Below are 56,477 nucleotides of genomic sequence, written 5' to 3'. Positions count from 1 at the left end.
CGGCCTTGGGAGCAGGGGCGCTAACCGTTTGTGCATAGTTGAGACAATCGGGCGTTCTTATGTCCCTTGCTTTTGATTTTTCTCCTTTGTTTCTGTCTCTTTCTTGCGCTGATCAATAAGCACCAAATCTACTTCTCGTAATAAATCATCTGGTTATCTGCATTGGTCCTTGATTTTGCAAACCCATGAGATTTCCTTTCACAGATGTTGGAAAATAATGATTATCTTTAACAACAAGAGAAGAGGTCTGACGCGAAACCAGCCGCAGTGAATTCAGATCGATTATGATTGCTGGTTTTTTCGGAGGTGTGAGATGTCAACGCTTGAATATAATGGCAAGAAAATTCTCGTCGACGAAAACGGATACCTCGCCAACCAGGATGATTGGAATGAAGACGTAGCTTGCGCATTGGCTGCGCAGGAAGGATTCAACTCGCTATCAACGGAACAGATGGACATCATCAAGTTCATGAGGGAGTATTTCCTTAAATATAAGGTTTTCCCAATACTGAATAATGTTTGCCGAATCGCTCATCAGCCAAAAGAGTGCGTAAACGAGCAATTTATAAACCCTGAAAAGGCGTGGAAAATAGCAGGATTACCCAAACAGGATGGCGTTCATTTTATTAGCTTGGACGGCAAGCATTATACAATGGAGCCATATTGTTGAGTAAAAACCAACTACTCTTAGGAGTCGGAGGTATGATCATGTATAGCGAGAATCAATTATGTGAGCGGATTACTTCTATCTACCCAGACATTGGCAAGTGTGGAATAGATATCAAGGTGACCTACAACCAACCAGAGAAAGCTTGGGTGGTCCACCTTGAAAAAGGTTCACACTCATTAAATCATTTTCTGGAAATGATGGATGCAGACAAGTGCATGGAAGGAAAGCAATGCGTTGCACTTGGCCTTGAAATTGCTCAACTCAGGAAGAATGTCGAAGGAGAACAATTCTAACTATCAATTACGATAGGGCATAATTTTAGCGGGATACCTCTTGGTGTCCCGCTTTTATCTTGCATCAATCCGGCTGTCTTGTTCACCATCGGTCATGCCGGATGTGATCGTATCGGTTTCTCTCCCTGTCGCCGTCTCTGTCTTTGTAGCGATTTTTATTCCAGTCTTGATTCCTGTTTTGATTCCTGTTCCAGTTTTCCTGGCGAGAGGTGGCCCTGTTGTATCGGGTGTCTTTCGGCCAGTGTGACCGGGGCAACTGTTTCCAGTGGTCTTGCGTGTTTCTGTTGTAGTACCAGCGGTCGTTGTCGTAGAGGTAATGATACCCGTGATGGTAGTACGTTGGCCGCCCATACAGTTCCACGACATCTGGCAACGGCGGCGCGTACTCGGGGCCATATCCATAATAAGGGTCAGGTGCAACCACACAACCGGTGAGCATAGAACAAAGGCCCATCGTCGCCAGCGCTATAATCAGTTTGTTTTTCATCCTGCTTGTCATGTCTCACCTCGTAATGTTTTGGCTCCTTGAGCAGTATATATGCACTCCACTGCTTAGTTGGCAAAAAAAGAATAGCTGAGGGCTCTGGGGACAGGTGAGGCAATGGGGAATTACTTGAGAGGTGAAAGGGAAAAATACCCTGTCATTTGAACGTGCAAGTTGATGCAAGTTTAAAAATGAACGGCCACTCAGCTAGTATCAGCTAAGTGGCCGTAATTACTTGGTACCCGGAACGAGAATCGAACTCGTACAGCCAGAGGCCGAGGGATTTTAAGTGTGTTGAATTTTATTGCTTAAATTTATGTAAAAATTACATTTTTTATTCGAAATAATTTAATTTGTTCCATTTTTGTTCCACTAGCACTTGTAGTGCTAGTCCGAGAAAATTGTCAGGTAGGTACCCACCGATGCTCCGTTGAGTTGCCCATTTGTTCCTTCTCACCTTCATTCGTCCGAAAAAGAAGGTTTAAACCCCCGCCTTTCAGGCGGGTAGCATTCTGCTAGCAGCTGACTTATACTGGCAGCCATGGAATATCGCCAAGGAAGCCACACAAAATACAAGATCGAATATCACTTCGTCTGGGTCACCAAGTACCGCTACGCCATGCTGGTGGGAGACCTTGCCACCCGAGTACGCGACCTTGTTCGCCAAACATGTGAACGGTACGAGATTCAGATCTTGCGAGGAGTGGTCAGTAAGGATCATGTCCATATCCTGGTGTCAGCGCCCCCTGATATATCACCATCGACCATCATGAGATGGGTGAAGGGGAGAACATCTCGGAAAATATTCGAAAAATTTCCGCATGTAAAGAAGCGGTATTGGGGGCAGCATTTTTGGGCACGAGGCTATTTCTGTGTCACAGCCGGCGAGCTGACGAAAGAGATGATTCAGGAATATCTGTCGCATCATTTTGAACCCAAACCTCATGACGGCTTCGATGTCGAGCCGTGAGCCGGCTGCGCAGCCTGCCGGTATTGCTGGACTTTCAGTCCGCGATTTTAAACCCACCGACTTCAAGTCGGTGGTTGTTTAGTGCCCGGTGCAGCAAGGCTGCAATCACGACGATGAGGACATCTCTTTGGCCTTCCCTTGTTAAGGAGTTCGCCCACCTGATGGTTTCCGCGATATCCCTTTTTTGTTGTCCCTTGGCCCCTGCACAGGTTCTTCACTTTTTTTGATCCGGAAACACAGCTATCGCTAGTGCATGCTGGTGTCGGTGTACCTCCTTCTTGAATCTACCGACCGAGGATCAGTATTTCCTCATGCGTTATCCCGAGATGCTCGGCAATATTGACCTGGATTTTGTTCCGCCGCTGGTTTATGGCCTTTGACAATTATTTGCCATGGCACGATAGACCTGCGCCCCCTTTCTGGCAAAACAAGTGGACAGGCGAAGGAAACACTAAATTGTTCGGCAGGGATATTGATCATCATCGCTAAAACAGATCATCTTCTCAATAAGCAAAAGAGGAAAGTGTCTATGTGGCAAAATTGTATAGTTGCACAGTAAAAAAGTAAAGTTGGTTGCGCATTATTCAATATAATTATTTGGTTTAACCTTCATGGCGCGAGCTATTTTTGCTCGTCATTCCAATCCTGTAACGCGATCGCGTTTTTTGGAGTCCGTTGCCATGAAGACCTTCAAATGCAAGGCTTGTCGACGAATCCACCCCATCAATTCAAGGAACCCCGATCAAAAATATTGCAGCCGTGCCGACTGCCAACGGGCACGAAAAAGAGAATGGCAGCGAAAAAAAAGAGCCACTGATCCTGATTACCGACAAAACCAGATCGATTGTCAGAAACGGTGGCGGGAGCGACATCCTGAGTACTGGCGAGAATACCGGAAAAGGAAAAATGGCTCGCCACCACCACCTGATCCGCCCGCTGCAAAGATGGACGGGTTGTCCAAAGATTTCTCCATACTTCCGGGGAAATACATCCTCATTCCGATTGATGGCCAAAACGTCAAGATGGACGCGATCCAGGCTATTCTTCTCCCCATTTCAGCCGGTTACGATCAAGCAAAAGACGACATTATAGGCAAGATCGCCACAGTTGCCTACGATTGCCTGAAGAACAACGGTCCGGTTAGAACCCCACACTGCGGTTCTCCATAATCACAACTTTTCACATCAAGAGCCACTCTTCTAGCGGCCCTCTTCGGGACTCTGATTGCGTGGTAGTCATGCGGTAATAATTGAGCACATGCTCATGACTTGAGCAATCGCTCAATTTATTGAATAAAAACAGTATATTGTCTATATAATTTTCTTGACGACACTCTGATTATTCACCAAATAGTTGACTATGAGTGCAACGAGCCGACGGGTCACCAAAAAACAAATTGCTCTTCAGGCAGAAATCTCGCCCGACTTCCTCAGCCATATCGTTCACGGCAGACGGCCATGCCCGAAAGCGGTGGCAGTTCGTCTCGAAATGGTCACCGGCATCAGCAAGGTGACCTGGGTATGGGGAAGCCCCTTGGAAATAAGGGAGGCTCTCGAAAGGTTCATGATGCGCCAAGGAGGTCAGAGTGGATATTGAGGTCAGGCTTGCCGCCATTGAAGAGAAGCAAAACCAGATTCTCGATCTGCTCATCAACAAAGAGGTGGCGACGGGGAAGGCCATGACCCTCAAGGAGGCGGCCAGGTATGCCGGCTACTCCCCGGATCATTTCAGAAGACTGGCGGTCGAACAGCATTTGATTCCTTTTGTCCGACCTTCGGGGCAGCAGAAAGGCAAGATTCTATTTCACAAGGCGGACCTCGACCGATTTCTCGGCGAGGACAATGATAAGCAACCTAAGCAGCCTGGCCGCCGGAGAAAATCGAAGAACATTAAGATCTGGTAAGCCAATGTCGTTCCTTCGATATTCGCGAGCATTGACCCGCTTCATCGCAACAATTCTGAGCTAGGAGGCCGGTATTTCAAGCGAATCCTTCCCAACAGAGCCGGAGGCGAGCGAACTGCTCCAGCATCGATGTTTTGACTCCCTGTCGCCGGAGATGCGACAGAAGATTCAAGCTCTTGAGCAGATCCCCCTGCTACCCGACTGGCCGGAAAAAACTCGCGGCATTCCAAACATATGCCTGCGTTCCGCGCTGTTTGCGGTGATCAAAAGGGGGCGGCGTAGAGCCGTCAAAAATGAACTCATCGCATCGCTCAAGGGGGTGACGATCCAATATACCGGCTGGCGATTGGATCAGGGCGATTTTGACGTGTTGGCGCAAGCGCTCCATTTTCAGGCCCGTGAGCCCGATCCGAAGAAACGACAATTTCTCAGGATCAAGGTGAAACCTTTTCTTGCGGCTATAGGACGCCAAGGCGGCAAATCAGGTCGGGAATGGCTCAAGGATTCGCTCCGACGCCTGACTGCCACTGCCGTGGAGATCAAAGTTGACCTCAATCATGGCGTGCATCAAGGGAGTTTTTCCTATGCTGGCTCGCTGGTCGATGAATTTTATTTCAGCGATGAAGCCCAGTCTTACATCATCAAAATCAATACCAAGTTGGCCGGGCTTTTTGATGTTGGCTGGACCCAAGTGCAATGGCAACAACGGCTACAACTCAGGACCGATCTCGCCAAGTGGTTGCATGGCTTCTATGCGAGCCATAGGTCGCCCTTTCCGGTGAAGGTCGCCACCTTGAAGCATCTGTGCGGCTCGGAGTGTGCCCGCCTGGTTGACTTTCGCCGGGGCTTGAGACTCGCCATGGACGAACTGATCGAGGTCGGTGCAATTTTGGGGTGGCGTATTGATCAGGACGACAAATTGACCCTGGTCCGCCTCTCCCAAATACCTATGAAATGATGGGGCACAGCACTCACACTTCGGGGGCATAGCACTCACAAGCATGGGGCATAGCACTCACACCGGGGGGCATTACACTCACAAAAACGGGGGCATTACACTCACGTTTTGTGGGCATTACACTCACGACTGCTCAATTTTTTGATCCTCCAACTTGCTGCAAAAACTAGATTTTTCCTGAGGGGTCCGACCCCTCTAATCATCTTTAATCTTTTTTTAATCTTAAAAGAAGGGCGGACCACCCACCATCTCACATGACAGCTCCAAGCGCCATCCAGTCAACCACCGACCATGAAATCTGGCTCACCGCCATGGAATGGGTCCGCTTCCACATGCACGTTGTCCACTGGGTCGCGAACCCCTATCTCCCATACATGGCAGCAGATGAGGACGACCTGTTCCAAGAGGCCATCATGGCGGCTGCACAAGCACTGATCGTGGCGCGGAAGAAAAACTCCCCTCAGAAGCTGACGCCTTTCTTTCGCGTCATCTTCAAAACCCACTGCCTCAAAATGGCCGCTGGTGTCCAACCGGTTCACATGCCGCATGACATCCTGCCTTGTCCTGCACTCCAAGAGGAAACAGACGATCATTTTGAACCATGCCTTGGGGAGATCAAAGAAGCCCTCCAGGGGATCAAAGGTCGAAAACGGGAGGTCTGCGCCTGGATCCTCCAGCAAGAGTTGCCAGTGACCACCCTGGAGGTGGCCCAGCACTTCAGAGTAAGCCGACGGCAGGTCTGCCGTCTTCTCCACAACACCCTCCTTCAACTCACCGAGGACAACTGATGAACGACCATTCCCAAACAATCACCGATTATGCCCATCAATCCCCCATCCCCAGGACAATCCTGCTGCTGATGGAGCGTGAGGAGATCATCCGGGATCCGCTCACCCAGGAAGACCTGATCGGCCTGCATCTGGTGGAGCAGATCTGGGGCAACAGGGCCGTGCTGCGTGCACAACTCAATCGAATGTCACTGCATACCAGGGAACGATTCATACGAACCGTGGCCCTCAACTCGAAATGGGAACGCTACGCCTACTCCCGTTACTTTAATCAGGAACCAGAGAGCCGTTTGTCCCTGACGCAAGTCATCGAAGAAATCCAGATCACCTTCCGGTTCGAGATGACCCGAAAACAGATCAACCGCATACGAAAAATTCGCACCCAAGCGCAGGTCGCCAGGCATCGGGAAAAGAAAAAAAGGAACGGGACGATCTCTTACAAAGCACAAACTAAGAAGTAAGAAACAACGTTTCTTGGCGATTACCAAAACCCATCCAAGTGGCTCGGCAACGAAAGAATCAAAAATCAGGTCACCACCCCGGAAATAAGAGAGTGAGGAAACCATGAACCGTCACCTGATCTGCATACTGGCCTTTGGCCTGCTCCTAAACGGATCGCTGCTTATGGCCAGGGAGATTCGCCAGGAACGTTTGTCCCTGTTGAGCGAGACTGTGCGCTTGACTTACCGGGAGACCTTTGTCCTCACCGGTACGACCAGTCTTCGCCAGCCTGCCTGCGGCGAACGAGGAGCAAGCTCCATTGTTGGCTGTGCGCTTCCAGTAGTGCATTTCCAACTCGGCAGCGCCGAGCTGTCGGAGACCGAACAGGCCGATATGCTGGTAGCCATGGCTCGCTGCGCCATCGCTCCGGGGATCGGGTTGATCGTCACTGGTCATACCTGTTCATTGGGCGCGGAAGAACGCAACCGCGTTCTCTCCCGAGAACGCGCGGAACAGGTGGCAGCAGTGCTCCGTGCCCATGGCTACACCGTCTCCGAAGTAACGGTCATGGGATCGCAGCAACCCATACCTGAAACTGACTTGGCCAACAACCGGCGAGTCGAACTCGCTCTTACCCAACCATAACCTGCCAGAATGGCAGATATTTCAAAAAATCTCTTTGGAGGAGACCGAGATGAACCGACTGCAACACTTCCGTAAACGTTTGCACATGGCAACCTGGATGGCCGCTGTGCTGTTCTCCCTACTCAAGGCGGGCAACAGCCTGGCCATGACCGTACCAGCCACAGGCTCCTTTGCCTATGACCTGTACGATATCGGCGTCAACCAGATCCTGCTTGGTCCGGTAGGCTTCACCGGCGGAGTGGCCTGCATGTGCGTGGCCGCGATCCTGGCTATCCGGCAGATGATCCTGCCGGCGGCCGGCGTGGTTCTGGGCGGAGCTTTCCTGCTCCGGGCCAACACCGTAGTCGAGACCATCGGCGCCTTGATCTGCTGAGGGGAACATGGCCAGTTCATCCCGCAAATTCCCCCAGTATCTGTCCCGACCCTTCCAGGTGCTGTGGTTTGAGGTCGATGAGCTGGCCATTTTTCTGTTCACCCTCACCGTTGCCCTGATTTACGGCGGTCTGGCCTGGATCGTCTTTGTCGGCGTCCAGTACGGCTACATCCGCACCAAGAGGAGCAAACCCAGGGGATTTCTCAAACACCTGCTCTATGCCTGTGCCTTGCTGCAGATGAAAAACTACCCCGGCTACTTTGAACAGGAGTTCCACGAGTGAAGCTCAACACCTATGTGCAACAGAGCAGCAACCTCTTTGCCCGCAACCGCTTGCTCCAGTTTGTGGTGATCGTGCTGGCGGTCTGCCTGGTGTTTACCTCCTTCATGACCTATCGGGCGGTGCGCTACCAGAAGGTGATTCTCATTCCGCCACAGATGACCGGCACGGTGGAGTTTGTTCAGGGCAAGCCAACCGAGGCCTACATTCAGGACATCGGCCGAAGGATCATCTCCCTGGCCACCACCTATTCTCCCAGCACGGCACGCAAGCAGTTCAACGAGCTACTGGTCTACTACTCCCCCGAGTCCTACCCCGAGGCCTCCACCCTCTGGTACTCCCTGGCAGGGCGGATCGAGGAGTCGCAGGTCAGTTCGGTCTTCTATCCGCAGACCCTGACCATGAAGGACAATCGCCTCGAAGTGTTCGGTGATTTGAAGCAGTACACCGGCAATACCCGGCTGGAGAACACCACCCGGACCTATTTCCTCGACTACCAGATCCGTGATGGTCGTTTTTCCCTGCTGGCCTTCAAGGAGAAGGAAAAATCCGGAGAAGAGAGGAGCGACAAATGAAGAGAGTATTCCTTTCAGCATGCTGCCTTGTGCTGACTGCTGGTCCTGCTGTGGCAGGCGAGGGCGTTCCCGCTGAGGTACCCACCATGGTGGAGCTCTCGGCTAAGGAGATCAACCGCATCGTCTGTCCGGGACAGATGAGTGATCTGATCTTCTCTGAAGAGAAAGGGCTGACCGGCCACTTCTCTGGCAACAATGCCTTTGTCAAGTTCACCGCTGAAGAGGTGGGAGGCAAGCTCAAGTACAGCAAGGAGCCCAGTGAGATCTATGCGGTCTGCAACAATTCGGTCTACACCATCATCGGCGCCCCGGCAGAGATCAATGCGGTCACGGTCCGGCTTGCCCTACCCAAGAGCGAGACCGTGGAGAAGAACATCGCCCGCTACAAGAACATGCCCCTGGAGAAGCAGGCCCTGCAACTCATCAAGGAAGCTTACGACGGAGTCTTTCCCTCCAGTTATCAGGTGATCGACAAGGCGGCGCCGGTTCACCTCTGCCCGGACCTTCATCTGGTCCGGCAGCAGGTGGTCGAGATCGAAGGCGTTGGCCTGCGGCTCAAGTCCTTCAAGGCGACCTCCCGGTCGGCCAGTGATTTGGAACTGGGCGAGAAGACCTTCCTTACCGCCGCTGTCGGCAACCCGATTCTAGCAGTGGCCATTGAGCAGCACAACCTCAAGCCCAAGCAGTCAACCCGGATCTTTGTGGTGGAACGCAAGGATTTGCTGACAGCAACCATGACCACCCTCGATACCGGAGCAGAGCCATGAAAATCAAGGAACGGTTCAATCGGCTCACACCGGCACGTAAGAAGATTGTTATCTGGTCGCTGATGGGGGCTCTCCTCCTGGTGATCGTGGTGACCGGCTACAACTCCCGATCTACTCATGAACTAGGGCAGAGTGGCGAACGCGGCCAGGATACCCGGCTTGATCCGGATCTGATGGAGAAGACCATTGTCCGCGAGTACCGCCGCAAGCTGGAAGAGCTTGAAGGGCATGTCTCCACCATGCAGCGGGAACTGGAGCGGGGCCGGAAGGACTTGGAAGCGACTGAAAGGAGCAATCAAAAACCTGCTCAGGAAAAAGAGCTGCCCAAAATACCCGAAGCCGGTGAGATCGAACGTGGCAAGGCCGCCTTCCCGCCGCCCCTTCAGCAACCGGTGGCCGGAGCTGAGGAGAATCCACATATCGCACCCGCCGGGGGCCAGAAGGACAAGAAGCGGGTTGGCAAGATCACCGTGGTCAAGAACGATAGCCTGCCCAAGAGTGATGCTAAGAAGAAGGGCCGCACCGTGTACCTGCCGCCATCGTTCATGGAGGCCAACCTGCTGACCGGCTTTGACGCCGCCACTTCGGGCACTAGCAAGAACAGCCCGGAACCACTACTGCTGCGGATCAAGACCCCGGCGGTCCTGCCCAATGACGTCAAAGCCGAACTCTCCGGCTGTTTTGTGGTTGCCGAGGCGGTGGGCCGGCTCGACAAGGAACGGGCTGATGTGCGCCTGGTCTCGCTCTCCTGCTTAAGCAACGAGGGCAAGGCGGTCATTGATGCCCAGGTCAAGGGCTTTGTTACCGATGCGGATTCCAAGGTCGGGCTTTCCGGCCGAGTGGTCTCGCGCATGGGCGCGGCCACGGTCCGGGCCATTGTCGCCGGTTTGTTCGAAGGCGCGGGCGATGCCCTCAAGTCCTCGGCCACCACCACCTCGACCTCGGCTTTGGGCTCCACTTCCACCATCGACAGTGCCCAGGTCGGCAAATCCGCTCTGGGTGCCGGCCTCTCTCAAGGTTCCCAGACCATGAGCGATTTCTACCTCGATCTGGTCAAGCAGACCACCCCGGTGATCGAGGTCGGTGCGGCCAAGAAAATTACGGTCATCGTCTCCGAGGGTAAGGAATTGGAGATCAGGGACATCAAGAACAATGAGTTTGCGCAACAGTGAGGATGAGATGAAGCAACTGCTCGCCAGTATTTTGATTCTCCTCTGCGTCTCCGGCTGTGCCGGGGTCAAGGACGCGGTGAACCCCTATGAGGAAAACTTCCGCTGCAAGGCCAAGGACAGTGAGGGCAAGTGCCTGGATACGCCGACCGCTTACAAGGAAGCCCGGCTTCCTGACGGTCAAGTGAGCGAGGCAGCATCAAACACCTCTCAAGTCGAGGCCCAGAACAGCCGTTACAAGGCGCTTGCCGATCTGTTGGAAGCACCGGAAACCCCGGTGCTCAACCCGCCGAAGATCCTACGGGTACTGCTGTTGCCCTACAAAGGAGAAAACAACGAACTGTTCATGACCCGGTACGCCTACCTGGAGATTGAACCCTCCCAGTGGGTGCTGACCGAGGTCAGCGAGAAGAATCCATGATTGCCCTGCTGGAAAAATTAGGCATTGGTCCTGGTGCATACCTCAAGCAGGCCGATCTTGAGCGGATGACCAGCCGGTCTCCGTTCTCGGCCTACCTGAACTATCTGGCCTATGACTACAACCTCGATGTCTACCTCAATCAGGATTGCAGTCTGGGTATGCTCTGGGAATGCACCCCGCTGACCTTTGCCGGTCCTAAGGCCCTGACCTCACTAGAGGGTTTGTTCCGGGCCGGCATGCCCAAGGGGAGCGTGCTCCAACTGATCCTCCATGCGGATACCCATATCGCCCCGATCCTCTCCAGTTACCGCGAAAGCAGAATGGTGACGGACATCATCGTCCGCACCAGCACGGATCAGATCGTCGATTTCATGGAGCAGGGACGGCGCGGCCTGGCTGCCTGTTCCAACATCCCGGTGCGCAACTTCCGTCTGTTCGTCGCGGTCAAGTTGCCCGGCGATATGCCTGAGGCGCCAAACCCCGAGGACTTCATCGACCGGGAGAGAGCCAAGCCCCTCCAGGACATCAAGCGGCAGCTCACCGAAACCCTCAAAGCCGCTTTGCTGTCCCCACGCTCCCTGCAGCCGGGTGACCTGCTTGAATGGGCGCGGCGGTTGTTCAACCATTATCCGGCTGAATATCCGGAGCACAACTTCACCAGCTACAACGACACCATCCCTCTGCGCAAACAGATATTGAATGCTGACACCGTGGTCCGGGAGGCGGGTGACCATCTCCAGGTGGGTGACAACTACTTCTGCTGCACCACCCCCAAAGTTATCCCCACCGAGGTCGATCCCTTGCAGACCAATACGCTCTTTGGCGGCATCTGGGGTTTGGTCTCGGACATGGATCAGATCAAGACCGGCTTCCTCTACACCCTCAACATCCTCTTTGAGCAGGGTCTGGAGACCAGGATCCATGCCAAGTGCAACCTGCTTTTGAATCAGCAGGCGGTCGGATCGCTTTCCCCTTTACTGCGGAGAAAGCAGGAAGAACATCTGGAAGCCACCGACGCCCTGGAGCACGGGGTCAAGTTCGTCCGCATCATCCCCATCCTCCTGGTCTGGGACCGGGATTTGGAAGGAGCCCGCGAGTCCTGCACCCGGGCCAGAAGGATCTGGGAGGATAACGGCTATGTCATGCAGCAGGATTCATTCATCCTCAAAATCCTCTTCCTCTCCGCTTTGCCCTTTGGGCTCTACACCACCGGCAGGAACGTCGACAACCTGGAGCGGGATTTCATTGCCCCGGTGCCTTCGGTGACCCCACTCTTGCCGGTCCAGGGTGACTTTGCCGGTACTGGTGGAGTGCCGAAGTTGATCTTCACCGGCCGCAAGGGCCAACTGGTCAGCCTGGATTTCTTTGCCAAGGGAGCGCCCAACCACAATACCGTCTGTTGCGCGACCACCGGATCGGGCAAGTCCTTTCTGGTCAACTTTCTGGCCTTCAACTACTACGCCTGCGGCTCCCTGGTGCGAATCATCGACATCGGCGGCTCGTACAAGAAAATCGCCAACATGCTCGGCGCCCGCTATCTCGACTTCCAGTCCGGAACCACGGTCTGCCTCAACCCCTTCACCTCCATCCAGGAACCGGAGGAGGAACTCAAGTCGGTCACCGCCGTCTTTGCCCAGATGGCCTACTCCAACTCCGATACCGACAAATGCGATGACACCGAGTTGAACATGATCCGCAATGCGGTCCGTTGGGCCTGGCAGCAGAAGGGACAAGGGGCTGATGCCGATACGGTCTATGCGTTTCTCGCCAAGTTCCCCGAAGTGCCGGCAGCGGATTTCGACTCCATGAGCGACAACCCGGCCCTGGCTGAAGTGGCCAGAAAGTTGGCCTTCAACATCCGCGAATTCACCAGTCACGGATTTCATGGCAAGTTTTTCACCGGTCCCTCCACCTTTGACATCCACCGCGATGCCTTTGTGATCCTTGAACTGGAAAACCTCAAGAGCCAGCCGGACCTCTACCGCGTGGTCACCCTGCTGGTGCTCAATGCGGTCACCCAGGATCTCTATCTCTCCGACCGGTCCCGGTCCCGATTGATCATCTTTGACGAGGCTTGGCAGTTTCTGGGCAAGGCCGCCATGCTCGGCCCGGTGATCAACGAGGGGTACCGGCGTGCCCGCAAATACAACGGTAGCTTCATGATCATCACCCAGTCGATCCTTGACCTCGACAGCTTCGGCGAGGTGGGCCGGGTGATCAACGGCAACTCGGCCTTCAAAATTTACCTCGAATCCTCGGATTTCGACCAGGCCCGCAAGCAGGGGCTGATCGAGTATGACGACTTCGTGCTCCAGTTGCTGAAAAGCGTCAAATCCAATCCGCCCAAATACTCGGAGGTCTTTTTCGATACCCCCTTTGGCCTGGGCGTGGCCCGGCTGGTGGTCAACGATTACGACTATTTCATCTACACCTCCAAGCCCGCCGAGATTGCCGCCATCGAGGCCATGGTCAAAAGCGGGCTCAGCTATCACGAAGCCATTTTGGAGATGATTGCCCGGAGGGAACAAGATGGACTCTAAACTTGTACCGATCCTTTGGATCATCACCTGTGCCACCCAGGTATTGGCAACCCATACCCGGCTGGAGCCTGTGGGACGAACCTATGCCATCGTCGAGCAGGACATCACCAAAGAGCTTCAGCAAAAGGCAACCGCGATTGACCTCGATGCCTTGTTCAACACCCATAATCGCTATCAACCAACCAATCTGCATACGCTGCCTCGGTCGTCAAATGACCGGGTGTTTACGGTCGACCTGACCCATACTCTCGACCATGACATCAAGGATAGCCAGGACAACCTGCTCTATCCCCAGGGTTTCAGCTTCAATCCCTTGCAGTATGCCGGGCTGAGCGGCGGGCTGGTGGCCATCGATGGCAGTGATCCGGAGCAGATCGAGTGGTTCAAGGGTTCCCCCTATTTTCAGAACCAGCGGGCCATCCTGCTGCTCTCCGGTGGGTATGCGGCCGAGGTGAAACAAGAACTGAAGCGTCCAGTCTACTACCTGACCCATGACATAGCCACCCGACTCCAACTCAAGGCCGTGCCTTCGGTGGTGATCGAGCAGGACAACAAGCTGACCGTTCGGGAGGTGCATCTTGCAGCGAAGCCTTAAAAGGATGCTGGTGGTCTGCCTCCTTTTTCTGGCCCCGTTCCCGGCCCATGGCAAAGACGGTGTACCATTCAATCCCATCACCGACATTCACTGGTCAGAGATTGATTTTACCATAGAGGGGGTATGCTTCTGCCCCAGAGCTTGGGGTGTCGAGGTTGGATTGATCGTCAGCTATTGGGAACCTTTCCTGCTCCTGGACACCTCCTCGGTTGCCTTCTATTCCGCCACCCTGGGAACCTCGGTTGGGGGGAGTATGACCGACGAGATCGGCGGCAAGAATAACAGCTCGGATGCTGTCAATCTGGCCAACGAGTCCACCTTTGCCCAGTCGCACGCCTTCCTTCTGCCCCTGATGCCATGGATCTGTGACCGCAGCGATTACGGTGCCTGGTGGAGTGAGTATGATCCCATATGGCAAAACGATGAACTGGCCGCCTTGCTCACTCCCGAGGTTTCTCTTTATGCCAACAAGGCCATGGTTATGGGGTGCATGGCTGATGCCACCGCCGCCAATGCCGGCTGGCCGCTGGATGCCATGCCCTGGTGTGTCGGTAGTGGCGGCTCTGCCTATCCGATGACCGGCCATGTCGATAATGACAACATCGTCCAGGCCAATGCCACCGCTGCTTACCGGATGCTCTACAAGCTTAATCGTATCGGCATGATCTGCGATCCCTCACCGGTCTGCGGCTGCATGTACACCCCGGTTTGGCTCAAGAGCCATTACAAGATGAACGTGGCCAGGCCCGGGATCCGGGATGTGTATCCCATCGGCCGGGCGACCTCCTCCTATGACTCCGGGCTCAACACGCCCTACATGGGCGCCTTGGGCTCCAATGACGAATTTCTCTGGGTGGTCTACCGCAAGCAACGGTGCTGCACATGCTGCGAGTGAGGTGGAAAACACAGGCTATTGCGTTAATGGCTTCGCTCATTTTTTCCAGCTCCATCGTCAAAGCAGATGAGCAGCAGGGCAATAGGGAAAAAGTGGAGAAGGTGCTTGAACAGGCTGGGAAGCTCCACGAGACAATTACTGTGCCTGAGAATAGCCACGCCCTGGAAGGACAGGAGGCAGCCCGGAAGACAATGGAAAAATTCCAATCACCTGGATTCCAAGAGAAATTGCGTTGCGAGATGGAAAGGATACAGGGCGGTAATCCAAAGCAGGAACAGGTGAAGACGATAAATAAGGACGGGGTTCTTGCTGTCCAGGAGTCAGTTTACCTCTTCCTTTCCAGTTCCATGCCCGAGCCGATGATGAATCGGTATTTGATTGATGTCAGCCGAACTGGCGAACAACGGATTGTGCCGGTCCTGTTTGGTCTGCCGCAAGGATTGGAAGGCAAGCGAGTCAATGCCGACTACATCAGCCGTGTGATGCAGGCTGATCCGGGTTGTCGGGATACCACCGAAGCGCCATGTCAGCGGCTGGCAGTCCCGCTCAAGGTCAACCCGGAGTTGTTTGCAAGGTACAACATCACCGAGGCGCCGGCCTTGGTCTATGACAACGGCCAGGACTCCTGGTCGATCCAGGGGGAGGAGGAGTTGGCCTACCTGCTGGAAAAGATCGGCAAGGCGGCGAACAATCCCACTTTGGACAACATCAGTGCCCGATTGCGAGGTGGTCAGTGAACGAACAAATGGAAGAACACCAAATGGCAAACACTGTCGCTCCCCCAGGTTACCTGGAGGTAATCGGCATTGTCCTGGTCATCGTTCTTGGGCTGCTCTTTGCCTACGACCGGTTCCTGGTCCCCAAGGTGAAGGTGGCGGACCTGAAAGGCTACCTGCTGGAACAAAAGACCTTGCTCGCTGCCGGGACCATCACCGAGGACCAGTGGAAACGAAATCTCGACACTCTTGAGCAGGTATTCAGAGAACAACCTTCTCACCAACTGATCATCCTCAAGGATGTGGTGCTGCATCATGACCCGGATACTGAAATCAAGCTCAAGTAGACCATGGTGGCGGTTGAACCTACGGGAACAGGCTGTAGCAATCGTCTTTCTCGCCTTCATCCTTGCCGGTGCCTGGTTGCCCGGCCGAGTGACCGTGGCCACCAGTGGTTCACTCGATCATCGGCTCTTTTTTCTGCTGCCTACACCCGCCAAGGTGGAGTTGGGCGATTACCTGGTTTTTCGTCACCGGGATCTCTCGCAGGTGCAGCTGGGGCTCCGTGCCGATCATGATCAGATGATCAAGAAGGTGGGTTGCCTGCCGGGTGAAGAAATGACTTTGGATGCAGCAAATCACTTTTTCTGCAATGGCCGGCTGCTGGGGCAGGCATTGGAAGCGGACAGCAAGGGCCGGCCTTTGCCCCTGTTTTCCTTCAACGGGCCGGTTCCAGCTGACAAGTTGTTCATGGTCGGCACCCATCCTCGCAGTTATGACAGTAAATATTATGGGTTCATTGATGTTCACGAGATCAGCCATCAGGCCCTACCGCTTTGGTAGCCTTGGGTTATGCCTGACATTGCTGGCCACGCCGGTTTGGTGCGGGACTTCCGCACCCTCGGCAACCGCCAGCTTTTACCAGGAGAGCAAGCACGGCTGGTTCTGGTATGAGGATCCGGCTCCAGCGGTCGAAGAGGAGCGGGAGATGCCGGTAACTGAGTCCAAGGCCTCCCCTCTATCTCGTGAGGTGTCCTTGGCCCAGTATTCCACGGAAACCCTGTGGAACATGCATCCGGATGATTTTCAGCAGTTGCTGAATGGCCTACAAAAGAAGGCGGTCCAATACCCGACCGAGCAGAACATCCTGGAATACCTCTCCATCCAGGACATTGCCCGGCGTAAGGCCCTGGCCTACGCCAATGCCACGCAGTACGTCACCCGGAAACGTTCAGACCTGTTCAACATCAGCCAGGTCTACCCCACCTCAAGCCCTGGAGCGGTCGCCAGGGTACAGATGCAGCAGGAGGAGATTGCCGGGACCATCCGCGAGGCCAGGGCAGATCATGCCCTGCTGTTCTTTGTCGCAGCCGGATGTGGTTTCTGCGAGAAGCAGGCGCAGATCCTGGCCTACTTCGTCGACAAGTACGGCTGGCAGGTCAAGCCGGTGGACATGGAACGTCAACCCAACCTGGCCCTGCGTTTCAACATCACCACCATGCCGACCTTGTTGCTGATCAGGCAGGACCGGGAGGCCTCGATGCCTATTGCCACCGGCGTGGCTACGCTCCCGGAGATCGAGCGCAATCTCTACCAGGCAATTCGCTCCATGCGGGGGGACACCTCCATGGAGTCGTTCACCACCTACGAATTCCAGAAAGGCAGTTCCCTGGACCCGACCTCAATCCTGAAGATCCAGACACCCTGGCAATCTAACGGCCCAATCAACCAGTCATCCATGAGGCCATCACCATGAGAACAGCATTCCTTTCCGCCATTGTTGCGGTGACCCTCTCCACCCAGGCGGCACAGGCCGGTTGGGTCGACGACTGGCTGGTGCAGCATGCCGGCAGCACTCCCAACTACTTCAGCGGCCAGCAGCGCGGCTACTACTCCGGCGGCAGTTTCTCCGGCCGCTGGCACAGCACCGCAGAATATCCGGTCACCGTGGAGGCGCCCCGGATCAAGAGCGGATGCGGCGGCATCGATGTGTTCATGGGCGGCTTCAGCTTCATGAACACCGATTACCTGGTCAACAAGCTCCAGGCCATCCTGGCGGGCGCCCCGGCGGTAGCCTTTGACCTGGCCCTGAAGACGCTTTGCGAGCAGTGCTCCAATACCATCAAGAACTTCGAGGCCCTGGCCGACAAGCTCAACTCCATGCAGTTGGATGAATGTTCCGCCTCCAAGGAGCTGGTGGGGATCGTGGCCAATGAAAACGGTTTTCACTCTTCCGAGGTGATGCGGGAGAAGCTCGGCACCGCCATCAAGGAGAACAAACTGGTCAGCGGCACCGCCGAGATGTGGGATATCCTCACCAAGCAGGATCGGGCCAACAACAATCAGCCCCAGTCGGCTGATGTGGCGGATGTGACCAGCGGCTGCAATGCCGACATGACCAACATCTTTCTTGCCGGTGGCTCGCTGCTCGCCAATGTCGGATCAAAGATGAGCATCCCCGCCAGCCATATCGATCTGATCCGAGGACTGGTGGGGGACGTGCAGTTGGAAGGCCCTGCCAATACCTACCGCATCTCTGCCATTCCCCCTTGCCCACAGAACAATCCGGATGACATCAAGGCCTTCACCGAAGGTGCGGTCTACATCAAGAGTACAACCGGCGCCTGTAGCCAGATCAGCGATGCCAACCGGGATCTGGTTGCCCATATCAGCACCACCCTGAACAGCATTGCCGACAAGGTGGAAACCAAGGGTACGCTCACCACCGGTGAGCAGACCTTTCTCGAATCCAACCCGCTCGCCACCCTGCCGATCCTCAAGACCGCAGTCGGCACCAGCACCAGAGCCACGATCATCCCCGGCCTGGCGGACATCACCGCCAAGGCCTACAGCCTGCAGATGCTCTCCGATCTCTATCTCCGAGGTGAATCGATTGCCGCCAAGGCCAAGGAGGTTTTGGAGAAGAAAGCCGGTCCCTCCACCGGCCAGGGGCCGGAGAAGTGTGCCGTTGTGCTCTTTGCCGAACATGCCGACCAGAGTATCACCGCCATGCTGGCCCGGATTCGCACCTTGAAAGAGGCAGCCAAGACCAGCTATGTCGCGGCCGCCAACGAAATGAATACCACGGTCGCCTATCTCAACCACATGCAGCGGATGGAGGTGCAGATGGCTGCCGAGATCACCCGGCGCTACGGCAAGGACCTGGCCGCGAGGATGCAGTTGTGATGAACAGGAAAAACATGACGAAGTGGGGCTTGTTCCCTCTGGCCTTGATAGCCATTATTCTCTCGGCAGAGCAGGCCCTGGCCTTGGATATGGAGTATTACACCTACGGTGGCTTCAATCCCATCGTTCAGGCCTTCAACCGCATTGCCCTGATCTTCAGTGATGCCAGTTATCAGGGCCTCATCTTTGTGATGACGGTCATCGGCATCATGGCCGGGGCAGCGGCCTGGATCGCCAGGGCTACCACCGGGGCCCGGATCATCCCGCTCACCTGGACCGTGCCGGTGGTGTTTGGGGCCATCGTCTATCTGGCTGTCTTCGTCCCCAAAGGCAACATTACTGTCTATGACCCGGTTCTCAACCGGTTCCAGACAGTGGGAGGAATCCCGGATGCCATCGTCTTCACCGCCGGCACCCTCAACCTGATCGAACGCGGGTTAGTCGACATCATCGATACCTCGGCGGCTCCGGATGCCGCCTATACCCAGACCGCCGGTGGCATTGGTTTCAAAACCCTGGAATCGGTCATGGGCTCTTCGCCCAAGGACAACTATGCCCGCACCTCCATGATCCGCTACGTCAAGGACTGCGTCACCTTCGAGCTGATGCGGCCTGGTACCACCCTGTCCCTGGATGATCTGCGCAATACCAGCACCGATTTTTTGGTCAATCTGGCCCAGGCGGTGAATCCTTCCGTGTTCACTGTCTACTACGATGCCGCGAGTCCGGCTGGCACCACCATGAGCTGCACCCAGGCCTGGAACAACCTCCAGCCTATCTATGCCACCGCCGCCAACTATACCGAGTCGATCCGCAAGGTGTGCAGCAAGAGTTATTACGATCCCAGCAGCGCCACCGAGCTGGCCACTTGCCGCAATCAAATTTCAAACACCCTCAACTTCACCACCGGCACAGCAGTGACCCCGGAGCGGATCATCCAGCAGCGGCAGATTGCCGAGATCCTCTACAACTTCTATTTCCAGGATGATGTCGAGACCTCCATGCTGATGGAGAGCGACCGCAAGATAACCACTTCCGGTTTGGGCATCGGCCTGACTATGAACGAATGGATCCCGATCATCCGGGCGGTGATGACCGCCATTGCCATCGGTGTGATTCCGTTTCTGGTCCTCTTTCTGCCCACTCCGTTTGTCGGCAAGGCATCCTCGGTGATGCTCGGGTTTTTTGTCTTCCTCTCCACCTGGGGCGTGACCGATGCGGTGATCCATGGCGCGGCCATGGACTATGCCGCCCGCAACTTCGAAGAGGTCCGGCAATCAAACCTCGGCGTCTATGCCATGGCAGCCCTGCCTTCGGTTGCCACCAAGATGCTGGCCATGTTCGGCGTCATCCGCTCCGCCGGCATCATGCTCGCCAGCCTCTTCTCGATGATGCTGATTCGCTTCGGCGGCCATGCCTTGGCCATGCTCGCCGGCAATCTGAGCGGCATGGTCCAAGGTGCCGGCAGTCATGCCGGCGCCTTGCTCACCCCGAGCGGGCTTTCTACCGCCATGAGTCAGCAAGCCAAGGCAGCCGGCCTGTTGGATGGGATGGCCGAGCATCGCTTTGCCAACCTGGCCGCCGCTGAGTCTTGGGGTCTGCACAAATCGGTAGGTGGCCATGCCGCCGCCATGAATGCCCGCAGAAGTCTGCAGCAGTCGGAGCAGATTCCGCCCATGACATCGCAAGGCGAGTTTGCCGCCATGATGGCCTCGGCCAACCAGAGTGTCGGCACCACCACCGGACCGGTCTCAATCTCCACCGGCCCTGACGGAGCCGCGACCCGGATGCGGTCTGAATCGGTCAACCCGGACGGTTCTTCCAGCGTCGTCACCCTTGGCCCAGGTGGCACGGGCATCCAGGAGGACATCCTCGCCACCGGCAAGGCCTCCTATGCCGTGAGTAATGATGGCAGCAGCACGACCACCCAGGCCTCGGTTCATGGCCTTGACCCGGTCAAGGTTGGGGCCATGGCAGTGCAACAGAAGGTGTCGGGCGCCGCCAAGACCCTGGGCAGTGACAGCAACTGGGGGATGTTCTGGCAGCAGGTGCAGAGGGACAGTCTGTCCGGCGGGGAGAACAGAAGTTTCTCCGACACGCTCAACAACTCTCTCAGTAACAGTTGGAAACGGGCATTTAATGATCAGTCGAGTTTCATCCACTCACTGGATGAAATACAAAGGACTCAACTGCAAGGCATGTTAGGCGCAGGAGGTAGGATAACCGGCGCCAGCTTGGGCGCAAATGGCCAATTATCAGTCGTGGGTGGTGATGGAGAACGAGTGAGCTTTAACATTTCCGAAGACACGGCCAAAGCCTTTTCCAGGGACGAGGCTAAAGTCCGATCTGAAGCTGTCGCGCAAACATTCAACAATGCTCGTGGATTTGATTACCTAGCCAACGTGGCCAAACGCATCGGTGCCACAGAGGCCTATTCCATCATTGACGAAGCTCGGTCAATCAGCAGATCACAGGAGTCCTATGGTACAGACCTGACCACGGCCCTGGTGAAGAATTACGCCCGAGAGCGCTATGGTGAGGAAAATCCGGAGACGATCCGAAAAACCATTAGCGATTTCAACAGCTATGTCACGCAACACGGTGCAGCCGGGGTCAATAATATGCGTGACATTGTCAGTGGCTTTGTCAGCGGGCACGGATACGGCTGGGGCAGTACCCAATCAGAGGTGCAAGGAACCATCCACAACACCCGGAATCGGATCCATGACCAAGGGTTGATGAAAGGCTTTGTCGATCAAGCGGCTGTATCAGTTCGTTCCAACGCCGCTGGAATCACCGAGGGGAGTCTTCAGCCTCCCGAAAGTCCCCTCCCGTTACAGAAACCGGACGGGACGCGAACCATAACCGGTGCTGATAACCTGCGGAGTGTCAATCGGCACGAGGAATCGGGGCAAGGTCGAATCCGAACCGATGCCAAAGGGATGGCCACTGAGGGGATCGGCAAAGTGTTCAAAGGGGTGGTGGATAGTCAGGGAAACCGACCGACTTCTGAAGGGTACTTTCAGGCGCCACCTGAAAATAAATTAGCTCCGGGTGAAGGCAAACCCGGAACTGTGGTGGAAATTCATAAAAGAAAATAGGTCGATACGGGATGTGGAGTATGCCAGAAAAAATTATTTATCATCCCAATGGTAAATATTCCCCTGGTACATGCGCCAACTGGGGCAAAACTCCGGTTCTTCCTTGATATGTGACAATTCTTCCATGTCTTTACAAGGCTGCCAAGAGTTCACGATTTTTGCCATCAACCCGCTTGCGGAAAAAGGCCGCACCGGCACCGACTCATCCATCAATCGGCCACAAGATTGGCACATCGCACTGTCTTCGGACTCATACCCGCAGTGGGGGCAGATGGTAGTCCAATTGGTCTCATCAGGCATGGTTGTTCTCCGGTGTGCTGGTTTGCAGGATGATCAGTTCCGGCTTGTGGATGAGAGAATACGTTTCAGGTTAACCCTTATCATGTTTCCGAAAAAAGTCAAACCATAGGAAATAACCTTGCAAGTGACAGATACGAGGATTGAGGTGGTTCAAGAAGAACGAGAGCCTTTTGCATTGTTTCCAATCCTGGCCGGTTTTCTGTTCTTCCTCGCGTTGAGTTGCACTCTATCGTCCACCGCTGAGGCAACCGTTGCGGCCTACATGGATGTTCAAGGGAACCTCCATTATATGCGGGGCAAGAGCAGTCGAACGAACAAGAAGATTGCAATCAACCGACGGATAGCACGATCAACAAAAGATCCAACCTCTCAAACAATCAACGCATTCATCCAAGCAGCCGCCAACGAACACGGGGTTGATCCCTTGCTGATCAAGGCAATCATCAAAGCTGAATCGAATTTTGACCCCACCGCCGTGTCGCCCAAGGGCGCCCAGGGGTTAATGCAACTCATGCCGGCAACTGCCAGGGATCTCCAAGTCGCCGATCCTTTTGACCCTCAAGACAATATTACCGGCGGTGCCAAATATCTGCGTTTCCTGCTCGACAGCTATGAAGGGGATGTGGAATTAAGTCTGGCGGCGTACAATGCTGGCCCAGGCAATGTCAAAAACGCGATCCCAAATTTCCCCGAAACCAGGACCTACGTTGCCAAGGTTCTGGATAATTATCAGTCCTACCGAACCATCTGGTGAACCGCAAAACACCCTTCATGCTCAACGGGATGAAGGACGTTAATGTACACCGCTCATAAACCGCCTTCTTCTGTTCCTGCTGAACGATCCTTCCGTATTCATGCTCCTGCCGAACTGTTGACGATCTGCTCGAAACGCTCGATACTGGCGAGCACCGAGTCGAGCGACGGGATCTCGCCGAAAATCATCCCCGACATCGCGGTGTAATCTTTGCCAAGCGCATCCCGCATTGCCGGACTGGGAGCCAGCGTAAAGGTTCCGTGTGCAGCCGTGTCGAGACCCAAATCCGCACTGCCGAAGAACAACCGCGCGTGATGAGCGCAGTCAATTGCCAGAGTGTGGTCGGCCAGCCATTCGGTCGCCGCTGCCGCTTGGATCAGTTGATGCACGTCATAGTAATGACGTGAAACGCGTTGTCCGCCATGCCGCAATTGGTTGCGACGATCATGCCACTGCCGCAGACCATGAAGGATGATGACCTTGTCCCAGAAGGTTCGCTCAGGCTTGACGGTGGTGATGTTTGCCACCTGTAGATTCAGGCCGGATACATCCTCTGCAACATAAGGGTGGATCGTGGTTGCGATGTGTGGGTCGAGCGCTGACTTTGCGCCGGATTCGATTTTGACGGCGGAACGGATATAATCGCCGACAGAAGCCGTGACGGCAGGGTACCAAAAGAGGAGTGTCTGGCCGTCTTTGTCTTCAGGGTCGATCTCCAGACGATATCGCGCAGTTGGGATGATTGATGCGGCAAGTTGGTTGAACTGTTCGAATAACGGCCCCGCAATGTACCTTTGACAAGCCATGCGAATGGCGTCGAGGCGTGCGCGGCGCTTCTTGCCGCTTAGGGCATCCAGTTCGGCGACATCGGCCTTCTGACCCAGGTCGTCGCGAAACACCGTGATGTCGATGTCTTCGGAAAAACGGGAGATCAAACCGAAGGCTTTGGAGAGCGAGGTGCCGCCCTTGAACAGCAGGCGGGGACCGCCGGCTGCCAACCCGTTGAACAGTGCATCCAGGGTCCAGCAAACCCAAAAGTCCTTTTCGATATTCTGGACTGCGGTACCGAGTCGGGCAGCAGTGCTGAGAAACAAGTCACGCCGCTCGGCGTCACTGGCAGCGATGACGGCTTGGAAGTCTGGATTCAATGGTTGGTCTCCACTTATTTAGCCGTACGACGATCAACCGTCGGACGCTTCACCCCACGATAGGCTTGCGGTGGCTTGGTCACTGCGGCTTGAGGGGCGCAGCCAGGTAGTTCTCGAATCACGTTTTGCATCCACGACGGCAGCATGTTGAAACCATCGAGCAGGTCCTGGCGGATTGCAGAGCCGTGGGTTGGATCTGTCAGCACGTTGGTCAATCGGCTGAGGATACGGGCGCGATCAGAAATGAGCGTGTCTTTCAACCAATGGAGGGCCTGCACGACACGCATGGCGGGACGCCCTGCCCAGAAGAGGCGACTGGGCGCCGTCTGCTTGAACTCGATGCTCAGGTTGTCGAGTTGAATGGAGCGGCGACGGGCATCGGTATGGAGAATGACGCGAGCCGGTACGGCATCGGTCAGCCCAAGATCGTTGGCTGCGGTCATGCCGTCTACCAGCAAGCGGAGTTGATCCCTGCGAGCGATGGCCTCCACCACGGCGCGGTAGTCGGGACTGGTGGGCCGCTTGGTCAAGCTGTTGAGCTTGGGCCGATCATAGAGGCCCCTATCTATACGGCGCAACTCACCCGCCAGCACCATGCGCTGCAGGGTTTTGTCGATGACGTTGCGGTTGCCAAGCTGCGCGAAGTCGGCCGGCACCCAGACATACCCGGGTCCGGCTGCGTCGATCTGTGCCAAGATACTTGATTTGAGGTCGGACATGGAGATCTCCTTTGTCCGATATTTGTACATCCTTTTCGGACAAATGCCAAGGTTTCCTTGTCCGAAAATTGTAGCTTAATTTCGGACTCTCGATTATTCCATACCCTTTCCGCTAATCGCTAGACGACTGTCAGCCGTTGTTTCTCTCGTTGAGCCATCAGGCGTTCATTGCCTCCAGATAAGGACGCATCACATTGCTCACCCGGCAGGCCTTGGCAAACCGCCAAAGAGTATCAGCCTCGCATCGACCGTTTCTCAAGCAATCTTTCAACGCTTCAAGGGCCACATCCAGGCCAATCTTGTTGCGATATTTGAAGCAATCAGCCACCGTTTTCGCTGGTTGGTATATTGCCACCGGGATTCCATCGATGATGTGGCTATTGATTCCTTCAATCAGTGCGGGGCCGGAAAAACGAACGAAGCGAATCGGCAAAGTCTTGTTCACCGGCAAACGTGTTTTGCGGTCAATCGCCATCCAAATCTCATGGGGCGCCTGTGTGGTGAGATTGTGGAACCGCAGAGCGGAAAACAGACAGATAACTCCTTTCGGTACCATTTTGATTGCTTCCGCCAGGGAATGATGCTCGGAAACCTGGGCGTCAGGCAGCCGATACAGCCCACGTGCCACTTTTTTCACCAAGCCCCTTTGGTAGAGTCGCAGCAGGGTAATCCGTGGAATTCCCAATTCGTCAAGATCAACAGGCCGCAAAACCGTTCTAGTCTTGAGGAGCTGTAGAATTTTTTGAGATTTACCTTGCACCTATCCTCCTCTTTAGATATCGCTAAATGCGATTTTTCATCATGCAGCAACCTTATAAATGTTTTAATATGTAGGCATTTATAAAAATATGACGACATATTATAACGTTTGTCGGCAAATTCAAGAAAAATAGAGAAGACCTCTTTGGCCAAGACAAAAAGGCAACACGGTAAAAATAATCTTTGCTATCAATAAATTGATAGCGATGGTCCGAATATAGAGCAACAGGTAGACATAGATTGCTGCAGGATCAAAATAAGCATGAGAAATAGCATTTTTGCATGATTTCAATCGTCATGGAATTAGAAGATGGCATTGTTGATTTACATGGTCGGCAGCCATGCTTGATGATCATAGAATGGAGAGTGGCATGACGACTGCTGAGCTCTTATCAGCATTGGCGCGTGAGTACCCCAATGGCGTATCGTTTGATCCAATGGCGGTACGGCTATTGAGGCAAAAAATACCTTTTGAAAATTGGCAGATCGGGGAGTTAAAAGCCGCGATGTTCCAGCTGGAAAGCGGCCTGTGGTTTTCCCGTGAGATGATTTCCGACGATGACTCTCATTTAAAGCTCGAAGGGCAGGCGATAGAATGGCTAATGGAGCACGGTTGCTTATCTGTCGAACGGTTGAGTGAAGATTTTTGTGGCGTCCTCCCCCGTATTGGCGCACCGGAAGTTTGCGCTGCCTTTCTACGACACTTAGGATTCACGGTATCAGCATGGGGAAAGGGACGCTATTTCTGTTTTCCACCGCAGTCCAACCTAGATGAAAGTCTGGCGGCAATCTCGGAAAGGATTGCCGGATTGCTTGAAGAGGCGGAAGGCACGTTGACCTTTCATGAAATCAAACAAGCTATGCCGCACCTGACCGCTGAAGCGTTGGAGAGCATCCGCGCGCAATTCCTGTTGGAAGTCCATGCGACGGAAGTCGGGGGGGTGCCTTGCTGGTGCAGTACGGAGGCGATCCACCTGCCGGAGGATTTTTCGGGAAAACTGACAACCATTGCCGATACGCTGGTTGCGCTGGAAGAGAGAGTGTCTGTTGCAAATCTGGAATTCGCGTTGAATTTGCTCTACCGTATTCGTTTCCGCGAGGAATACGCCCTGACGGATAACGTGGTTTTCATTCGCGTCTGCGCGAAATACTATCAGGGCAGGAACAATGTTTTTCCGAATACGAAGAAACCCCGCGCAAAAGCAAACGACTGGTCCGTGTCGGGCAAGCGTGTGCGTAGTCCGAACACGCGCTTCAGCAACCTGGGTTTGCCGATTGGCGCAAAACTGGTCTTTACAAAGGACTGTCATATCACTTGCACCGTACTGGATAACTCCAATCAAGTGGAATACGGGGGCAAGGCATGGGCTATTTCGGCGTTGGCGACGCATTTGTTAAGCGGATCTGCTGCAAACGGTTTTGTGTGTTTTAGCTACGAAGGCGAAATATTGTGGGATCGACGGTTGCGATTGGAACGGGAGGACAAACAGGACGAATCTCTCGCAGAAAAGCTACCGATGCCCGCTGAAGCACAGGAGACAGGAAACGGAATCATCGGCTTGGATGGGCGGTCGTTATCGCCAGCAACTTGGCGGGCGTTCAGAAGTGCTGGCACTAATCCGCGTGTCTCGGAGTGGGCGGCACGCGTCGAAAAAGGAGAAAGAGTGGAACAGATTGCAAGGGAATCGGGATATGCTGTGTCCACAATGAAAAACATGATTTCGAACTACCGCTTATATTTCAAAGTTTGCCAACTGAACGGCATCATGCCGGAGTTCTGCTCGAATGTATAGCTACGAGTGGGACGGGCGTACGCGCGGGTACCATCTGACGACGCAGACAGGGAAATTCGTGGCAAGCGAAATCCGTCCGGTCTTCGCGGAGGAACTGGCGCACACTGGGTTAGAAGCACGGTTGGCATTCGATCCGAAAGAGCGGCGTCCCCTCCTCTGGGCGAAGCAGAACGTATATCTATATCGCGGCGAAGAAATCGCGAAATTCAATAAGACAGACTACGGCAAGCCGCTGGACATCGAATGGAAGGGTTCGTTGTGCGTGTACGATGGCTCTCAGGAAGGTGCGGAAACACGAAGAAAAGAGAAGCTGGTTCCGGTTGATGTCGAAGCGATGGTGGCAAAGAACCGTGGCATCATGATCGCACTGGTGGCGGATACACTCAAGCGTATTAAGGAAATGTACGACGCCTACGCGGGAAAATGCGATGCGGTCTATATCGGCTTCAGCGGCGGTAAGGACTCGGTGGTGCTGCTCGACCTTTGCCACAAGGTCCTACCGTTGGACGTGCCGGTTGTTTTCAGCGATACGGATATGGAACTCCCGGATACCTACAGCGTCTGGGAAGAAATCCAAAGTCGCTACAAAGGCCGCCCGTTTTTGAAGGTCTCTGCCAAGATTCCCGCATTGGAAACCTGGCGACTCTTTGGTCCTCCTTCGCAAGCGTTGCGTTGGTGCTGTTCCGTCCACAAGAGCACTCCCGCAATCTTAGCACTCAAGAAAAGGCTCGGGAAAAGCTCCATCAAAACGATGGCATTTGTCGGGGTGCGAGGCGAGGAGAGTCAACGGCGTTCAGGATACGCTGATATCGGGGATGGTTTGAAAAGCAAGTCGCAGGTGAATGCCATGCCGATTCTAGCTTGGTCCTCGCATGAACTGTGGCTTTACATTTTTGAGCATGATCTCGTTCTGAACGAAGCCTACCGAAAAGGGCTGGCTCGTGTCGGCTGCCTGATGTGTCCGATGTCAAACGACCGTCAAAATGATCTGATACAAATGAATTATCCTGAGGCGGTCGCGCCGTTTGCTGACGCGGTGCGCGATACGATTGACCGTGAGTTTTCTTCTGAGGAGGACGCAGATGCGTTCGTTTACGAAGGCGGTTGGTATGCGCGAAAAAGCGGCGTGTCCTTAAAGCAGGTTATTGCGACACCCGGCGTGGAACGCAAGAGAGATCGCGTGATTTGTGAATTCCCACTCGAAGCAAAACCGGCATTGAGGGAATGGCTTAAAGCGATTAGGAAAATCGAAGGCGCTGAGTTGTCGTTTCTTGAGGACGGTCAGAGAGGTTTGCTTCAATGTGTCTGGACAAACGGAAAACCCGACAAGGCAGTTTTCAAGTGGCTAGCATACGCCGTTCACAAGGCTATTGCTTGCACGGGATGTGATGCTTGCGAGGCGGAATGTCCAGCAGGCGCGTTGCGGTTTGAGAAAGACACCCGTAGCGGCAGTGTGAAAGTTTCAATTGATGAAGCAACGTGCGTCCATTGCATGAGGTGCTATGCGCCCAGCGATGGCTGTTGGCGGTATTACTCAAAACGATACGCAGGAGCAACGACAATGAACATCAGCGGTATCAATAAGTACATAAGTTTTGGATTGAAACCGGAATGGATTGAAATTTTGGCAAACGAGGCCGCGAATTTCCGTCAGACAACTACGCTGGGCAACCGGATGGTTCCATCTGCCGTGACATGGTTCCGTGAAGCGGGATTGATTGAAGATTCAACGAATATAACAACAACGCCACTTTTGGGAGTAGGCAAGAGGCGCGGTTTCAGCGACCTGCTGTTTTGGCAGTTGTTGTGGGCCCGTCTGGCAAATACTTCCCCACTTGTTAAATGGTATGTCTGCAATACGGATTTTGAAACCGGATATGCGATGAAGCAGATTGATGAAATGCTCGCGCAATCCGTTGGATCGGCATCGGTGAGGAAGGGTGCGTTGTCGTCTCTTTGCCAACTGATCAAGGCTTCTCCGCTTTGTGAAGGAGATAGGGCGTTGATTGAAACTAAAATGAAAGGCAGAGTCGTTGAAAAACTCACGCGGCATTCGCATGCGATAGATCCGCTGGTAGTTCTTTACGGGCTTTATGTGATGACGGAGAAGGCTGGGCGTGGTGCGTTCACAGTGCGGCAGATGATGGCGGCGGAGTTCGACGGGGAGGCTGTGTCACCGCTGTCGGCGTTCGGTATCCCGCCGGAAGAGTTCAAGAAGCAGTGCATGGGGCTGGCGACGATGTATCCTGACTTAATCGCGTGCAGCTTCACGCTGGGGCTGGATGAGGTTCGGTTGTTCCCTGAAACGAAGACTCGGGATGACGTAGTTGAATTGATTTCTCAGAAGTAGCCTGCAGGGGGGTGACATGGCATTCTACAAAGACTATTTCGGGATCAGACCGGATTACGCACCGTGCATGACTTTGGCGGATATAAACAAGTCGCCGGAGACATGGCTGGGCTTCTATCCACATGATTCGTTCGTGGAGATTCTGCGAGAGTTGCTTAAGAGCCTGAACGGCGGAAAAAAGTCGCTCTGGATCACGGGAGCCTACGGCACTGGCAAGAGCCATGCGTCGCTGGTGCTGCAAAAACTGTTCACAGATGATGATACACGCGTCCATCAATGGTTGGATTTGCGCAAGGCGCAGATACCGGCCCCCTTGCGAAAAGGTGTGTTGGAACGGCGCAGCGAAAAGACTCTCGTCGTTTATGACGTGAACGCGGACGGTGTGGACGCAAAAAACCAGTTTCTGATGCGCTTGCAGCGCGGAATCGCAAAAGCCTTGGAAGCGGGTGGACACACGATCCCGCTGAAAGGTAAGCTGGACGGAGTCATCGAACGCATCCGGCAGGATGAACAGCATTTCTTTGCAAAGCGCGACAAGATGCAGGCTCAGCTCCCGCACCTGAACGTGGGCATCAACACAGCAGATGCTCTGGAGAAAAGACTGCGGGATACGAATCTGGAGGCCGGGCTGGTGAGCGACGCAATGCGGGTGCTTGAGGCGCGTCATATTTATCTGAGTTTGAGCGCTGAAGAGTTTCTGGAGTGGGTGGACGCATCTCTGAAAGCAAACGGCCTTTCCAAGCTGGTCTATATCTGGGACGAGTTTTCGGCATTCGTGGATCATAACCGTTCGCAATTAAAGACTTTGGAACAATTGGCGGAGGCCGCGCAACAAGGTCGGTTCTATTTCGTGCCGGTGACACATACGGCTATATCAGCCTATGTCGCGGCTGGTTCCGAGAGTGCGAAGAAGGCGAACAACCGGTTCACGTTCAAGCAACTTGACCTACCAAACGAGACCGCGCTGAAACTGGCGGCAGACGCCTTCGTTGTCAAACCGGATAAGACAGAAGAGTGGAGGAAAGAGCGCGACGAACTGTGGCACAGTGTGAACGGCGTGGCCGAAAGCTACATGGTTGTCAACAAGGCGGGCATCGATGCGGCTGATTTTAAGGGTATTCTGCCACTACATCCGATGGCGGCGTTCCTGCTGAAACATCTGTCGGTGGCGATCGGATCAAACCAGCGAAGTATGTTTGAGTTCCTGAACGGCGAGGATTTCAGGACGTTTATTGAAATAGGCGGGCTGGAAGTTCCCGGTCATCAGTTTCTGACGGTGGATCACCTGTGGCAGTATTTCGTAGAACGGGACGATCTGGGGAGTGGGCAAGTCGTGCAGGAAGCGCGGGCGGAGTATGCGAGACGCAAAAAGGATTTGCAGCCGGACGAGCAGCGCGTCTTCAAGGCTGTGCTGTTGTTCGGCTTGATCGAGCAGTTGCAGGGAGCGGGGCACCTGCTATTGAGTACAACGCTAGAAAATATCCAGCGCAGTTTCGAAGGGGACGGCGCTTTGCAGGGCGTGGATGCGATCCTACGCAATCTGGAGCAAAAGCATTGTTTCGCTATTGTGAACGGGCGTTGCGAACGTTTCCATGACCGCTCGGACACGAAAGAGATCGAGGAAAAAAAAGCCGCGTTGGAAGGCAAGTTTGGCGATCTCGTGCTGAAAGAAACCGAAGCAGAGCTGGTTAAACTATTGAAAGGTATCAACTACGGCGGCCGTATTGATACGCGCGTGGCGGGTGTCGGCGGTCTTTCTGCGTCAAGCATCACGAGACGTGAGTCTTTTAGCGCGACAGGGAACCGAGTGCTTTTGCAGTTCATTCTAGCTCGGGACGAGCAGGAACAATTGCGCATTCCTGACAAAGCAAAGGAATTGGCGAAACAGTTCGAAGACCACCGGATGCTGTTCGTGACGATGCCGGAAGTCAGCTTCTGTCGCGACAACGCGAAGGCATGGGAAGATTTCACGGAAAACAGCGCCCGTCTCGCTTTGTCAAACGACAGCGCGAGCAAAAAGGTGTTCGAGACGCATGTAAGCAACGTCAAAGCAGCGTGGCAATCCAAAGTAACGAGTGCTGCCAAGCTCATAGTATACAAACCCAATCCAAAGGGGGAACCGTTCTCCGAGGAAGTGACTTGGGGGCAATTGAAAAAGGACTGGCTCACCACCTATGCGAAACAGTCGTTCGCTGCATATACGGACGATTTGAGTGGCTTCAATATCAACGCATTTGGCTTGCCGAACAGCTTGACGAGTTGGGCACTGGCGGGCATTGATTTCGATAGGTTTGTTGTCAACAATCCAAAAATCTACGGTCCACAGAAAGCAGTGGTGCTGACGTGGCAGAAGAAGGGCGTCACAGCCGAGAATACATGGTTCGACGCGAATCCGAACCATCCGCTGACACAATTACGGGAATTCTGCAAGAAACGGCAGGACAGCACGGTAGGCGCGGGCAATACCTGCTCTATACGCAAACTCTACATCGACCTGCAGCGACCGCCGTTCGGACTGCTGGGAGTGCCGCATTCGGCATTCGTCCTGGGTTTTGTGCTGAAAACATGGTTGACCGGACAGCGCAAACTGCAATGGACGGATGGCGTGACAAGCAAGGTGCTGGATGCTGCGACGTTGGCGGAAATTATTGAGGCTGTGGTCAAAGACGACGGCGCTAACTCCATCAAGAACGAGAAACTGATCTGTCGTCTGTCGAAAGAGGAAAAGGCGTTCATCGAACAAGGCAGCGTGATTTTCGGGAGCAGCGCACTTGCTGACGGAACGGTGGAGGCGGCGTTGAACGCAGTCGTGGCACGTCTGGAAGAGATTTCGCAGCGCGTCCCGCTGTGGGTGCTACCTGAGTATATCCGTGCTCAATACGATGCGAACGCGGAGATGATGAGCAAAGTAATAGATGCATTGTGCGCAGCGAATAGCATCAGTTCCAAAGGAGACACCGAAACTCGCGTAAACAAGGTGAAGGAAATAGGTGAGATTCTTCTAGCAACAACGGGGCTGGCGGAGGCGATGGCCAATTATATGACACCAGTGGTGTTTGAGGAGGCATTCCAGCAGTATGTCGATAACGCCAAGCCGGAGTTGAAAGCGGCGGCGGAACGCATGGGCAGTTTATCGCACATCTATTGCGGAGCGGTCAAAAATCGTTTCGCGGCGACGAGCGGCTGGTTGTGGAAACGCGGCGACGCCGAGGCCGTACTGGAAGAGGTTTACCGACAGACGCTCTGCGCCGAGCATGTCCGTGGGCTAGCTGGCTCATCGGGATACATGAGCTTCGAGAACGCGCTGAACCGCTTGCGCAACGCGGTGCTGAGCGAAAACAAGGTGCCGACGGAGTTCTGGGTGAAAATGCAACCGGCCTTGCAGCGCTTCTTTGAACTGATCAGCAGAGATTCGCTCTCAGGCGAGGATGTAAAAGCCTTTGAAGAGCTTCTGGAACTGCAGGGCGAGGTTATCCGCGAGTTGTTCTTCGATGCGGCTCAAACGCGGCAACTGGATGCGATGCGGGAAATCTTCGGAGATATCTGGCCGACGGCGGTCGCGGAACGCCGCGAGCTTTACAATGCCTTCTCGACGGATTCGGCGAAAACCAATGAGCAGAGTTTTAAGGCACAAGGGCGCGGCAAGATCGAGGAATACAGCCGAACGATGGTTTCCAAGCTAGTGGTTGCACTGTGGAGCGAACGCACAGGTACGGAGTCGCCTGTCGAATGGAGCCGCAAACACGCGTTGCCCGCTGAATGCGTTTTGGCGGTGGACGACGCAAAGAGCCTTGTTGATGCGGTCGCGAATCCGGGAGGTGTATCGGCGGAACGCTTACAGTTTGTACATGACCAACTTAAAAAAGAGGGTGCATTTGTGGATGTGGCCACGGCGGGTGAAGAATTCCTCAAACGGGTGCTGCCCGCTCGTTATCAAAAAATCGGGTTCAAGGTCGGAGAACTGAGCGAGTGGTTATGCAGAAAATTTGGTGCCGCACCGGACCGGTGGCTGACAAGCGGAGGGCTTCACGAATCAGTCGAGGCGTTTGTAAAGCAGAGATATGACACTCATGCGCGGAAGACTGCTGCGGAAAAGGTGAATATGCTTTCCGATGCCGAGGCGAAGGTACTGCTCTTAAAGTTGGTTGATAGAATCCCTGAAGCAGGGCTTTCGGTGCTGGGATAATACCATGACACTGAACGAGTATTGCGAATACATCAGGAATCCCCTAGCGGAAGCGAAAGCTCGGGTGGTAACCGTGCCTCCGGGGGAAAGCTGGACGGCGTTACGTCGGTTTTGCCAAGAACGCGGCAACGTTGAGTTACGTTTGAGCGATCTTGTGAAGGAAGGCGCGTGGCTGCCGATGCCTGACGAAGTTTTCAAGCGGATTCGTGATGTGATGAAGTCACAGGAGGTGAGCGGTAACGCTGTAGTATTGCTGGGAGTGCCCGGCTATCTTGCGTTGTTGACCGACGAGAATAAACGGGCTGCGATTTTCGCTTTGCGCGAATGGGTCGATAGTGCAGCAGGGCGGGAAGCGGTCTGCTTTTTGCGGAGCGATGACGGTACCGGATTAATACTCAAGGAAGTTTTCGCCAATCCGCGCTACCGCCAGGGGAAGCAACTGATTAAAATTTTGACAATCGCTCCCGAAGAAGCCGAAAAACTCGCAGGGCGTACGGAGGTAATGCTGGTCGGTGACGACTTGGCATCTTTCATCCCGGATGCGTGCGACTCATTTCAGAAGTATTTGCGATATACCGAGGAACACCCAAACGACAGCTCTATCCGGCGGATTGTTGTAGCCTCGGAAGGCCAGGAATTGCCGGGGCTCAGCGCCGATGTGCGGCAAGTGGTGTGTTTGCGGGATTTTGCTTGCGTGTTTTACGACGTGGAAGATGCGGGATTGTCAGAAGATGCTTTGCGGTGGATGTGCGAGCGGGGGAAAGAAGGTGCGAGTATAACGCTGTCAGATACGCTCAAATCACGGTTTTTTCCAGAAGATGGAGTCGCAAAGCGCGTCTTGCGAGTGTTTGATGCCCGCAAGAATGCAGAACGCGAGGCGGTACTGTGGCTAGTTAAACAGATCGCAACGAAGGGAAGTTACCTTGAGTGTGTCGCAATGCAAGAGGAGGTTCATGTAGGCAACTTCCGCTCTGCTTACGTTACAGGCGCGGTGGAATGGCTAGATGAATCGGAGGCGTATGCTTCCGAGCGCAGGGATGCTATACAGGAAGCGGTAGTTACAATCTCCGATGCGAGCATCCAGCAGTTCATTGCGCTCTGCTTGGATGAATCCACGTCGCGCGTTGCACCGTGGTTGAATTGCGGGACGGATGCAGAGCGGGCGGAATTACTACGGCGCTGCGCTAAAGATGGCATTGTTTCAAACGCTATTAAAGTCGTGTATCCAGAAGCGGCAATGTATCTGAACGCGGATTTAGTTTTCGGCGATGTGGAGCTAGAAGAGTATTTTAAGGAATACCGTGAACTGAAAATGGCTGTCCGTATAACGTCAAAGTTTTACGAGAAAGCGCGGCTGGCGGCTCCTCCTAGTTCGTTGCAATCGCGCGACGCAATGGTGCAACGGTATGCATCAGACAACGGATGCGCATTGTTAGTGGTGGACGCGATGGGCGCGGAGTGGCTGCCAATGTTGGTGGAGCTAGCGAGGCAAAGGAATATGGGCTTTGATTCGATTGCGGTCGGCGAGGCACATTTGCCAACATCGACAAAATTCAACAACATTCATTGGCCAGATGCCGCGCGGCGGTTGCCGGACATCAAGCGCTTCGACAACATCGCACACAACGGCGCGGAGGCACACGAGACGAGGCGCGCGGAGGAGAATCTGGCTGCGGCGCTGGATGTGATTGGTAGCCAGGTTTTGCCCCGCGTGGCAGAGGGGTTGGCACGGTTTGAGCGAGTGCTTGTCACAGCAGACCACGGGAGTTCGCGACTAGCGGTGTTGGCGTGGCAGGCAGAACCAAAGTTGGCGCAAACGCTTGCCTGTGAGGCGGGCGCGGAAGTCGCCGATTGGCGCTACCGTGAGCGGGCGACGCTAGGCGACTGCCCGCAGGAACTTGAGGAAACGTTGGACGGCAGGCATTGGGTAGTACGCGGGTATAATCGGCTGCCTAAGAAAGGCGGTGGACAGAGCTTCGAGCAACACAGCGGAGCGACGTTGGAGGAGAGATTGGTTCCGGTGGTGATTTTCTCACGGTCGGGGCAGTTTGTACCGAAGACAAGGACCGGCGGCAAATCGGCGCAGATTGTTGAGAAAGACGATTTCGATTTATAGCTTCAACATGGACAATTAACTATGGTCGATACAGAAAAATTGCGGGCGGCATTCCCGGACACGACGGTCTTCAAAGACCCGAATATTGTGGCAATCTTCAAGGCAGCGTCGATTCCGTCATTTATGCGGGACTGGATTCTGAAGCGCAAAGCGGAGTCGGACGGTAGAATCCACGATGCTGAGGCATTGCGTAAATATATTTACGAAATCATCCCCCGACGGGAAGATCTTCTGGATTTGCAGACTGTCGCACGAAGTGAGGGGCGCACGAAGAAGTTTCTGGCCAAGATTGAAATCCAATTCAGCTCCCGGTCTGACGAGTACACGTTTGCGATTCCGGAATTGGGGTTGGGGCATGCAGAAACGCTGATCGAGGATTATGTTTGGGACCGGATCAAAGACGATGTCGTTAGAACGGCTGGGGGCTGGGGGCTGGTACAACTGGGATATCGCAGCCCGGACAGTGAAAATCCTCGAGGATGTTTCACGCTCTTGGAGTACAAGAATTTTTGTCCGTACACGATAGATCTGGAAGCCTATAGAGAGGCACGCAGTCAGTTTAATACTGAGGAGTGGATCGACGTTGTGCTGGGGGCGATTGATTACAACCCGGCAGGTTATGAAGATTGGGTACAAAAACACACTATTCTGACGCGCCTGTTGCCTTTCATCGAACCGCGCCTGAATTTGGTGGAGCTGGCACCCAAGGGCACAGGCAAGTCGTATCTGTTCGGACAGGTAGGGAAATACGGATGGCTGGTCAGCGGGGGGACACTGACGCGGACGAAAATGTTCGGCGACATCAATGGAAAGAGCCCTGGTCTGATCGCTTCGAATGACTTTGTAGCGCTGGACGAAATCCAATCGATCAAGTTTCCCGACCCAAGTGAGATGCAGGGTGGGCTGAAAGCCTACATGGAAAGTGGGGAGATAACAGTCGGCAAGAGCCGAATAGTCGGCGGGGCCGGTGTCATCCTGCTTGGGAACATCCTGCAATCAGATATGGATGAAAGCAAAGACATGTTCCAGAGGCTGCCGGAAGTGTTTCACGAGTCGGCATTACTGGACCGGTTCCACGGTTTTATCAGAGGGCGCGACATCCCTCGCATGAGTGAGAATCTGAAAATCAACGGTTGGGCGCTGAACACAGAGTATTTTTCCGAAATCATGCATCTGTTGCGGCAGCCAGCGGAAACAATGATTTACCGGCATGTAGTCACAAAGTTGGTGGACTATCCTCGTGAGGCTGACACCCGCGACACGGAAGCAGTATTACGGTTGTGTACTGGCTACCTTAAACTATTGTTTCCGCACGTCACAGAGCCGGACAAAATCGACAAAGGTGAGTTTAAGCGATACTGTCTGCGTCCTGCTGTGCAGATGCGCACGGTGATCCGGCAGCAATTACAGAAGATAGACCCGCTTGAATACGGAGGGAAGAACCTAGCCGCATACACGCTACGCGATGTGCCTCAATGAGCGGAAGAAAACAAGTCAATTGTGCTTATTGCGGCAAAGAGAAGCTTTTCAAAGATGACATCGGACTTAACAAAAAGCTCATCCATCCGCAGGTCGAACGGATGATGTGCCTGACGTGTATGGCAGAGTATTTCGAGACGACGGAAGAGGAACTAAAAGAGATGATTGAAGAATTTAAGCGACAAGGCTGTGCATTATTCGGGTGAACAGGGCTTGTTCCATGATGAAATTGAAGACAGTCATTGAGAGCCACTTCTAACAACGGTTTTAGGAGCGATGGTATATAGCCAGCCACGCTTTATGCCGCGGGGGGCAAGCCTATATTTCTCCTTGTATTTTTTCAAAAACAAACTGTTTCTTCGTTTTTTTCAACACGCCGTTTTTTCTTTTTTAGCCGAAGGCCAGTTTCTTGGCTTTCTTGACCCGTTAAACCGGCTTAAAAAAAACGGCTGCCCAACCGTTATGGTCGGAGCAGCCGTTGGCGTTGCTGGGGTTTCTTCGTTTCTTCAAATTATTCTTGGTCGGTTTCCGGCTCTTCACAGCGGCACCCTTTCCCGACCTTTTTGGTTGGATGGCAGGAAAAAATCCAGTCAACCTGATCGGCTGGCAAGGTCGAATGCACCGTGCCGATGGTGAGTCCGCAATGTTGCAGCGCATGCTGTCTTGCTGCTGCGAGTGAAGGCGCTTCGATACTGAATTCTCCAGCGAACTCAAAAACAACCGGGATTTTATACCTTCTCATGTTCGTCATCTGCCCCTCCATTCACGCCGCCACCGGGAATTCGTTCGTTGCGGGAACATCTTCCTCAACACCAACAATCCCGGCCTTGTCGAGGACAAAGTCAGCGGCTTGCTGAGCCTTGGCAGCGGCGGTGAAGATGGCTTTACTGTCGCCCTGGAGGATCTGCAGCCAGTGGTGGATATACTCAGGATGACGCATGTTTTCAAAGGGGATACCGGTATGGGCGCCAAGGAAGGCAGCGCCGATCTCGGCAACCAGTTCCTCGAATGCATAGCCGAGATCACCGAACCGGGCGCCGAACACCCGGTTCAACCGGTCGGGATGCCCGGTCCAATGGCAGGTTTCGTGGTAGCCAGTGGCGTAGTAGAAATCACCATGCTCGAAGCTGGACCGATGCGGTAGAAGCACCATATCCGGACCCGGCAGATAGCAGGCCTTGTTGCCGCCATGCTTCAGATTCGGCAGGGCCAGGACCTGCTCCGCCAGTTGGTTGCATTCGTCCCGACCCGGCGCTTCTTCTTCGACCAGCGGCGGTAGATCCAGCCCCTCGCACTGCTCCACATTGAACACCGTGTAGCTGCGGGCAAAAGGGATCAGCTTCCGCTCCTGTTCATCATCGGTCAAGGCGTCGGGCTCCGGATCACCGCCCCGATCCCTGGTGGGCAGGAACTTCCAGAAAACAATGGACGCCCCTTTCTCACCCTTGCGTACATGGCCGCCCAACTGCTCGGCATTGCGATAGGTGAGCCAGCGGGGATCGACATGGCCACGGGCCAACGCCACCAGGTTGAGCAACAGTACGTTCATCCCCCGGTAGGGCCGGTTAGTGAGCGCATTGCGGAACGGCCCGTAATGGACTGCCTGCCAGGGCTTGGCCCAGGGGTTGACGCCGTTTTTCAGGGCAGTGATGATCTTGGCGGTAATTCCTTCGTAAATGGATATTTTTTGATTGTTCATGATCTCGCTCCTTAAGTGTGTGGGACGAGCCCATTGGATCGTCCCCAATGGGTGTCATGCACTGTGGTGGCCGGTTTCGGAAAGGGAGAGGACCTCATCCCCCACGATCAGATGATCGAGCACCCGGACGTCGATCACCTTGAGGATCTCGGTCAGGGTGCGGGTGAGCTCCAGGTCTTCTTTGCTGGGCTGGATGCCGCCGGAGGGGTGGTTATGGGCAATGATGACCGACGCTGCATTGAGTGCCAGGGCCTCCTTGACCACCTCGCGGGGATAGACCGAGTTGCGGTTGATCGAGCCCCGGAACATCTCCCGCCAAGCCAGTACCTGGTGTTGGCTGTCGAGAAACAGGCAGCCAAACACCTCGTGTTCCAGGCCGGTGAGTTTGAGCCCGATGGCTTCCTTGGCGGCGGTGGGCGACAGGATGGCTGCCCCACGCCTGAACTGATAACCGCTGAGCTTACGGGCCTCGGAGAGGATGGTTTCCTTGGGTGCGGGTTGGTAGAACCCACAGAGATCTCTGGTGTAGAGCATGTCGTACCTCCTGTGGACGAGGCACAACAGCCCATCGGGGCGGTGTGCCCCGTCTGGGATTGGTTTGAGTTCAAAAAGTGTTCAAGCCGCCAGCCGGACCTCGGCCAAAACGAAGTGGCCAAGGTGGGGTGGCTTGTAGAGACGAATGGGTTTGTGGTTGATCTCGCCATGACCTTGGCGGTCATAGCTGCCGATCCGGCGGTCTTGCCAATAGATCGCCCCGGCTTGCAGCCGGAACCGGTTGCCGTCGACATAGGCCACCGCTGTATTGCCCCGGAGATAGACCCGCCCTCTGATCACCAACTCGTGGCGGACCAGGGCGGTCTGCCCATCGGGGGAACTGATGGTGGTTGTGGTGGTGACACGGGTTTCCTCGGTGGTGGTCACGCTTTCGGTCTCATCGAGATCGAGTATCGAGGCCAACTCCCGCTGGCGATACCGGCTCCAGGCGGTGTTGACATCCTCCACAGGCTGCTGACCGGTGAGGGCCTTGGCCAACTCGTACAGCATGCTGTTTTCCGATTCGGAAAGGGCAGCCAAGCCCTGACCCGAGAGTTCGCCCTCAACTGCGAGCGAGGTCTCCATCTTCTGGGCCATGAGACTGAGCGCCTTGTCCTGCATGGTTTCGGCATAGGCCAGATAGAAGACCCGGACCGGCAGGTTCTGGCCAATCCGCCAGCTACGGCGGCTGGCCTGCCTGAGGGTGAATACCGAATAGCCGCACTGGAAAAAGACGATGGTCGGGAAGTCGAGCAGATCCAGACCGGTCTTGACCAGGTTGGGGTTGCAGAGCAGACAGTCGTACTGGCCGGTGGCGAGGTTTTCCTTCAGCCAATCTTCTCGCTGTTCCGGTTTGACTGCCTGGCCCCGGAGGACCAAAGGGGTGAATCCCTGTTGATGCAGCTTGTCCACCAGGGTGGGAACCAGGTCGCGGGTGCCGGTGTGTTCGAGGAATACCGCCACCTTGCGGCCCTGTTTGCGTTCGGTTGCCAGGATCTCCAACAGCCGCTTTTCCTTGGCCAGGAGGTCGATCTCCAGGGCCGGAGCCGAGGCGATTAGTTCCTCAACGCCGCCGCGTTCGAGATAGACCCGTTCGCCGAAGCGGCAACCATCTGGATAGGCCAGGAGGCTTTGCAGCATTTTGCCCAAAAGCCGCATGTCGCCGCAGGCGAGCGCCTTGCGGGTGGCAGCGACCAGGGTGTTGGAGAGTTCAAAATAAGAGGTTTGGAGTGTGTCATCCATTGGGGCGGTGACGATGATTTCTTCGTAGTCGGGCAGAGCCTGGCTGACGTCGTTCAGCCGGACAAAGGCGGAACGCTCCAAGAGCAAATCCGGGAGCAGCAAGGGGGAAATCCCTGGTGCCTCCTTGATCCGGGCCTTGCCGGTCTTACGGCCAATGCTGGCCTGATTCCAGTCCGGGCCGAGATCATCGGCCTTGTAAGTGCGCTCCACCACCCCATAGCGTTCGGCAAAACCGAGGGTGCGGCCGTATTCAAAACCGGCCTGCACCATCTGCCGGGGAAACATCCGCCAGAGGAGGTAGAACAAATCGCGCCCATACCCACCCATGAGGGTGCCGGTCAGCGCCAGCACCTTGCGGGAACGGGCGATCAGGCAGGACATGGCTTGGCCCTGGGCAGTGCCGCCTCCCTTGAGTTCGTGGACCTCGTCGAGGATGACCAGATCGAAGAAACCCTTGGGGAGATAGCGTTTGATGAACTCTGCCTTGGCATAGCGCCGGTTGCGTTCACCGTCAGCCGACCACATCCGGGCCTGGCAATGTTCGCAGATCGGGGCCTGGTCGCTCAGATTCAAAAAGATCTGAGCGCCGCAGTCCGGGCAGCAAGACGAACCTTGCCGGACCATAAGGCCTGGTTTGCGCTGGTAGTGCAGCTTGGCTCGCTCCTTGCCCAGCACCCAGATCTCGGTGCCCCGTGGTTTTTGTGTTTTTTGTTTATGATCAAGCAACAGGCTCATGTCCCGGCCATTGAGGTTGATGCAAGTGCAGCCGGGCAGCGTTGCTTCCGCCTCCCGGATCCACTTGCGCACCAGATGACCGGGGCACTGAATGAGGATCCGTTTGGCCGGCTTGGGATCGAGCGTGGCCACAGCCAGGCTCATGATCGTTTTCCCCGCTCCCATCTCACCCACCAGAAAGGCGCCTTTGCGGTCCTCCTTGTAGAGCGTCCGGGCAATGGGCAGGATACCGCAGCGGATCTGGGCCTCAAACGGGCTGCGCTTGAGCTGGCCCAAATGTTTGCGTGCCTGCGCGTCCCACTGATCCTCTGCCTTGGACTGATAGACCGGGTGCATGGTGGTGATGACCTGGGACTTGAGTACCTCGCCCCATTGATCGAGGAATTCGTTTAAAGGGATGTCCATTGTCTGTCCTCCATGGGGAAGGCAGACGATCCCTTTCAGGGGACCGAATGCTTCCCCTTATTGGGTTCTTTTGAGTTCGTTTAACCGAGATAACCGAGGCGGATCCCTTCCAGAATCTGTTCCTCCAGTTTTTCCTCCTGCCAACTGATCTTCCAGGCCTGCCGCAGTTGCGGATTGCCAAAGGAATAGAGCCGCTCCGGTTGCAGGACCTCGTCCCACAACCAGTCGCGCCACTCAGGCTTCAGCGGCATGGTGGTGCTGTTGTCCAAACGGTGATAGGCCTGCTGCTTGACCGCTGCCATGTCCTCGCCAAAGACGATGACCGAGCAAGCGGTCTCGGTATGCTGAGCCTTGCGTTTGAACTGTTCGGCGCTGATCAGCACCTTGTTGACCACATCGCCGATCTTCCGCGCCCGAATGGAGCGGATGGGGCCCGGTGTGCGGCCCAACTCCAGGGGAGTGGGTTCGATCCCGGAGATGCGGCTGGAGCCGCCGCTATAGAAGTGGGCCGAGGTGGCCTGGATCTGGGCCGGGCTGCCGACCAAACTGAGCAGATAGGCCCTGGCTTGATCTGCCTCGATGCTGGCAATAAGTCCGTCGCAGTAAGTGACAAAGCCGTTGCTGCGGATGGTGAGATAGTCGTGCATGATGCTTCCTTGAATAAAAAAGAGGGGGAGACATCCCCACCGGGGAAGACTCCCCCAATGGGTTGGTGTGGATATTTCTTGAAAGAGTTCAGCGGATAATCAGCATCTCGGCCTTCGCCATGTCGATGGCCTTGACCGTGGGCTGGTACAGGTCACGGGTGGTGACCATGGTGTCGCCGCTGTTGTTTTCGGCTATAGAGTGAATTTTTTCCGTCTTGTGGACTACGCCCTTGATCACCAGCCGGCGGCCGTCCATCTCGATCTCGCCGTTCATGTAGCCGCCAGCGAGCATCAAGGCCAGATGGCCGTTTTTCAGTGGAGCAAGCGGCCGAATGGTATGGCACTGTCCGGGCGCCAGATCATGGGTGAGCAGATCCTCCAGCAGCCCGCTTTTACGGACGAGGGGGATGGCCTCCCGTGGATCGATCCGGCCGCACGTGAAGGTGCAGGGGTGTTTGGGCGCAGGTATTGCCAGCCGCTTCGTGCAACTGGTCAGCTGCGGGGCCGTTGCCAGAAAGATCTCCGGCGCCATGCCGGCGATGCAGTTCAGTTCCTGCTCCATTTGGGCCGCCTTCGCCTTGGTTGCCAGCGAGCGTTTCCGTCCCAGTACCAGGCACTGATGGAAGGTGTGAAACTCCTCCTCCGGAAAGGCGTAGACCTGAAGATCGATGAAATGCCGGGCCAGGATTGGTGCGCAGGCGGCCAGCACTGTGTAGGGGACAACCAGCACCAGCCAGCCGTCCTTATGCAGGGTCTCCTGGAAACGTCTGAGAAAGAGCGCTTCCAGCCGCTGGGCCTGGGCCTCCGGTTCCAGACTGTAGTCATAGGGTGGATTGAGATAGAGCAGGCCAAAGGCTCCGGGCGAAATCCGCATCTCCACCAGGGCGTCGCCCCAGAGGAGATGGTGGATTCGTTGTCGTGCCTCGGTGGCCCGGTCATGATCCAGTTCAATGCCGTAGGTGATGGCGCCGCTTCCTTGTGCCAGTTCGGCAAGGGTTTGCCCTTGGCCGCAGCAGGGATCGAGGATGCGGGCGCCTTCTTCGATATCGAGCAGTGCTTTGAGTTGGCCACGGATGCTCTCCGGTGTCGGATAGAAGCCGGCCTTGGCCTGTGAACCCAGTCGTGCCATGGTATTCTCCTGTGGTGGTTAGGGTGTGCGTGCCTTTTCGATCTCGACCACGAAATGGATCTGCGCGGTCTAGCCGATGGTGCAGGCATCCAGTCCCTCTCTAATCGGGCCAAATGCAGCAGGTCGGTCAGCAGATCGATGATGGTGGTTTCGAGGGGGTCCATGGGTTCGCCCTTGCTCAGGCAGTATTGATCAAGCGCCTGCCGGGCGGATTCGGACGTCGTGTCATGGTCGTTCTCCCTGGTTGCAATGGATCTCCAGTTGCTGCCAATCGGGAAAGATGCCTTCCAGCGCGGTGCGAGCCGCCGCAGCGACTGAACTGGTGGAAGTCACCAATTCCCGCAGGGCAACAAACAGAACCGGGGCGGCCTGGAGCAGTCGGATGTTGCCGGCATCATGCTGTGCCACCAGCAGACTGCGCCGGTCGCCTTCCTCAATGGAAATGTCATACCCCTGATCGCACCATGTCTGTTGCTCATGGCGGGCCTCACGGATGACATATCCTCCCTCGGTGTCCGGATGGGATGCAACAGTCCAGGGAAAAGGGGTACAGAACGATGGTTCTGCATGTGGGTGTTCCTGTTGGTTGAGTAGGTGGTTCATGTTGAGTGCTCCTGATAGTCGGAATAGAGAGGGCCTGAACCCCGGATTGACGGGATTCAGGCATAATGAAGTTGTGATGCAATGCGTGGCAATCAGAACGGCACGTCGTCTGAGGGCGGTGGTTCCTGACCGTCTTCCGGCGGGACCGGAATATCGGTTCGTTCGCCGCCGCCCAGCATCTTCATCTCACGGGCAATGATCTCCGTGGTGAAACGGGTGACACCTTCCGCGTCCTGCCATTTTCGGGTCTGCAAACGGCCCTCCAGGTAGACCTTGGAGCCTTTCGAGAGGTACTCGGAGCAGATCTCGGCCAGTCGGCCGAAGGCAACGATGCGATGCCATTCGGTCGACTCCTGCGGTTTGCCTTCGTTATCCTTCCACCGTTCGGTGGTGGCGATGCGGAAGGTGGCCACGGCGACCTGAGTCTTGGTGTACCGGGTGTCAACGTCTGCGCCTAAATTGCCGATCAGCATGGTCTTGTTCAACATGGTGGTTCTCCTTGAAGAAAACAGGGGCAGACCTCTCCCCGCCACAGGGAAAAGTCGATTGCTCCCAGTGATGGGTACAGTTGATGCGCAACAATCAGTAGAGTTGCAGTAAGCCCTGGCGTTGCTGCTCGAACTGGGCAGCAATCATTCGGATCTGCTTGATTTCAAGCGGGGTGGCAAATGAGGAGACATCAAGGTCATAGACCTGGATGTCCAGTTCTGCCGATGCGTACACCGATTGGACCAAACCGCCTTCCACATGAATGAGGACATGCGGTAAAGGATGGCCAGCCAGACCGGTTGCCAGGTTGGGTGCGAGATTCGAGAGCATGGGATCTCCTGGGTGAAGGTTGGGAATGGCCTGACGGTTCAGGCGGCTTTCTTGATTTCAAGGAAGGTGTAGGAACTGCTCTTCTGAAAATCATTCAGCGAATGGTCGTAGCCATGGAGAAACTGGTTGAGTTGATCGGTATCCAGTGACTTCCTGGTGCGAACCGCCTTGCGCAGCAGATGACCAAAGGCCTTGAGCGGACCGCGCTGGGCCACGATGGCCAGCAGGTTGTTTTTGCGAATACTGACCTCGGCCTCCAGATCCTTTTGCTGGTGTTGCAGTTCCATTAGGATCTCGACACTCTCGGTCAGCTCGCGCACTTCTTCGGCTTCGAACTTAGGGCAGTCCATGAGGAAGGGGCAGTAGCCGCAGAGCGGTCCCGCTTCCATGGAAGGGGTGGCCAGATCGCCGGCACTGTAGGATTGGTATTGGTTCCAGATGGTGGCGGCCCGGTCGATCAGGCCGTGATAGATGGTGTCCTGGGGGGTGTAACCGCCAAAGAGCCGCATCCCCTGATCACCGAAGTTGACCGCCAGGATGGCTCCTTTCTCCACGGTGTAATCGGGGAAGCTGTCGGCCAGCAGTCCCATTTGCAGATAGAGTTGGGTCTCCCATGCACCGTAGGGGTGTTCCGGGATGCTCTCCGGTGCTTTCACCTCCAGGACTGCCATGGTCTTGCGCACTTCCGAGATGAAGACAAAATCGAGATGGGCCATGACCGGGACAGCGCCCGTATGTCGAACCTCGGTTTGTCGTTGGAAGTTGCTGAACCCGGCAATCATGAAGGCGGCGGCAACCACTTCCTCGGCCATGTGACCGCGTCGCTGCCGCAGCAGGGTGACCAGATCGGCCTCCGGGGCATGGAGTTTTCTAAGAATGGTTTTGCGTGGGCAGGCGCCGATGTCGGAAGCCCCGAGATAGGTACTCCGATCACCGAGCGTTGCCTCGGTCTGTTGGAGGGCAAGCTGCTGGAGAGCGGCCTGCAAGGTGAGCATTAACTGGTCTGACATGGTGGTATCCTCCTGAAAAAATGAGGGAGGATACACAGATTCCCGCCGAGGGAATGGTATCACTCCCTCTGGGGTTGAGTAAGGTTGAGTTGGGTTAAGCGGCTTGCTTCATCCAGGTCTTGCCAGTCTTATCCCATTGAAAGCCTGCGGCCTTGAGCAGTTCCTTCTTGTCGAAGAGATGGTCGCCGATGGCGATGATCACCCCTTGGCGGTTCTCGAAGCTGACGCCGGCGATCTTGGGTAGGGTCGCCGATGGGTCGCTCTGGTTGGCAGGTGGCTCAGCGGGTTGGCTGGTTGTGGATGCAGATTTGGTTTTCGGTTGCGGGTTGGATTGCGTTACGGGTGGCTGCGTTCGCTGGCTTCCCTGAAGGTAGACGTTCTTCAAAAGCCCTTTGTAGGCGTCGCTGCCGATGGACAACAGTGACATGCATTTCTGGATGGCATCGGTGATGGCCCCTTTCTGGGCATCGCCGACATTGCCTTTGACGATCTGCATTTGTCCCTTGTGCGAACCCTTGCACAGCCAATCACCGTCGATCTTCACAAACAATCGAACCTCGGCGACGGCCTGGGTCTCAAAAATCTCCTCCTTGGTCAGTTCGTACCGCCAATTCTCCGGACCGAGCACTTCGTTGACGCTGTCAAAGACGTACTGCGGTCGAAAGCCGTACTTGATCTGACCGATCTGGTTACCTCCCTTGTCGGTCATCTTGATTTCCTGGATCGCTTCGTTGCCGAATGATCGCAAGCGTTCGTTGATGGATTGGATCTGTTCCTGCAATGGCGCCATGGTGTTGCCTCCTTATGAGTATGGGGGAGCAAAACGGCATGGCTCCGCCGGGAGCATGACGTAACAGCTCCCGATGGATGAGCGGGGTGAGGTATATATTTAAAAACCGATAGGTTATGTCGACCCGAGAACGCGCAAAGAAAATACGGCTTCGAAGAGACAGGGAAAGAGCGATCGGTTCAACGGGGAAAATGAACAAGAGGAAAACGAATCGATGAATCCGTTTTGCAGGGGTGCATGCGCAACTTTCCCAAGTCAAAGAAAGACGTTCGCCTCTGCGATTAAACGTCTCTGGCCAGGAAAAGGCAGCGCCGCGTGGTGCCTGGAATTCAAGAACACGAAAATTGTGTTCAGCTAAGCCCTGGGAAGGGGTATCTCATTGGAAATGAGTCGGAATGATTACTTCTTCGTTAAAATTTTGTGTCAAGAAAAGCAAGGGGTAAATGCAAAAAAAAAGATAACGCCATTCATGGGTTGCCTCACGTGGTTGCAATATAGCGCATCTGTAACCATTCCTGTCTTCTTCTTTACGCCACTTTTTAAACTGAAAAAAAGTCGCATCTCCAATTCCTTGACAATATTTATGCATCGTTATAAAGGATTACAGAGTAGCTCAGGTACTTAAAAATACATCTCCTGTGTTTTTATGTTAAAAGGGAACCCCGTGTGAATCGGGGACGGGCCCGCCGCTGTAACCGGGGACGAACGTTGCAAATAAGTCACTGACCTCCGGGTCGGGAAGGCGCAACCATTAGGACGAACCGGAAGTCAGAAGACCTGCCTGAGTGGTGATGTCATAGATCGTGGACGGATCATTTGACGCAGACTTTCGGGTACTTTGGGATATCCCGGATCAATTTCATTATTGGTCCGGGATTTTTTTTGTCCCGGCCCTGACCAAGGAGCATGAACAATGAAGTCCTTCATCAGATGTACCCTTTTCTCTCTTTTCTGCTGCATCCTTTCGGCGGCAATCGCCTTCGGGCACGAGAAACCTGAAAAAAGCGCCAACGCCATCGTGCTTGCCACATTCGGCACAACCGTCCCTGACGCCCTTCAGGGCATCTTGCACATTCGTGACAGGATTCAGAAGAAATTTCCAGGAACAGAGATTCGGATCGCATTCACCTCGAACATGATCCGCAAAACCTGGCAGAAACGGCAGCAGGACGAGGCCTTTAAAAAGGAAAATCCGTCGGTCCCGAGAGATGTATATTCGGTCAAGGGCCCGCTCGCGACCATCGCGGATCTCCAGGATGAAGGCTTTACCACCATTCTTGTTCAACCGGGGCACATCAGTTTAGGGGAAGAGTATCTTGATCTGGTCTCGTATGTTAACGGGTTCAATGCAATCACCACCATCAAAGAAAAAAACCGTCCGTTTGTAAAACTGGCAATCAGTCGCCCCGCCTTGGGCGCCATGGGCCCGGTTCATCCCTATGTGGAAGACGTCAATGCAGTGGCCAAAGCTCTCGCCGGTGACGTGCAGAAAGCAAAAGAGAAGAAATCAGCCCTTCTTTACATGGGTCACGGCAACGAATATTTTCCATCAAGCGGGGCCTACCTCGAACTTGCTGATGCGATGAACACCATGTATCCCGAGACCAGAACCTATATCACCACCGTTGAAGGTTTCCCGAATCTCGACACAGTGATCAAGCAAATGAAAAAAGATAAAATCACCAAAGTGCTGCTGAAACCGTTCATGAGCGTGGCCGGAGATCATGCCCAGAACGATATGGCTGGGGACGAGCCTAATAGTTTGAAATCCGTATTGATCAAAAATGGTTTCCAGGTAAACACTGTGATTGAAGGCATGGGAGAGCAGGACGGATTTGCCGATATATTTGTCGAGCATATCGCAGAAACAGCAAACGACCATGGAGTGGCATTGAAATAGCTGGAATGCATGCGCGCACGATGACGCCACGGTTGATCTCCAGTGACGTTATATTGCAAACACCCATGTGTTGTGAACATCATCAGAATCATTTCACTCCGAGCAGATCGATGTTCATTATGTGGTAATTCTATTCATTGCAGGGAGATTGCTTATGTTGAGAAACTGTATAATCTGTTCTGGAGTTTTTTTTCTTGGACTCCTTGTTGTGCTTCCAACGGCGCGTGCCGCTGATGCGGTTTCGGTGTCGGAAATAGAAGAAGAATCCGGGGTGGAACACGGAAAAATCAATACGCCGGACGCCTCTCCCGTTGACCCCGGACATTTCGAAATCGAGTCCTCCTACGGATATACGCATTCCAAACGTTATTGGGACAACGATGGGGACACCCATGCCCGAGGACTGGCGCGTGAGCAGTCTGTAGGGCTTTCGCTTACCGTAGGGGTTATTGAAAACGTCGATGTGGCGGTGGGCTGGAATTATGCATGGCTCAAGGACAACGACAACGATTTTGATGCAGACGATGCCGCATTCGGCCCTGCAAGCGGTCATGATTTCGGCGATTTGGAATTGAGCGGCAGGTATCGTTTTATTGAAAACAAGGAAAACAGTTTTGAACTGGCTTATATAGGCGGATTCACTCTTCCCACGGGAAGCAGTTCAGACAGAGATGAAATCGGCACAAGCCAGGAATACTGGAGCTTCAATCAGACCTTGGTTGCCAGCAAGGACTGGGGAAAGTGGACCGCCAATGCGGATATCGGCTATGCTTTGCCTTTGGGCAACAAACGCGAAAACGCGCGGGGGGCGTTCAATGCAGATGTGGCCGTCGGCTATCAATGGTTGTCTTGGCTGCAACCAGAGGTCGAACTGAATTACGGTCACGATTTCCTTACCGATGAGGAAGATTCGGAAGGGTTGGCGACAACGGTTGGCCTTGTCATGCCAGTCAATGACCAATACCGTGTCAACCTTGGCGTTCAACAGGGTTTGTGGGGCAGGAACTCAGACAAGGCCACAACTCTGTACGGCGCTGTTAAATTGGCTTTCTGAAAAAAAAGAGCCTTCACGCCCTGCGAAGGGGGAGGGATTTTCTCCGCCAGGCCGGTGTAACGAACGGCGGATTTTTTTTTCAGGAGCGCTTGCCTCGGAGGCTCGTTCCCGCGCTCCGGTGTGGGAACGCGCCCCCGGACGCTCCGGCGTCCTTGAGATGTGGGGCGTCCAGGCGAAACTGCCGCTCCGGTGTCATTGCAGCAGACCGCCGGAGGCTTGAGCCATGAGGGCCACTTGGGCCTCAGTGCTGTCCACCGACGCCTCAATGGCGGCATAGAGCAGGTCAACGGTGAGATCGTCGGGATGCCGCTGCAATTTTGCCGCCAAAGCAATGAGATTTTCCAGCGTTCTTCCCGATAATTCAATGGTGATGCGAGCTGTCTTGTTCACTTGTCTCCCCCTCTGAAAATAATGGCGCAACCATTCCGCTTCGAATAATGCCGCCTTTTGCTTTGGATTCCACTCGTGACAAACTTCGCAACGGCGGATATGTTCGACACTCCATTGTAACTTTTTCCGGCCAGGAAAGGCGCTTGGACATACCGTCGGCAAACGGCAGGCACTTGGCGTTTCGGACATGGCAACCGGATAATCCCCCAAGGCCGGAAAAAGTTACTGGAGTCTCTTCATCCTCTTCTTACGATCTGCACTCAAACACGCTGATCAATTGCTGCACAGCGGCGACAGCCGGCATGGCGCCGTTGGCCACGCTCCGTTCGATGTCCTTAATGATTCGATTCACGCCCGGATGTTTGGCGAACAGGGAGCGGAGGTGGTCGTCCACCATGTCGTGCACCCACTTGATGTTCTGCTCTTTCCGGTGACGTTCAAAAACCCCCGATTTTCCGATAATCTCCCGGTATTTCCCGATAACCTTCCACACCTGGTCAATGCCCTCGTTGGCCATGGCCGAACAGGTGTAGGCGTGCGACACCCAGCCCTCGGTCGAGGGTTGCAAATAGTGCAAGGCGCGTTCGTATTCGCTCCTCGCGGTCTCGGCGATCAGCTTGTTCTTGCCGTCCGCTTTGTTGATCACCAACGCATCGGCCAGTTCCATAATCCCTTTCTTGATGCCCTGCAGTTCGTCGCCTGCGCCGGCAAGCATCAGCAACAGGAAAAAATCGACCATGGAGCGCACCGTGGTCTCGCTCTGTCCCACACCCACGGTTTCGATCAACACCACGTCGAACCCCGCGGCCTCGCAGACCAGCATGGTCTCCCTGGTTTTCCTGGCTACGCCGCCCAGGGTGGAGCCGGCCGGAGAGGGTCGGATAAAACAGCGCTCTTCCCGGCTCAGGCGTTCCATCCGGGTCTTGTCCCCGAGGATGGAACCACCGGAGATAGAGCTGGAAGGATCCACCGCCAGCACCGCCACCTTGTGCCCCAGTTCGATCAGGTGGCAACCAAAGGTTTCGATAAAGGTGGACTTGCCCACCCCCGGCACGCCGGTAATCCCCACCCGGATGGAATGGCCGGTAAAGGGCAGCAGGACCTTTAACACCTCCTGCGCCTTTTCGATGTGATGGGCGGCATTGCTCTCCACCAGGGTAATGGCCCTGCCAAGCACGGCGCGATCGCCTTGCAACACCCCGTCGGCATACTGCTGGGCCGTCAGTTGCGGCCTCCGGTGGCGAACCGCCGGCTTGTCGCCTTCTTCCGTGCCGCTGTAGGAACTGATTCCGTCATGACCGGCGGCCACGCCGTCCATCACTCGGCAGGCAAATCCGTCGCAATCCCCCTCCGGGGCCCACTCCGGCATTTTGGTGTTCGACGCCATAACATCTCCTTGCTCTTAGGTGGATGGCCCTTCCGACGGTGAGTTGGCGGAAGGGCCAGTGTATCGCGGATGGCCGATTAGGCGCCGTGCAGGCGCGCCTTCAATTCCTCTAGGATTTTCATCGCCGCCACCGGTATGACAGTGCCGGGGCCGAAGATGGCGGCAGCGCCATTGTCGCGCAGGAATTGATAATCCGGGGCCGGAATAACGCCGCCGATCACGCACATGATGTCCGGGCGGCCCAGTTTTTCCAACTCCTCCACCAGGGCGGGCAACAGGGTCTTGTGACCGGCGGCCAGCGAACTGAAGCCGACAATGTGGGCGTCGTTTTCCACCGCCTGGCGCGCGGCTTCCTCCGGGGTCTGGAACAGCGGTCCGATATCGACGTCAAAGCCCAGGTCGGCAAAGGCGGTGGAGATAACCTTGGCGCCTCGATCATGGCCGTCCTGGCCCATCTTGGCCACCATGATGCGCGGCCTGCGGCCTTCAAGTTCCTCAAATTCCTTGGTCATGGCGATGACCTTTTGCACTTCGTGCTTCTCGCTGAATTCCGCTTTGTAGACGCCAGATATTGATCGAATCACGGCCGTATGCCTCCCCCATTTTTTTTCCAGGGCAAAACAGATTTCTCCCAACGACGCTCGCGCCCGAGCCGCCTCAATCGACAAGGCCAGCAGATTGCCCTCGCCGGTTTCGGCGCACTGGGTCAAGGCGTTCAAGGTCGCCTGACACCTGGCCTCGTCGCGCTCGGCTTTCAGTTTGGCCAAACGCTTGAGCTGCGACTCGCGCACCGCGGTGTTATCGACCTCCAGGGTGTCCAGGGCGTCTTCCTTCTCCAGGCAGTAGCTGTTGACCCCGACGATTTTCTCCCTGCCGGAATCGATTCCCGCCTGCCTGCGAGCCGCAGCTTCTTCGATGCGCATCTTAGGCAAACCGGTTTCGATGGCCTTGGCCATGCCGCCCAGGCTTTCAACTTCCTGAATCAGATCCCAGCCGCGTTGCATGATCGCTCCGGTCAGGGCTTCAAGGTAAAACGAACCGGCCCAGGGATCGGCCGGGCGGAGGATGTTGGTCTCGTCCTGCAGATAGAGTTGGGTGTTTCGGGCAATGCGCGCCGAAAACTCGGTGGGCAGGGCGATGGCCTCGTCGAGCGAGTTGGTGTGCATCGACTGGGTGTGCCCCAGGGCGGCGGCCATGCCTTCAATCACTGTTCGGCAGACGTTGTTGAAGGGGTCGCCCTCGGTCAGGCTCCAGCCCGAGGTCTGGCTGTGGGTGCGCAGGGCCAGGGATTTGACGTTCTTGGGGTTAAAGCTCTTGATGATCTTGGCCCAGAGCACCCGGGCCGCGCGCATCTTGGCGATCTCCATGAAATAGTTCATGCCCTGAGCCCAGAAAAAGGACAGCCGGGGAGCAAAGGTGTCGATGTCCATGCCGGCGTTGACGCCCGCCCGCGCATAGTCCCAGCCGTCGGCCAGGGTGTAGGCCATCTCGATGTCCGAGGTGGCGCCTGCTTCCTCCATGTGGTAGCCGGAGATGCTGATGCTGTTGTACTTCGGCATGTTCTTCGAGGTGTAGGCGAAGATGTCGGAGATAATCCGCATGGACTGCGCCGGCGGATAGATGTAGGTGTTGCGGACCATGTACTCCTTGAGGATGTCGTTCTGGATGGTGCCGCCCAACTGCGCCTGCTTCACCCCCTGCTCCTCGGCCGCGACGATGTAGAAGGCCATGATCGGCAGCACGGCGCCGTTCATGGTCATGGACACGGTCATCTGGTCCAGGGGGATGCCGGCAAAAAGGACGTTCATGTCCAGAATCGAATCAACGGCAACTCCCGCCTTGCCGACGTCGCCGACCACGCGCGGATGATCGGAGTCGTAGCCGCGATGGGTGGCCAAGTCAAAAGCAATGGAAAGCCCCATCTGACCGGCCGCCAGGTTGCGGCGATAGAAGGCGTTGCTCTCCTCGGCGGTCGAAAAACCGGCGTACTGGCGAACCGTCCAGGGCCGCTGCACGAACATGGTGCCGTAGGGGCCGCGCAGATACGGGGCAATGCCGGCCATGTAACCGAGATGATCAAGGCCGTCGTAGTCCTTGCGGGTGTAGGTCGGCTTGACGTCGATCTGCTCAACGGTCTTCCACACCAGTTGCTCGGCGGTCATGCCGGTTTCTTTTTTGATTTTGGCGGCCCAGGCTTGATAGTCCATCGGCGCAAAGGCGGGCCGCAGGGGGATGGTGGTAAAATCCGGCGCGCTCATGCGGTCACCTCCAGGTGTTTTTGTAATTGAGTCAGCAGATCCAGGGCATTCACCCGGACATGGAGAAATGCGTCGACGCCGGCCGCTCTGAAGGCCTCGATGTGCTCTTTCGGGAAACCGGCGAGGATGAGCATGATTCCCGGATCAGCGGCCTTGAGCTGCTGGGCCAGGGGCGGCACGATATCCGGATAGGTCGCGTCGGTGGAGCAGATCACCATTGCCTTTGCTCCGGAGGCCAGGGCCGCCCGGACAGCCTCGTCCACGTCGGCAAAACCGTTGTTGCCAATGGTTTCAAAGGCGCCGACGTTAAAAAAGGCGGTGGAGAAATCAGCCCGGGCCTTGTGCTGGGGAATGGGACCCATGTTGATCAGGAAAAGTTTGGGGAAACCGCCGGTTCTGGCGGCAAAGGCTTCGGTGGTCCGCCGGATCCGTTCAAAGGGTTCGGAGCCGCGATGGAGCGCCAGGGGCTGGGCTGCGGGAGGGGCGCCGTTGCCGGCGCGCAGGGCGGCGGCGATCTCTCCCAGGGTGGCGCCGCTGCGGGCGGCACGGATGGCCGCGCCGACCACCGCGCCGCTGACGGCGTTGCAACCGGAGCGGACAGCGGTCAACGCCTCGGCGCAGGCTTCCTTGTTGGCTGCAGCCGCAAATTCGTGGACCTGACTGCTGCGTTTCGTCTGGAAGGCGGCATGGTCAAACGGTTCAACCGGCAGCCGTTTTTCGAGAAGGTTCGGGTACATGTTGGTCCCGACAAACCGGTCGGTCCGGGTGGCGACGTTTTTCGCCCGCTGGGAGGCAACGGCGGCCACATCGGCCTGCGGACCGCCTTGCTCGAGCATGCCGGCCATGCCGCCGCCAGCTTCGATGTCTTGGAACGTCTTCCAGGCTTTTTCCGCCAGCTGGGCGGTGATCTTCTCCACGTACCAGCAGCCGCCCGCCGGATCGGTCACCTTGTCAAAATGGCCCTCCTCCTTGAGCACGATCTGCACGTTGCGGGCGATGCGGCGGGAAAATTCGTTGGGAGTGCGGAAGATCTCGTCAAACGGGCCCACGTGGAGGCTGTCGACGCCGCCGGCTATGCCGGAAAAGGCCTCGGTGGAGACCCGCAGCAGGTTGACCCAGGGATCGACCTCGGTTTTGTTCCAGCGGGAGGTTCGGGCGTGGATGCGCATCTTCTGCGACTCCTCGTTGCCGCCAAAGGATTGCACCACCTGACACCAGCTCATCCGCGCCGCCCGGAACTTGGCAATCTCCATGAAAAAATCGGCGCCTATGGAAAAACCGAAGAACATGCGCTGGCAAATGGCGTCAATGTCCAGCCCGCGTTCCTGCAACGCCCGAATGTAGGCCACGCCGGTTGCAAGGGCAAAGGCGATCTCCTGCACAGCGTTGCCGCCGCTGTTCTGGTAGGCGTCGACGTTGACGGCAATGGTCCGCAACTCCGGCGCCTGGTCGACAGCCCACAGGGTCAGCTGGGCCAACCGGTCGTAGGTTTCGCCAAGCGAACAGGCCAGCCGTCCCTCAACGGCGAGCGTCGCCAATGGGTCCACCGCCAGGCAGTCTTTCAGTTCCTTGGCGGTTTTGCCTTGTTCTTCCAGCAAGGCGACGATCAGCGCCGCCGGGGCAATGCCGGACTCGCCGCAAAAGAAACGGCAGTTGTACGCGGTCAGGTCAATGTCGGCAAAGGCGGTCCCGGCGTCGGCCAGGGTGGCCATCGAGAGACCGTCTTTGCCCACGTCTTCGGTTGCGGCCTGGTCGGGATTCTGCCCTTGCAAGGTGGCGCGGTCGAAAACCACGTTCAACCCGTTCTGCCCGCGGCCGAGGTCGATGAGCGCTGCATGATTGAAGTCTGTGGGGTCGGCCAGGGTGATCTCCTGGGCGATGCTCCAGGGATTGACCACCGAACCCGAAGCCGTGACGCCCCGGAGAAAGGGCGCCTGTCCCGGCAGGGTGTCCGCCTGGGGCAGCCCTTCAAGGTCGTGCATGAAATACATGGGCTGAATGTCGATGCCCTCGTAGGTTTTTTTGATCAGGGTTTTGTCAAAGGGTTTGCCCTTCAGCTCTTTCTCCACCGCAGCCAGCCAGTCGGCATGGGTTTGCGGAGGGAAGTCCTTGAGAATATCCAATGCGGTTCCCATTACACACTCCTTGTTCCTGTTCTTTGGTTAACAAAAAACCCCCCAGCCCGCATGGGCTGGGGGGTTCCCCAGTTTCATCGCCACGAATCCACGGCAAGGCGGGATATCCGCCCTGCGTGGGTGCTGGGATCAACAACGGGAACCACGGCCGTCTTGAGCTGATCAAAAAATCGGTAGGTCTTCTGGCTTCCGAATCACTCTACTCACCGCGTCTTCCCAATCCGTTTGGATCAGTGACATGGTGCGGATTTCGTCCTCGGTTACAGCGGCCGGACCGCAACGGATTTGCACCGTTTTCCCTGTTAGGCCATGTTGCCACGGCGCCGATTTTTCCATGAAAAAAAACACTACAACAACAAGCTACAC

Annotated in this window: 53 protein-coding genes and 2 riboswitches; of the genes, 33 read left to right on the top strand and 20 right to left on the bottom strand. The window is 55.4% G+C overall.

Annotation, left to right across the window (positions count from 1 at the left end; translation table 11 throughout):
• Positions 1–313: 313 nt before the first annotated feature.
• Together RCH93_RS14625 and RCH93_RS14620 are read left to right on the top strand one after the other, a co-directional pair.
• On the top strand, positions 314–670 hold the full coding sequence (locus RCH93_RS14625) for a TusE/DsrC/DsvC family sulfur relay protein (RefSeq protein ID WP_306549156.1): 357 nt from the start codon (positions 314–316) through the stop codon (positions 668–670).
• A gap of 32 nt (positions 671–702) precedes the next feature.
• The gene (locus RCH93_RS14620) at positions 703–963 is read left to right on the top strand and encodes a hypothetical protein (protein ID WP_306549155.1); all 261 of its coding nucleotides are present in this window, start codon (positions 703–705) and stop codon (positions 961–963) included.
• 82 nt (positions 964–1,045) lie between these two features.
• Here RCH93_RS14620 and RCH93_RS14615 read toward each other — a convergent pair whose 3' ends face one another.
• Positions 1,046–1,450: a hypothetical protein gene (locus RCH93_RS14615; RefSeq protein WP_306549154.1), complete on the bottom strand. Its 405-nt coding sequence runs from the start codon at positions 1,448–1,450 to the stop codon at positions 1,046–1,048.
• 538 nt (positions 1,451–1,988) lie between these two features.
• Here RCH93_RS14615 and tnpA point away from each other — a divergent pair.
• From tnpA to RCH93_RS14505, 22 genes are all read left to right on the top strand, one after another.
• Positions 1,989–2,417, top strand: coding sequence for an IS200/IS605 family transposase (gene tnpA, locus RCH93_RS14610; protein ID WP_306549153.1), 429 nt, complete (start codon positions 1,989–1,991; stop codon positions 2,415–2,417).
• Between the two features lie 680 nt (positions 2,418–3,097).
• The gene (locus RCH93_RS14605; RefSeq protein WP_306549152.1) at positions 3,098–3,586 is read left to right on the top strand and encodes a hypothetical protein; all 489 of its coding nucleotides are present in this window, start codon (positions 3,098–3,100) and stop codon (positions 3,584–3,586) included.
• Between the two features lie 416 nt (positions 3,587–4,002).
• A complete protein-coding gene (locus tag RCH93_RS14600) occupies positions 4,003–4,320 on the top strand; it encodes a helix-turn-helix domain-containing protein (protein ID WP_306549151.1) in 318 nt (105 codons plus the stop codon).
• A 154-nt stretch (positions 4,321–4,474) separates the two neighbouring features.
• The gene (trfA, locus tag RCH93_RS14595) at positions 4,475–5,278 is read left to right on the top strand and encodes a plasmid replication initiator TrfA (RefSeq protein WP_306549150.1); all 804 of its coding nucleotides are present in this window, start codon (positions 4,475–4,477) and stop codon (positions 5,276–5,278) included.
• Positions 5,279–5,532: 254 nt separating this feature from the next.
• Positions 5,533–6,066, top strand: a complete 534-nt coding sequence (locus tag RCH93_RS14590; RefSeq protein WP_306549149.1) for a sigma-70 family RNA polymerase sigma factor — start codon at positions 5,533–5,535, stop codon at positions 6,064–6,066.
• Positions 6,066–6,527 carry a hypothetical protein gene (locus RCH93_RS14585; RefSeq protein ID WP_306549148.1) on the top strand — a complete coding sequence of 154 codons (462 nt, stop codon included), beginning with the start codon at positions 6,066–6,068 and terminating at the stop codon, positions 6,525–6,527. Before RCH93_RS14590 ends, RCH93_RS14585 begins: the two co-directional genes overlap by 1 nt.
• A 103-nt stretch (positions 6,528–6,630) precedes the next feature.
• Positions 6,631–7,152 (top strand): OmpA family protein, encoded by a 522-nt coding sequence (locus tag RCH93_RS14580; RefSeq protein ID WP_306549147.1) that lies wholly within the window; start codon positions 6,631–6,633, stop codon positions 7,150–7,152.
• Between the two features lie 49 nt (positions 7,153–7,201).
• On the top strand, positions 7,202–7,525 hold the full coding sequence (locus RCH93_RS14575) for a hypothetical protein (RefSeq protein ID WP_306549146.1): 324 nt from the start codon (positions 7,202–7,204) through the stop codon (positions 7,523–7,525).
• A 7-nt stretch (positions 7,526–7,532) separates the two neighbouring features.
• Positions 7,533–7,808 carry a type IV conjugative transfer system protein TraL gene (locus RCH93_RS14570; protein WP_306549145.1) on the top strand — a complete coding sequence of 92 codons (276 nt, stop codon included), beginning with the start codon at positions 7,533–7,535 and terminating at the stop codon, positions 7,806–7,808.
• The gene (locus RCH93_RS14565) at positions 7,805–8,380 is read left to right on the top strand and encodes a type IV conjugative transfer system protein TraE (RefSeq protein WP_306549144.1); all 576 of its coding nucleotides are present in this window, start codon (positions 7,805–7,807) and stop codon (positions 8,378–8,380) included. The genes RCH93_RS14570 and RCH93_RS14565 overlap by 4 nt, the downstream gene beginning before the upstream one ends.
• Positions 8,377–9,147, top strand: coding sequence for a type-F conjugative transfer system secretin TraK (locus RCH93_RS14560; RefSeq protein ID WP_306549143.1), 771 nt, complete (start codon positions 8,377–8,379; stop codon positions 9,145–9,147). Before RCH93_RS14565 ends, RCH93_RS14560 begins: the two co-directional genes overlap by 4 nt.
• Positions 9,144–10,319 carry a TraB/VirB10 family protein gene (locus RCH93_RS14555; RefSeq protein WP_306549142.1) on the top strand — a complete coding sequence of 392 codons (1,176 nt, stop codon included), beginning with the start codon at positions 9,144–9,146 and terminating at the stop codon, positions 10,317–10,319. The genes RCH93_RS14560 and RCH93_RS14555 overlap by 4 nt, the downstream gene beginning before the upstream one ends.
• Before the next feature lie 7 nt (positions 10,320–10,326).
• Positions 10,327–10,737 carry a TraV family lipoprotein gene (locus tag RCH93_RS14550; RefSeq protein WP_306549141.1) on the top strand — a complete coding sequence of 137 codons (411 nt, stop codon included), beginning with the start codon at positions 10,327–10,329 and terminating at the stop codon, positions 10,735–10,737.
• Positions 10,734–13,277 (top strand): TraC family protein, encoded by a 2,544-nt coding sequence (locus RCH93_RS14545; RefSeq protein WP_306549140.1) that lies wholly within the window; start codon positions 10,734–10,736, stop codon positions 13,275–13,277. Before RCH93_RS14550 ends, RCH93_RS14545 begins: the two co-directional genes overlap by 4 nt.
• The gene (locus tag RCH93_RS14540; protein ID WP_306549139.1) at positions 13,267–13,872 is read left to right on the top strand and encodes a hypothetical protein; all 606 of its coding nucleotides are present in this window, start codon (positions 13,267–13,269) and stop codon (positions 13,870–13,872) included. Before RCH93_RS14545 ends, RCH93_RS14540 begins: the two co-directional genes overlap by 11 nt.
• Positions 13,856–14,767, top strand: coding sequence for a TraU family protein (locus RCH93_RS14535; protein WP_306549138.1), 912 nt, complete (start codon positions 13,856–13,858; stop codon positions 14,765–14,767). The genes RCH93_RS14540 and RCH93_RS14535 overlap by 17 nt, the downstream gene beginning before the upstream one ends.
• A gap of 26 nt (positions 14,768–14,793) precedes the next feature.
• The gene (locus RCH93_RS14530) at positions 14,794–15,504 is read left to right on the top strand and encodes a TrbC family F-type conjugative pilus assembly protein (RefSeq protein WP_306549137.1); all 711 of its coding nucleotides are present in this window, start codon (positions 14,794–14,796) and stop codon (positions 15,502–15,504) included.
• Positions 15,505–15,527: 23 nt separating this feature from the next.
• Positions 15,528–15,830, top strand: coding sequence for a hypothetical protein (locus tag RCH93_RS14525; protein ID WP_306549136.1), 303 nt, complete (start codon positions 15,528–15,530; stop codon positions 15,828–15,830).
• Positions 15,799–16,326, top strand: a complete 528-nt coding sequence (locus RCH93_RS14520; protein ID WP_306549135.1) for a S26 family signal peptidase — start codon at positions 15,799–15,801, stop codon at positions 16,324–16,326. Before RCH93_RS14525 ends, RCH93_RS14520 begins: the two co-directional genes overlap by 32 nt.
• Positions 16,286–17,239, top strand: coding sequence for a conjugal transfer protein TraF (locus tag RCH93_RS14515; protein WP_306549134.1), 954 nt, complete (start codon positions 16,286–16,288; stop codon positions 17,237–17,239). Before RCH93_RS14520 ends, RCH93_RS14515 begins: the two co-directional genes overlap by 41 nt.
• Complete coding sequence (locus RCH93_RS14510; RefSeq protein WP_306549133.1) at positions 17,236–18,669, top strand: conjugal transfer protein TraH; 1,434 nt, start codon at positions 17,236–17,238, stop codon at positions 18,667–18,669. Before RCH93_RS14515 ends, RCH93_RS14510 begins: the two co-directional genes overlap by 4 nt.
• A 14-nt stretch (positions 18,670–18,683) precedes the next feature.
• On the top strand, positions 18,684–21,770 hold the full coding sequence (locus tag RCH93_RS14505; protein ID WP_306549132.1) for a conjugal transfer protein TraG N-terminal domain-containing protein: 3,087 nt from the start codon (positions 18,684–18,686) through the stop codon (positions 21,768–21,770).
• Between the two features lie 33 nt (positions 21,771–21,803).
• Here RCH93_RS14505 and RCH93_RS14500 read toward each other — a convergent pair whose 3' ends face one another.
• A complete protein-coding gene (locus RCH93_RS14500; protein ID WP_306549131.1) occupies positions 21,804–22,070 on the bottom strand; it encodes a hypothetical protein in 267 nt (88 codons plus the stop codon).
• Positions 22,071–22,194: 124 nt separating this feature from the next.
• Here RCH93_RS14500 and RCH93_RS14495 point away from each other — a divergent pair, with 124 nt between their 5' ends.
• The gene (locus RCH93_RS14495; protein ID WP_306549157.1) at positions 22,195–22,824 is read left to right on the top strand and encodes a lytic transglycosylase domain-containing protein; all 630 of its coding nucleotides are present in this window, start codon (positions 22,195–22,197) and stop codon (positions 22,822–22,824) included.
• Between the two features lie 98 nt (positions 22,825–22,922).
• Here RCH93_RS14495 and RCH93_RS14490 read toward each other — a convergent pair whose 3' ends face one another.
• From RCH93_RS14490 to RCH93_RS14480, 3 genes are all read right to left on the bottom strand, one after another.
• Entirely contained in the window at positions 22,923–23,972 is a 1,050-nt protein-coding gene (locus tag RCH93_RS14490) for a nucleotidyl transferase AbiEii/AbiGii toxin family protein (RefSeq protein ID WP_306549130.1), read from the bottom strand.
• A gap of 14 nt (positions 23,973–23,986) precedes the next feature.
• Positions 23,987–24,691, bottom strand: coding sequence for a DUF6088 family protein (locus RCH93_RS14485; protein WP_306549129.1), 705 nt, complete (start codon positions 24,689–24,691; stop codon positions 23,987–23,989).
• A 157-nt stretch (positions 24,692–24,848) separates the two neighbouring features.
• Positions 24,849–25,451 (bottom strand): type IV toxin-antitoxin system AbiEi family antitoxin domain-containing protein, encoded by a 603-nt coding sequence (locus tag RCH93_RS14480; protein ID WP_306549128.1) that lies wholly within the window; start codon positions 25,449–25,451, stop codon positions 24,849–24,851.
• A 370-nt stretch (positions 25,452–25,821) separates the two neighbouring features.
• Between RCH93_RS14480 and RCH93_RS14475 the strand changes: the two genes are divergently transcribed.
• The 6 genes from RCH93_RS14475 to RCH93_RS14450 are packed head-to-tail and all read left to right on the top strand — an operon-like array spanning position 25,822 to position 37,580.
• Entirely contained in the window at positions 25,822–27,243 is a 1,422-nt protein-coding gene (locus tag RCH93_RS14475; RefSeq protein ID WP_306549127.1) for a hypothetical protein, read from the top strand.
• The gene (locus tag RCH93_RS14470; RefSeq protein WP_306549126.1) at positions 27,236–29,593 is read left to right on the top strand and encodes a phosphoadenosine phosphosulfate reductase family protein; all 2,358 of its coding nucleotides are present in this window, start codon (positions 27,236–27,238) and stop codon (positions 29,591–29,593) included. Before RCH93_RS14475 ends, RCH93_RS14470 begins: the two co-directional genes overlap by 8 nt.
• 16 nt (positions 29,594–29,609) lie before the next feature.
• On the top strand, positions 29,610–33,779 hold the full coding sequence (locus RCH93_RS14465; protein WP_306549125.1) for a hypothetical protein: 4,170 nt from the start codon (positions 29,610–29,612) through the stop codon (positions 33,777–33,779).
• Between the two features lie 4 nt (positions 33,780–33,783).
• Positions 33,784–35,895: a BREX-4 system phosphatase PglZ gene (gene pglZ, locus RCH93_RS14460; protein WP_306549124.1), complete on the top strand. Its 2,112-nt coding sequence runs from the start codon at positions 33,784–33,786 to the stop codon at positions 35,893–35,895.
• 21 nt (positions 35,896–35,916) lie between these two features.
• Positions 35,917–37,374, top strand: a complete 1,458-nt coding sequence (gene brxL / locus RCH93_RS14455) for a BREX system Lon protease-like protein BrxL (RefSeq protein WP_306549123.1) — start codon at positions 35,917–35,919, stop codon at positions 37,372–37,374.
• Positions 37,371–37,580 (top strand): hypothetical protein, encoded by a 210-nt coding sequence (locus RCH93_RS14450; RefSeq protein ID WP_306549122.1) that lies wholly within the window; start codon positions 37,371–37,373, stop codon positions 37,578–37,580. The genes brxL and RCH93_RS14450 overlap by 4 nt, the downstream gene beginning before the upstream one ends.
• Positions 37,581–37,885: 305 nt before the next feature.
• On the opposite strand, the gene RCH93_RS14445 is transcribed toward RCH93_RS14450, so the two are convergent.
• From RCH93_RS14445 to RCH93_RS14395, 11 genes are all read right to left on the bottom strand, one after another.
• Positions 37,886–38,125 (bottom strand): hypothetical protein, encoded by a 240-nt coding sequence (locus RCH93_RS14445; RefSeq protein WP_306549121.1) that lies wholly within the window; start codon positions 38,123–38,125, stop codon positions 37,886–37,888.
• Between the two features lie 12 nt (positions 38,126–38,137).
• Entirely contained in the window at positions 38,138–39,073 is a 936-nt protein-coding gene (locus tag RCH93_RS14440; protein WP_306549120.1) for an ArdC family protein, read from the bottom strand.
• A 54-nt stretch (positions 39,074–39,127) separates the two neighbouring features.
• On the bottom strand, positions 39,128–39,607 hold the full coding sequence (gene radC / locus RCH93_RS14435) for a DNA repair protein RadC (RefSeq protein WP_306549119.1): 480 nt from the start codon (positions 39,605–39,607) through the stop codon (positions 39,128–39,130).
• A gap of 81 nt (positions 39,608–39,688) precedes the next feature.
• Positions 39,689–41,989 carry a DEAD/DEAH box helicase gene (locus RCH93_RS14430; protein ID WP_306549118.1) on the bottom strand — a complete coding sequence of 767 codons (2,301 nt, stop codon included), beginning with the start codon at positions 41,987–41,989 and terminating at the stop codon, positions 39,689–39,691.
• 80 nt (positions 41,990–42,069) lie between these two features.
• Positions 42,070–42,636 (bottom strand): hypothetical protein, encoded by a 567-nt coding sequence (locus tag RCH93_RS14425; RefSeq protein WP_306549117.1) that lies wholly within the window; start codon positions 42,634–42,636, stop codon positions 42,070–42,072.
• Positions 42,637–42,724: 88 nt separating this feature from the next.
• On the bottom strand, positions 42,725–43,765 hold the full coding sequence (locus tag RCH93_RS14420; RefSeq protein ID WP_306549116.1) for a DUF6094 domain-containing protein: 1,041 nt from the start codon (positions 43,763–43,765) through the stop codon (positions 42,725–42,727).
• Positions 43,766–43,990: 225 nt separating this feature from the next.
• Positions 43,991–44,368: a hypothetical protein gene (locus RCH93_RS14415; protein ID WP_306549115.1), complete on the bottom strand. Its 378-nt coding sequence runs from the start codon at positions 44,366–44,368 to the stop codon at positions 43,991–43,993.
• Between the two features lie 92 nt (positions 44,369–44,460).
• Positions 44,461–44,856, bottom strand: a complete 396-nt coding sequence (locus RCH93_RS14410; RefSeq protein ID WP_306549114.1) for a single-stranded DNA-binding protein — start codon at positions 44,854–44,856, stop codon at positions 44,461–44,463.
• A 94-nt stretch (positions 44,857–44,950) separates the two neighbouring features.
• Positions 44,951–45,187, bottom strand: a complete 237-nt coding sequence (locus RCH93_RS14405; RefSeq protein ID WP_306549113.1) for a hypothetical protein — start codon at positions 45,185–45,187, stop codon at positions 44,951–44,953.
• 38 nt (positions 45,188–45,225) lie between these two features.
• Complete coding sequence (locus RCH93_RS14400; RefSeq protein ID WP_306549112.1) at positions 45,226–46,197, bottom strand: hypothetical protein; 972 nt, start codon at positions 46,195–46,197, stop codon at positions 45,226–45,228.
• A gap of 94 nt (positions 46,198–46,291) precedes the next feature.
• Complete coding sequence (locus RCH93_RS14395) at positions 46,292–46,987, bottom strand: hypothetical protein (RefSeq protein ID WP_306549111.1); 696 nt, start codon at positions 46,985–46,987, stop codon at positions 46,292–46,294.
• 598 nt (positions 46,988–47,585) lie between these two features.
• Positions 47,586–47,787, top strand: a riboswitch (cobalamin riboswitch).
• Between the two features lie 113 nt (positions 47,788–47,900).
• Here RCH93_RS14395 and RCH93_RS14390 point away from each other — a divergent pair.
• A complete protein-coding gene (locus RCH93_RS14390; RefSeq protein ID WP_306549110.1) occupies positions 47,901–48,887 on the top strand; it encodes a sirohydrochlorin cobaltochelatase in 987 nt (328 codons plus the stop codon).
• Between the two features lie 154 nt (positions 48,888–49,041).
• A complete protein-coding gene (locus tag RCH93_RS14385) occupies positions 49,042–49,941 on the top strand; it encodes a transporter (protein ID WP_306549109.1) in 900 nt (299 codons plus the stop codon).
• A 192-nt stretch (positions 49,942–50,133) separates the two neighbouring features.
• Here RCH93_RS14385 and RCH93_RS14380 read toward each other — a convergent pair whose 3' ends face one another.
• The 4 genes from RCH93_RS14380 to RCH93_RS14365 all read right to left on the bottom strand — a co-directional run bounded on the left by RCH93_RS14380 (position 50,134) and on the right by RCH93_RS14365 (position 56,111).
• On the bottom strand, positions 50,134–50,331 hold the full coding sequence (locus tag RCH93_RS14380; protein WP_306549108.1) for a hypothetical protein: 198 nt from the start codon (positions 50,329–50,331) through the stop codon (positions 50,134–50,136).
• 247 nt (positions 50,332–50,578) lie between these two features.
• On the bottom strand, positions 50,579–51,718 hold the full coding sequence (gene meaB, locus RCH93_RS14375) for a methylmalonyl Co-A mutase-associated GTPase MeaB (protein WP_306549107.1): 1,140 nt from the start codon (positions 51,716–51,718) through the stop codon (positions 50,579–50,581).
• Positions 51,719–51,795: 77 nt separating this feature from the next.
• Positions 51,796–53,976, bottom strand: a complete 2,181-nt coding sequence (gene scpA, locus RCH93_RS14370) for a methylmalonyl-CoA mutase (protein WP_306549106.1) — start codon at positions 53,974–53,976, stop codon at positions 51,796–51,798.
• Positions 53,973–56,111 (bottom strand): methylmalonyl-CoA mutase family protein, encoded by a 2,139-nt coding sequence (locus tag RCH93_RS14365; protein WP_306549105.1) that lies wholly within the window; start codon positions 56,109–56,111, stop codon positions 53,973–53,975. The genes scpA and RCH93_RS14365 overlap by 4 nt, the downstream gene beginning before the upstream one ends.
• A gap of 154 nt (positions 56,112–56,265) precedes the next feature.
• Positions 56,266–56,454: riboswitch (cobalamin riboswitch) on the bottom strand.
• Positions 56,455–56,477 lie beyond the last annotated feature (23 nt).

Origin of the sequence: Desulfobulbus sp. (genome assembly GCF_030824455.1) — a bacterium.
GTDB lineage: Bacteria > Desulfobacterota > Desulfobulbia > Desulfobulbales > Desulfobulbaceae > Desulfobulbus.
This window is presented reverse-complemented; position numbering and strand designations above follow the sequence as displayed.

Bases quoted from the DNA above. Each gene is read 5' to 3' on its own strand.
- RCH93_RS14505 (WP_306549132.1), top strand. From the start codon at position 18,684: ATGACGAAGTGGGGCTTGTTCCCTCTGGCCTTGATAGCCATTATTCTC.
- RCH93_RS14430 (WP_306549118.1), bottom strand. From the start codon at position 41,989: ATGGACATCCCTTTAAACGAATTCCTCGATCAATGGGGCGAGGTACTC.
- RCH93_RS14405 (WP_306549113.1), bottom strand. From the start codon at position 45,187: ATGCTCTCGAATCTCGCACCCAACCTGGCAACCGGTCTGGCTGGCCAT.
- RCH93_RS14390 (WP_306549110.1), top strand. From the start codon at position 47,901: ATGAAGTCCTTCATCAGATGTACCCTTTTCTCTCTTTTCTGCTGCATC.
- brxL (WP_306549123.1), top strand. From the start codon at position 35,917: ATGGTCGATACAGAAAAATTGCGGGCGGCATTCCCGGACACGACGGTC.
- RCH93_RS14570 (WP_306549145.1), top strand. From the start codon at position 7,533: ATGGCCAGTTCATCCCGCAAATTCCCCCAGTATCTGTCCCGACCCTTC.
- RCH93_RS14550 (WP_306549141.1), top strand. From the start codon at position 10,327: ATGAAGCAACTGCTCGCCAGTATTTTGATTCTCCTCTGCGTCTCCGGC.
- RCH93_RS14530 (WP_306549137.1), top strand. From the start codon at position 14,794: ATGGCTTCGCTCATTTTTTCCAGCTCCATCGTCAAAGCAGATGAGCAG.
- RCH93_RS14620 (WP_306549155.1), top strand. From the start codon at position 703: ATGATCATGTATAGCGAGAATCAATTATGTGAGCGGATTACTTCTATC.
- RCH93_RS14425 (WP_306549117.1), bottom strand. From the start codon at position 42,636: ATGCACGACTATCTCACCATCCGCAGCAACGGCTTTGTCACTTACTGC.
- RCH93_RS14420 (WP_306549116.1), bottom strand. From the start codon at position 43,765: ATGGCACGACTGGGTTCACAGGCCAAGGCCGGCTTCTATCCGACACCG.
- RCH93_RS14385 (WP_306549109.1), top strand. From the start codon at position 49,042: ATGTTGAGAAACTGTATAATCTGTTCTGGAGTTTTTTTTCTTGGACTC.
- pglZ (WP_306549124.1), top strand. From the start codon at position 33,784: ATGACACTGAACGAGTATTGCGAATACATCAGGAATCCCCTAGCGGAA.
- RCH93_RS14575 (WP_306549146.1), top strand. From the start codon at position 7,202: ATGAACCGACTGCAACACTTCCGTAAACGTTTGCACATGGCAACCTGG.
- RCH93_RS14465 (WP_306549125.1), top strand. From the start codon at position 29,610: ATGGCATTCTACAAAGACTATTTCGGGATCAGACCGGATTACGCACCG.
- RCH93_RS14395 (WP_306549111.1), bottom strand. From the start codon at position 46,987: ATGGCGCCATTGCAGGAACAGATCCAATCCATCAACGAACGCTTGCGA.
- RCH93_RS14590 (WP_306549149.1), top strand. From the start codon at position 5,533: ATGACAGCTCCAAGCGCCATCCAGTCAACCACCGACCATGAAATCTGG.
- RCH93_RS14525 (WP_306549136.1), top strand. From the start codon at position 15,528: ATGGCAAACACTGTCGCTCCCCCAGGTTACCTGGAGGTAATCGGCATT.
- tnpA (WP_306549153.1), top strand. From the start codon at position 1,989: ATGGAATATCGCCAAGGAAGCCACACAAAATACAAGATCGAATATCAC.
- RCH93_RS14500 (WP_306549131.1), bottom strand. From the start codon at position 22,070: ATGCCTGATGAGACCAATTGGACTACCATCTGCCCCCACTGCGGGTAT.
- RCH93_RS14555 (WP_306549142.1), top strand. From the start codon at position 9,144: ATGAAAATCAAGGAACGGTTCAATCGGCTCACACCGGCACGTAAGAAG.
- RCH93_RS14440 (WP_306549120.1), bottom strand. From the start codon at position 39,073: ATGAACAATCAAAAAATATCCATTTACGAAGGAATTACCGCCAAGATC.
- RCH93_RS14580 (WP_306549147.1), top strand. From the start codon at position 6,631: ATGAACCGTCACCTGATCTGCATACTGGCCTTTGGCCTGCTCCTAAAC.
- RCH93_RS14445 (WP_306549121.1), bottom strand. From the start codon at position 38,125: ATGACGAACATGAGAAGGTATAAAATCCCGGTTGTTTTTGAGTTCGCT.
- radC (WP_306549119.1), bottom strand. From the start codon at position 39,607: ATGCTCTACACCAGAGATCTCTGTGGGTTCTACCAACCCGCACCCAAG.
- RCH93_RS14520 (WP_306549135.1), top strand. From the start codon at position 15,799: ATGACCCGGATACTGAAATCAAGCTCAAGTAGACCATGGTGGCGGTTG.
- RCH93_RS14545 (WP_306549140.1), top strand. From the start codon at position 10,734: ATGATTGCCCTGCTGGAAAAATTAGGCATTGGTCCTGGTGCATACCTC.
- RCH93_RS14470 (WP_306549126.1), top strand. From the start codon at position 27,236: ATGTATAGCTACGAGTGGGACGGGCGTACGCGCGGGTACCATCTGACG.
- RCH93_RS14400 (WP_306549112.1), bottom strand. From the start codon at position 46,197: ATGTCAGACCAGTTAATGCTCACCTTGCAGGCCGCTCTCCAGCAGCTT.
- RCH93_RS14515 (WP_306549134.1), top strand. From the start codon at position 16,286: ATGTTCACGAGATCAGCCATCAGGCCCTACCGCTTTGGTAGCCTTGGG.
- RCH93_RS14615 (WP_306549154.1), bottom strand. From the start codon at position 1,450: ATGAAAAACAAACTGATTATAGCGCTGGCGACGATGGGCCTTTGTTCT.
- RCH93_RS14485 (WP_306549129.1), bottom strand. From the start codon at position 24,691: ATGTCCGACCTCAAATCAAGTATCTTGGCACAGATCGACGCAGCCGGA.
- RCH93_RS14560 (WP_306549143.1), top strand. From the start codon at position 8,377: ATGAAGAGAGTATTCCTTTCAGCATGCTGCCTTGTGCTGACTGCTGGT.
- RCH93_RS14410 (WP_306549114.1), bottom strand. From the start codon at position 44,856: ATGTTGAACAAGACCATGCTGATCGGCAATTTAGGCGCAGACGTTGAC.
- meaB (WP_306549107.1), bottom strand. From the start codon at position 51,718: ATGGCGTCGAACACCAAAATGCCGGAGTGGGCCCCGGAGGGGGATTGC.
- RCH93_RS14450 (WP_306549122.1), top strand. From the start codon at position 37,371: ATGAGCGGAAGAAAACAAGTCAATTGTGCTTATTGCGGCAAAGAGAAG.
- RCH93_RS14475 (WP_306549127.1), top strand. From the start codon at position 25,822: ATGACGACTGCTGAGCTCTTATCAGCATTGGCGCGTGAGTACCCCAAT.
- scpA (WP_306549106.1), bottom strand. From the start codon at position 53,976: ATGAGCGCGCCGGATTTTACCACCATCCCCCTGCGGCCCGCCTTTGCG.
- RCH93_RS14510 (WP_306549133.1), top strand. From the start codon at position 17,236: ATGAGAACAGCATTCCTTTCCGCCATTGTTGCGGTGACCCTCTCCACC.
- trfA (WP_306549150.1), top strand. From the start codon at position 4,475: ATGCGACAGAAGATTCAAGCTCTTGAGCAGATCCCCCTGCTACCCGAC.
- RCH93_RS14585 (WP_306549148.1), top strand. From the start codon at position 6,066: ATGAACGACCATTCCCAAACAATCACCGATTATGCCCATCAATCCCCC.
- RCH93_RS14415 (WP_306549115.1), bottom strand. From the start codon at position 44,368: ATGAACCACCTACTCAACCAACAGGAACACCCACATGCAGAACCATCG.
- RCH93_RS14365 (WP_306549105.1), bottom strand. From the start codon at position 56,111: ATGGGAACCGCATTGGATATTCTCAAGGACTTCCCTCCGCAAACCCAT.
- RCH93_RS14540 (WP_306549139.1), top strand. From the start codon at position 13,267: ATGGACTCTAAACTTGTACCGATCCTTTGGATCATCACCTGTGCCACC.
- RCH93_RS14605 (WP_306549152.1), top strand. From the start codon at position 3,098: ATGAAGACCTTCAAATGCAAGGCTTGTCGACGAATCCACCCCATCAAT.
- RCH93_RS14625 (WP_306549156.1), top strand. From the start codon at position 314: ATGTCAACGCTTGAATATAATGGCAAGAAAATTCTCGTCGACGAAAAC.